This window comes from Pseudomonas psychrophila, from assembly GCF_001043005.1.
GTDB lineage: Bacteria > Pseudomonadota > Gammaproteobacteria > Pseudomonadales > Pseudomonadaceae > Aquipseudomonas > Aquipseudomonas psychrophila.
This window is the reverse complement of sequence record NZ_JYKZ01000004.1, coordinates 1-57,671: the sequence shown is the minus strand read 5'-3', so window position 1 is coordinate 57,671 and position 57,671 is coordinate 1. Positions and strand designations below refer to the sequence as shown.

Below are 57,671 nucleotides of genomic sequence, written 5' to 3'. Positions count from 1 at the left end.
GGCGGCATCCTTGCGTGTGGTTTCACCCCGTTCGCACGCAGCTGCGACGGCATACAGGTAGGCGCGGCTGGCATTGAGCTGGGTGTACATGTCCGCGACCTTGCCCTGGATCAGCTGAAACTCGCCGATGCTCTGGCCGAACTGTTTACGGTCGTGGATGTACGGCACGATCAGGTCCATGCACGCCTGCATGATCCCGGTAGGCCCACCCGAAAGCACAACGCGTTCGTAGTCAAGGCCGCTCATCAATACCTTGACCCCAGTGTTGAGGGTGCCCAGCAGGTTTTCTTCCGGCACTTCAACATCGTCGAAGAACAGTTCGCTGGTGTTGGACCCGCGCATGCCGAGCTTGTCGAAATGGCTGCTTCGGCTGAAGCCTTTCCAGTCACGCTCGACGATAAATGCACTGATCCCGTGTGGGCCCTTTTCCAGATCAGTCTTTGCATAGATTACGTAGGTGCTGGCATCCGGACCGTTGGTGATCCAGGTCTTGCTGCCATTAAGCACAAAGTGATCGCCGCGCTTGTCGGCGCGCAGCTTCATCGATACCACGTCGGAACCGGCGTTCGGCTCGCTCATGGCCAGTGCGCCGACGTGTTCGCCGCTGATCAGTTTGGGCAGGTACTTGAGTTTTTGTTCGTGGGTGCCGTTGCGGTTGATCTGGTTGACGCACAAATTGGAGTGGGCGCCGTAGGAGAGGGCGACTGACGCCGAACCGCGGCTGATTTCTTCCATCGCCACCACGTGCGCCAAGTAGCTCAGGCCGGTGCCGCCGTACTCTTCAGGGACTGTGATGCCGAGCAAACCCATGTCACCGAACTTGCGCCACATGTCTGCCGGGAACAGGTTGTCCTTGTCGATTTGCGCCGCTCGTGGCGCCAGTTCGGCGGCGACGAAGGCCTGCACCTGATCGCGCAGCATGTCGATGGTTTCGCCCAGGGCGAAGTTCAAAGTCGGGTAGCTCATGTGGCACCTTGATCGTTGTTCTTGTGGAGGCGTTTACAGCGTCGCCATGGATAGCCTTGACGTTAACGTAAACTTGGTGCTTAAAACTGTCAACGACCTTTACGTTAACGTCAACTTAGGCCAGAGTAATTGCAGTTCTTCAAATGAGAGGGCGCACCTGCACGCCTTGCTCATGCTCCCAAAACAATCACAAGAGGAGTTGTCATGAAGCAGCAATCCGTCCCCAGTTACACCCAGGGTTCGCTGGATAAGCCATTGCTGGCCATGACCATCGGCCAGGCCTTCGATCACACCGCCGCGCTCTATCCAGAGGGAGAAGCGCTGGTGGTGCGTCATCAACAGCAACGCTACAACTGGGCGCAATTGGCCCGGGCAGTTGATCTGCATGCCAGGGCTCTGCTGGCTTTGGGTTTGAAGGCAGGGGACCGGCTGGGAGTGTGGGCGCCCAATGGCGCCGAATGGTTTATCAGTCAGTTTGCCAGCGCCAAGATCGGCGTGATTCTGGTCAATATCAACCCGGCGTATCGGCTCTCGGAGCTGGAATACGTACTCAAGCAATCGGCGTGTCAGTGGCTGGTGTGTGCGGGCGCGTTCAAGACCTCCAACTATCACGCCATGCTCCTGGAGCTGATTCCGGAGCTGACCGAGCAATCGGTCGGAGCTCTGGATTGTGCGCGTTTCAACGAGCTGCGTGGCGTCATCAGTCTCGATTCTGAGCCCCCCGCAGGCTTTCTCCCCTGGTCGCAACTTGCCACATTGGGTACCGGGGTTACGGCGGATCAACTCCATGCCCGCCAGGCCAGCCTGCACTTCGACCAGCCGGTAAACATTCAGTACACCTCAGGTACGACGGGCTTCCCCAAAGGGGCGACCCTCAGCCACCACAATATTCTCAACAACGGCTACATGGTCGGCGAAAGCCTGGGTTTGACGGCCAGTGATCGTCTGGTCATCCCGGTGCCGCTCTATCACTGCTTCGGCATGGTCATGGGTAATCTGGGGTGTGTAACTCATGGGACCACGATGATCTATCCCAGTGAGGCCTTTGACCCGGGCCTGACTCTGCAAGCGGTGACGGATGAGCGTGCCACTGCGTTGTACGGCGTACCGACCATGTTTATCGCCATGCTTGATCACCCGCAGCGTGCGGGATTTGATCTGTCGAGCCTGCGCACGGGGATCATGGCAGGCGCCACTTGCCCGATAGAGGTGATGCGTCGGGTCATCAGCGAAATGCACATGGGTGAAGTGCAAATTGCATACGGCATGACTGAGACCAGTCCGGTCTCGATTCAGACAGGTCCGGCAGACGAGCTTGAATTACGTGTTACCACAGTGGGGCGTACTCAGCCGCAGCTTGAGAGCAAGCTGATCGACGCTGAGGGCAACACTGTTGCTCGCGGTGACATTGGCGAACTGTGTACTCGGGGCTACAGCGTGATGCTGGGTTACTGGAACAATCCGCAGGCGACCAGCGATGCCATCGACAGCGAAGGCTGGATGCATACCGGTGATCTGGCGCAGATGGATGAGCAGGGATACGTGCGCATTGTGGGGCGCAACAAGGACATGATCATTCGCGGTGGCGAAAACATTTACCCGCGAGAGCTGGAGGAGTTCTTTTTCACTCATCCGGCGGTAGCAGACGTTCAGATAGTGGGTATTCCGGACGCCAGGTATGGCGAGGAAATCGTCGCCTGGATCAAGTTTCATCCCGGCCACACGGCCAATGAACTCGAGCTGCAAACCTGGTGCAAGTCGCGTATTGCGCACTTTAAAACGCCGCGTTACTTCAAATTTGTTGAAGTGTTCCCAATGACCGTAACCGGCAAGATCCAGAAATTCAAAATGCGCGAGATCAGCATTCAGGAATGCGAACAAAAATGACCGGCTTTTGTGGGAGCGAGCCTGCTCGCTCCCACGCGGGCGTAATCTTGAATCGCAGACAACACAAAGGGGAGCCGAGGCTCCCCTTTAATATGTCGTGCATGCTCTTTTTTTATTATTGAAGGGCGGTTTATTGTTGTTTTTGGAACTCACCCTTTGCTGCGTTTTTTTGCGATCCCCATGCGGGATCAAGAGCAAACGTATTTTTTTGAGCGCTGATCCACTTTTATCACGGGCTATCAAACCTGTGATCCAACCTGTGCGGGTGCTACCTGAAGGTAGTTTTATTCTTCTCTGCCCGGTTGCGAGGTGGCTTTTAGGCGCCTCGGAAAAGTAAACCTTCTCCAAAAAAATCTGTTAGCTGCGTCTCTGCCGTGTTGTTTTTGTTATGTCAGAGTCGTTTCGTATTGTTTTTATTATGTTGCTGCGGTTTTTATTCTTGTTATGCCATAGAGATAGCAGGAGCCGTGCCAACTTTTTAAAATCCTTATAAATCAATGGCTTGAGTTTTTAGGCAATAAAAAACCAGCCCTTGGAAAGGCCGGTTTGTTTCCGTGTTACTCGTTTGTGGGGAGGCGAGGTAACACCATGGAACACTTTTTAGCCCTGCCGGGCCTTTGCTACCCGTGACCCGGTAACACGTCCCAGCACGTTGCAGATGTGTTCGCCTGCCAGAAGCAGCTTGTCCATGTCGACGCCGGTCTCGATGCCCATGCCGTTGAGCATGTACACCACATCTTCCGTGGCCACGTTACCGCTGGCGGCCTTGGCATATGGGCAGCCGCCGAGCCCGGCGATGGAACTGTCGAATACGGCGATACCTTCTTGCAGGCTGGCGTAGATATTGACCAGCGCCTGGCCGTAGGTGTCATGAAAATGCCCGGCGAGTTTTTCCCGTGGTACGTAAGCCGTTACGGCCTCAAACAGGGTACGCGTGGCTGTTGGGGTTCCGGTGCCGATGGTGTCGCCCAGAGAGACCTCGTAACAGCCCATGGCGAACAACTCTTTGGCCACTTGTGCGACCTGTTGTGGGCTGACCTGGCCTTCATAAGGGCACCCGAGCACGCAGGACACATAGCCTCGCACGCTGATGCCGTGTTGTTGGGCGGCCTCGATGATGGGTACAAAGCGCGCCAGGCTTTCGCTGATCGAGCAATTGATATTGCGCTGGGAGAACGCCTCGGAGGCAGCAGCAAACACTGCGACTTCTTTTACGCCTGCTGCTACCGCATCTTCAAACCCGCGCATGTTGGGCGCCAGCGCTCCGTAGACCACTCCTGGCTTGCGACGGATTTGCGCAAAGACTTCGGCCGAGCCCGCCATTTGCGGCACCCACTTGGGCGATACAAAACTGCCGACTTCGATATAGTCCAGTCCGGCGTCGGTCAGGGCATCAACCAGTTGCACCTTGTCTGCGACGCTGATGGGCAGCGCTTCATTTTGCAAACCGTCACGCGGGCCAACTTCGATCAGGCGCACATGGGTTGGAAGTGTCATGGGGGTCACCGTGTCTGTAGAAATGTGTGTCTTGCCAAGCCCTCACCCCAACCCTCTACCTTTGGGAGAGGGCTAGGGTGAGGGGCTTTTAGTTGTCTGGTTTTTTATGGTCTGTTCCAGCGCCTGGATACACCGTTCTTCAGCGGTATCGAGCTCCAGTTGCATCTGCTGGATATCCAATAACTGTTGTTCAAGCTGCTCGCGGCGCTCGGCGATTTTGGCCAGCATGCTGTTGAGTTGCTTTTGATTGCCGCTGGTGGGGTCGTAAAGCTCAATCAGCTCGCGACATTCGGCCAGGGAAAAACCAATGCGCTTGCCGCGCAGAATCAATTTCAGGCTGACTTTGTCCCGCGCTGAGTAGACTCGTTCCTGGCCGCGTCGCTCGGGGGCGAGCAACCCTTGTTCTTCATAAAAACGAATGGCACGGGTGGTGATGTCGAGCTCGCGGGCAAGGTCGGAAATACTGTACGTCTGGCTGCTCATGGGCGGGCTCTGGAGAGTTCGTGGGCTTAAACTAATGGCTGCTTGACGTATACGTCAAGCAAGCTGGCCGTGTCTGATTTATTTTCCTGTGCGACTTGTTGTTGGCACAGTTCGATCAGTTGCTCACGCATCCAGCGGTTTGCCGGGTCTTGTTCGGTGCTTTCGTGCCAGTACAAATGGGTTTCAACGTTGGGCAACTCGCTGAGTGGCAAGGGTACAAAATGCAAGGCATGGCGCCGGGCAAAGCGCTCGGGCACGGTCATCACCATGTCGGTCTGTTGCAGCACATTGGACGCCATCAGGTAATGCTGCGAGCGCAAGGTGATTTTACGTTGCAGGCCCATTTTCCCCAGCGCCAGGTCTACTTCTCCCAGGCCATTGCGACGGGTCGAGATATGAATATGAGTCATGGCCAGGTACTCATCCAGGGACAGTGAGGTCTTGCTGGCGAGTGGATGTCCTTGGCGCATGGCGCACACATATCGGTCTTCCATCAACTTGACGTGGCGCACCTGTGGATCGGTATTGAGCGGTGCATCCACGGCAAAATCCAGACGTCCGGCCGCAAGATCGCTGGTTGTCTCGCGTCGATGGGAGAGAAAACTCTCGATCACCACCGATGGTGCCTGACGCCTCAGACGCTGAAACAAAGACGGCAAAATTACTGCCTCGGTCAGATCCGTCATGCTGATGCGGTAGGTCTTGTTGGCTTGTAGCGGGTTAAAGGTGCGGCTTTCTTGCACGGACACGCGCAACAGCGCCAGGGCACTGCGTACCGGGCTGATGATGTTCTGCGCCATTGGGGTAGGCACCATGCCTTGGGCAGTACGGACGAACAGCGGGTCGTTGAAACTTTCGCGCAGTCGCGCCAGTGCGTTGGACACGGCAGGCTGAGTGATACCGATGATCTGCCCGGCGCGGGTCAGGTTGGCTTCGGTGTAGATGGCGTCGAAGACGATAAACAGATTGAGGTCGACCTTGTTCAGATTCATGGCGCAGGGCTCTTGTTTTAGGGGCAGTGATGCGGGCTAGCCATATATTGCTTATGAATGGTAATACACACCGCTAATAGGCAGCGCAAATTAAGGGTGGCTGCTCTAGCATCGGGCAACACTTTTCGTCATTCCCGGTAGAAGGTAGCCCTCCATGGATTTCGCTTACTCCCCAAAAGTTCAGGCACTGCGCGAGCGAGTGACAGCGTTTATGGACGCCCATGGCTATCCGGCGGAGGCGATTTTCGAGCAGCAGGTGGCTACAGGTGACCGCTGGCAGCCGACCGCAATCATGGAGGCGTTGAAGCACAAGGCCCGGGCCGAAGGACTGTGGAACCTGTTTCTGCCCGAGTCCGAGCGGGGCGCCGGTTTGACCAACCTGGAATACGCACCTTTGGCTGAAATCATGGGCCGCTCGATGCTGGGCTCAGAGCCGTTCAATTGCTCGGCGCCCGACACCGGCAATATGGAAGTGCTGGTGCGATATGCCAGTGATACGCAAAAAAAACAGTGGCTGGATCCGCTGTTGCGCGGCGAAATTCGTTCGGCGTTTGCCATGACCGAGCCAGATGTGGCGTCATCGGATGCAACCAACATGGTGGCCACTGCTGTGCGCGAGGGTAATGAGTGGGTGATCAGTGGCCGCAAATGGTGGACTTCCGGCGCCTGTGACCCGCGCTGCAAAATCATGATTTTCATGGGCTTGAGCAACCCTGAGAATCCGCGTCATCAGCAGCACTCCATGATCCTGGTACCCGTCGACACGCCGGGGGTGAAAATCCTGCGACCGCTGCCGGTGTTCGGTTACGACGATGCGCCCCACGGGCACGCTGAAGTGCTGTTCGAAAACGTGCGAGTGCCTTACGAAAACGTCTTGTTGGGTGAAGGCCGGGGTTTTGAAATTGCTCAGGGACGCCTGGGCCCCGGGCGTATTCATCACTGCATGCGCTCCATCGGCATGGCCGAGCGGGCACTGGAGTTGATGTGCAAGCGTTCGCTGGCACGCACCGCGTTTGGTAAGCCGCTGGCACGCTTGGGCGCCACTATCGACAAGATCGCCGACTCGCGCATGGAAATCGACATGGCACGGCTTTTGACCCTTAAAGCCGCGTACATGATGGACACAGTAGGTAACAAGGTGGCGAAAAGCGAAATCGCCCAGATCAAGGTCGTCGCCCCGAATGTTGCATTGAAAGTAATCGACAGGGCCATTCAGATTCACGGCGGGGCGGGGGTTTCGGGGGACTTTCCGCTGGCCTACATGTACGCCATGCAGCGCACGTTACGTCTGGCCGATGGCCCGGATGAAGTCCACCGGGCAGCGGTGGGCAAGTTTGAGCTGGATAAGTGGCAAGCAGATTGAGGTGAGAGTCATTGGTCAATGCACCCACACCTCAACCCGACGATTCTTGATACGGCCTTCATCTTCGGTGTTGGCCGCCACCGGCATTTGTGCGCCGTAGCCGCGAATTTCGCGAAGCACCACGTCGCTTTTAACCAGCTCGCGCCGTACGGCCATCGCCCGTAACTTTGACAGCAGTTGCGCCCGCTCGGGATCGTCCTTGGCATCGCCAAACCCCACCAGCGTCACTTGATTGATCAGCTTGTGGGTGGCCTTCAAGTAATCAATGACCCGCAGTAAGTCCTGACGCGCCTTGTTGTCCAGTGAAGCACTGCCTTCTTCAAAGCGAAAATTGACCGACAGGCGCTTAGCCTGTTGGGTCAGTGTCTGGTACTGCGCGGGCATATGCGCCCCGGGCAGGACATTGCCGGCCTGTACGGTTTGGGCGACAAAGCCGTTCTGCGCGACGATGGCCTGGCCTTGAGGGCTTTGGGTGAAGGTCACCAGCGCCTTGGCCCAAGGGTTGCGGGAAGAGGGCGGCAAGTAAAAGAACAACCGTCGCGATAACGGATAGTCCTCGCTGGCGATCAGGCCGGTGAGCGGCAACATGGGTTGTGATGCCCCGTCGACGATGGCCACGGCTTTGGCCTCACGGATGTAAGGCAGGCCGATAAACCCGATGGCCTGAGGGTCGTGGCTGACGGCATCCGAGAGTTGCTCGCTGGATTCGAAGCGTAGCGCGGTGCTGCTAAGAGCGAGTTTGCTGCGGTTCAAGACCAGCTCTTTAAACGTGTCCCAGGTGCCGGACTGTTCATCACGGGCATACAAATGGATCGTGCCACCAATGCCGCCCAGTTGTTCCCATCTGCTGACCTGGCCACTGAAAACCTGGGCCAGTTGCTCGGTATTGAGTTGATTAAGCGGGTTGTGCGGATGAAGAATAATCGCCAGCCCATCGATGGCGATGACTTGCTCGGCGTCAGGACTTTTAAGATCACCGAGGCGTTCGAGATCGACCAGTTCGCGGTCCTTGATCGGCCGCGATGAAGCCACCATGTCCGCTTGCCCGGCGGAAAGTGCAGAGAAACCGGTGCCTGAGCCGTGGGCCGCGACATCCACCCGCACCTGCTTACCCTGGGCGTTGGTGCCGACAATGCTGTGCTCGTTGGGAGGAATGACCGGGACGCTGTGAATGTCGTGCAAGCCCTGCTCTGCCAGCATGGCGGCCACCAGCGCGGGACCCAGATTGGCGCCGATGGTGTTGGAACCCTGGATCCGCAAGTCTGCAGCGATGGCCAGGCTGGCCATCGTGCATAACAGGGTCACCGACATAAAGCGCAGCATGTGTGGGCACCTTCCTGGAGCCATAGGAATGTCTGCAATTTAAGTCAGAAACGTTTCAAGCCGATGACAGGGAGATCAGCTCAGTTCCAGCCAGATGGGCGCATGGTCCGAAGGTTTTTCCATGCTGCGCAGGTCGTAGTCGACTCCGGCCGCCTTGATGCGCGGTACCAGCCCTTGGGAGGCCAGGATTACGTCAATGCGCAGGCCACGCTTGGGCTCGTCTTCAAAACCGCGGCTGCGGTAGTCGAACCAGCTGAAGCGATCGGCCACGTCCGGGTGCAGGTAACGGAAGCTGTCCACCAACCCCCAGCCCTTGAGGCGCTCCAGCCACTCGCGTTCTTCCGGCAAAAAACTGCACTTGCCGGTCTTCAACCAGCGTTTGGCATTGTCCGCACCTATGCCGATGTCGCAGTCTTGCGGGGAAATATTGATATCACCCATCACCACCAGCGGTTGTTCGTTGCTGAACCGGCTTTCGAGTAACTGCTGAAGGTCGCTGTAGAAGCGCTGTTTGGCGGGGAACTTGGTCGGGTGATCACGGCTTTCTCCCTGTGGGAAGTAGCCATTCATGATGGTGACGGGCTGGCCGTTTTCGTCAGCGTAAGTGCCCCAGATAAAGCGCCGTTGTGCGTCTTCTTCGTCGCTGGCAAAGCCTTTGTGCAGTTCCAGAGGTGCCTGGCGCGAGAGCAGTGCAACACCGTAGTGGCCTTTTTGCCCATGGTAGTGAACGTGGTAACCCAGTGCTTCGATGTCGGCGAGGGGGAACTGGTCGTCATGGACTTTGGTTTCTTGCAGGCCGATCACGTCTGGCTGATGTTTCTCGATCAGCGCTGCCAGCTGATGCGGCCGAGCGCGCAGGCCATTGATGTTGAATGAAACGATTTTCATGGGCGGGCAGTCCTGAGCAAAACTGCGATGCTAGCTGCCAGCGTGCAGTAGGGCAAATGCACTGCTAACGTAGGATGCACTTGGCCATGATTGAACTGTTGTGGCCCTCGGGGGTTCGTACGCATTAGAAGCGCCGCTATTGAGGCCGCGCCGGGGAGATTGATCGCATGACGCAAACGTCGAACGCCACCTGTCAGATACAGTTGCTCGACAGTGGCTATTCAAGAGAAGCGCGTTCCTTGTTGTATCAGGCCTATCGTCATGAGCCGACGTTTCGTTTTCTATTCAACGCGCAGCGCAGTGGTTACGAGCAACGGGTTCGGGCCACTGTGCGCGAACTGGTCAAACAGCATTTTCTGCAGGATTTGCCAGCATTGGGATTGCTGGTTGATGACCGGCTATTGGGCATTGCCCTGATCGCGCCACCACAGCGGCGCCTGGGTATCACCGAAAGCTGGGCGTGGCAGTTGCGCATGGTGCTCAGTACTGGCCTGAGCTGTACACGGCGCTATCTGGCCTATCACCAGGCGGTACAGGCCTGCGTTCCGGGTGATGCGGTGCATATGCTGCCGTTGCTGGGGATCCATCCCGAATTTCAGGGCAAGCATTACGGCGAGCAATTGCTTGAGGCCGTGCATAACTGGTGCGCGGAGGATGAGCATTCCGAAGGCGTGGTACTCGACACCGGCAACCCGCATTACCTGGAGTTTTACAAACGCCAGGGCTATGTGGAAATCGGTGAAGTGGCCGTTGGGCCAGTGGTGGAACATGTGTTCTTCCATGCCAATCCACAGGTGTCGCACACAGCAACGGCCTGAAGACGAAATTTTTGCCCGTTGGCGCGCTCTATGAGCCCCCCAGCCCGTGATAGCATCCGCGCCTATGAAGTTCTCAGGAAGATTTACCAGTGGTGTTGTCCTGCTGCTCAGCAGCTTTGCGGTGTCTGCCCAAAGCGAGTTGGTGGTTAAGGTCAAACCGGCAAACGATGCCCTCAAGGCCAACGTGGAAGGCTATATAGGCAGTCTCGGCGATCGTGACGAAAAAGCGTTATTGCGCTTTCAGCGTGGCGCGCAGGAGCAAGCCCTCAAAGCTTCCCAGGCCTTGGGTTACTACCATCCCTCTATAGAAGCCGAGGTCAAACCCGGTGATCCGCCGCGTCTGGTGTTGAGCATCGATCCCGGCGAACCGGTGCATCTGCGCAACGTCAACGTGCGCGTCGAAGGTCCAGCCGCCTCACTGAAGGCCTTTCAAGTGCCGGCCAGTGATGATCTTAAACCCGGCGCGGTGCTCAATCAGGGCAACTACGAAGACGCCAAGCGATTGATCCAGAACCGTGCCCTGCGTTACGGTTTTTTCAACGGTAAATTTACTCAGCACGAAATTCTGGTCGACCCCAAAGGCGGGTTTGCGGATATCAATCTGGTCTACGAAAGCGGGCCGCGTTTTTTGCTTGGCAAAGTCACTTTTGCAGGCGATGCACCCTTTGACCAAACCCTGCTGGACCGCATGGTGCCTTTTAAACCGGACACCCCTTACGACTCCGAACTGGTCGCTGAGCTCAACCAAAACCTGCAAAGCAGTGGTTATTTTGAAGTCGTGCGCGTCGATGCCGCACCCAGCACAGCAGTGGGGCAGGTGATTCCGGTTGATGTTGATCTGGAAACCCGCAAGCCGCGCACCATGACGTTGGGCCTTGGTTATTCGACCGACACCGGTGCCCGTGGCAAAGCCAGCTGGATGCGCCATTGGGGCAATCCGCGCGGCGACAGCTATGGGTTTGAATCCGAAATTTCCCAGCCCAAGCAAAACGTCGGCGCCTGGTATGACATCCCGCTGGACCCTCCGTTGACTGACAAACTGCGTCTTGCCGCGGGTTATCAAAACGAAGAAATCGCCAACACCGATACCTTGAGCAAACTGCTCACGGTCGGCCCCGAGTGGCACAGCAAACTGGACAACGGCTGGACGCGAATCGTGTCGCTCAGATGGCAGCACGAAGAATACCGACTGGGCGATGACTCGGGGCTCAGCACCCTGCTGATGCCCGGTGTCAGCTACTCGGTCTTGCGCAGCGACAACCGTATCGATCCCAGTCACGGCTACAGCGTGAACACTGAGATGCAAGTAGCCAAGGAAGGGCTGCTGTCCGATACCAACCTCTTTCACGGCGATGTGAAATTCAAGGCCTTGACCACCTTGTGGGACAAGCACCGCTTTTTGGGGCGGATTCAGTTTGGCGGCAGCGCCACCAACGGCTACAAATCGATTCCTCCGTCCTTGCGCTTTTTTGCCGGTGGTGACCAAAGCGTACGTGGCTATGACTACCAGAGCCTGTCGCCCAAGAACGCTGAAGGTGATCGGATCGGTGGGCGCTACATGCTGGCCGGCAGTCTCGAATATCAATATCAGTTCGCTGAAAAATGGCGTTGGGCGACCTTTGTGGATCAGGGCAATGCGTTCAATACGCTGGACTTCCCGAGTTTGAAAACCGGGGTCGGCGTGGGTATTCGCTGGATCTCGCCGGTAGGCCCGATTCGTCTGGATCTGGCCCATGCGCTGGATGACGATGGCGGTGTTCGTTTGCACTTTTCGATGGGGCCAGAACTGTGATTCGTGGTTTGAAAATAGCGGGTCTGGTGGTGTTGGCGTTGGTGCTGCTGGTGGTTGTGAGCGTGGGCGTCATGCTCGGCACGCAAACGGGCAGCCGTTGGGTGCTGGGGCAGGTGCCAGGCTTGCAGGTTGATAATTTTGCCGGGCGTCTGGGCGGTCAGTGGGGTGCCGATCACCTGTTGTGGGAGCAAGGCACCAGTCGCGTAGAAGTGGACAGGCCGATCTTTGCCTGGTCGCCGGGCTGCCTGACCCGCATGACCTTGTGTATCGATCAATTGCAAGCAGAGAAAGTCAGCCTGCAATTCCCGCCAAGCGAAGACAGCAGCAGCGGTCCGATCAGCCTGCCGGAACTGAAATTGCCACTGGCGATTGAGGTGGGGGTAATCAAGGTAGGCAATGTGCTGTTCAACGGCATCGAGCAGCTCAAGGGCATGCAAATGTCGGCGCAGTGGACAGCCAAAGGTTTGCAGATCGATTCGGTGAAGGTCGAGCGTGAAGACCTGAACGTTGAGTTGTCTGGCTTGCTGCAACCCAGTGGCGACTGGCCGTTGACCTTGCAGGGCAACGTCAGCCTGCCAGCGCCGGGTGACAAACCGCTGGCGGTAGCGCTCAAGGTTGAAGGCAATCTGCGCACCACCCTCAACCTTGCGGCCGACACCAGCGGGTATCTCACTGCACACCTGACGGGAGAGATCCAGCCGTTGGCGGACAATCTGCCGGCGCAGTTGAAAATTACCGCCGAGCCGTTCAAGGCCAGCCCTGATCTGCCGGATACCCTGGTGCTCAACCAGCTGTTGCTGACGGCCAAGGGCGATCTGAAAGACGGTTATGAATTGAATGGCAGTGCCACATTGCCCGCTGAACAAGAGCCGGTAAGTCTGCTGCTCAAAGGCCGGGTGGATGCCAAGGGCGCGCAAATCGCAGCCCTGGACCTGACCGCCAACCCCAAGCAGCACCTGAAACTGTCGGGGCAAGTGGACTGGCAGGAAGGCTTGAGTGCCGAAGCCAAAATCGACTGGCTGGAGTTCCCGTGGCACAACCTGTACCCGTTGATCGACAAGCCCGATGTGGATGTGCGCACCTTTGTCGGTGAAGTCTCCTACCGCGATGGCAACTACCTGGGTAACTTCCAGGCAAACCTCGATGGCCCAGCAGGCAAGTTCAGCCTCAGCAGCCCCTTCAGTGGCGATCTGGGCAAGATATTTTTGCCGCAATTGAAACTGGTCGCCGGTCAAGGCAAGGCCGAGGGGCACGTTAATGTGCAGTTTGCCGATGGCGTGGCCTGGGACACGGCACTGGACCTGAGTGCGATCAACCCCGCGTACTGGGTGGCCGAACTGCCGGGTACGCTGGCTGGCCCACTGCGCAGCAAAGGCTCATTCAAAAGTGAGCGCCTGGAACTGGATGCCAACCTTGACCTCAAGGGTCGTTTGCGCGGCCTGCCTGCGGTGTTGCAAGCCAAGGCCAACGGGGCGGGTGAAACCTGGACGGTCAGCGCGCTGGATATTCGCCTGGGTGACAACCGCATCAACGGCACCGCCACGTTACAGCAGCAGATCAAGGCCCAACTTGACCTCAACATGCCGCGTCTGGGCCAGCTCTGGCCAGAGCTGCGCGGCCAGCTAAAAGGCCGTGTCGACCTGGGTGGGACCCTCAAGGCGCCGCAAGGCACGGTTAAGCTCAATGGCCAACAGTTGGCTTTCGCCGATAATCGCCTGCAAAACCTGACCCTGGATGCCAGTCTCGATCGCAATCAACGTGGCCGCCTTGACCTCAAGGGCAGCGGAATTCAGGCCGGGGAGACTCAGCTCGGCGTTCTGACCGCCAACGCCAGTGGCGATATCAAGCGTCAGCAGCTCAAGCTGGGTTTGCAAGGGCCGATGCTGCAACTGGCCCTGGCCCTGGATGGCGGCCTGGATAAAGACAATTGGCGCGGTCGACTGGTCAGCGGTGACGTCAAGGCCGGTGGGCAGGCCTGGGTACTGCAAAATCCGGCAAGGCTGGAGCGTCTGGCCGATGGCCGAATCAATATGGGTTCGCAGTGCTGGATTTCAGGCCCGGCCAGCTTGTGCAGTGAAGAACAGCGTTTGATGCCTGATCCAAGACTGCGTCTGCACCTCAAACAGTTCCCCCTCGACAGCCTGGCCGAGTGGCTGCCCAAGGACTTTCAATGGCAAGGCGACCTCAATGCAGACCTGGTGCTGGACTTGCCAGCCAGCGGGCCCAAAGGTCAGATCGTGGTCGATGCCAGCGGTGGCACGCTGCTCTTCAAAGACAAGGGCCAGTGGGTAGACTTCCCCTATGAGGCCTTCAAGCTGACCAGCAACCTGACCCCAAACCGGGTCGAATCCCGTCTTGATTTCGACGGCGGCAAGCTGGGGCAACTGATGCTGTCGGCGCGAATCAATCCTCTGCCTAAAAGCAAACCTATCAGCGGAGAGTTCCAACTAACCGGGCTGGACGTGTCGATGATCCGTCCGTTCGCGCCAATGGTTGAGAAACTCACCGGTCAGTTGAATGGCTCGGGTACGATTTCGGGGGTTTTACTGTCGCCCCATATCATCGGCAATGTGGCCCTGAGCGATGGCGAAATTTCGGGACCGCAGTTGCCGACCAGCTTCGAAAATGTCCAGCTTTCGATGGCTATTAACGGCGAGACGGCGTTGATCAATGGCGGCTGGACCAGCGGCCAGCAAGGGCAGGGCAGTATCAGCGGTAATGTCGCCTGGGGTCGGGCCATGGTGGTCGACGTGTTAATCAAGGGTAACAACCTGCCGGTGACCGTTGAGCCTTACGCCAAGCTTGAAGTCGCCCCGGATCTGAAAATATCCCTCAACCCCGACAACACGTTGTTGATCGCGGGCCGGGTCAATGTACCCAAAGGTGAAATTGTTGTTCGCGAATTGCCGCCGTCGACGGTCAAGGTTTCGGATGACACGGTCGTCGTGGGCCAGCAGACGACCGATGAGGCGTCGCCGATGCAGATCGACATGGACATCAACGTGGTGGTGGGCCAGGAACTGCTGACGTTCTCGGGCTTTGGCCTGAGCGCCGATCTGGCGGGGCAGGTTCATATTGGCAACAACCTGGAGACCCGCGGCGAGTTGCGCCTTAACAATGGTCGCTACCGCGCCTATGGCCAGAAGCTGACCATTCGCCGGGCACGTCTGTTGTTTGCAGGACCAATCGATCAGCCGTATCTGGATATCGAAGCGGTTCGCCAGACCGACGACGTGATTGCCGGCATTCGCCTGACAGGCAGTGCTGAACAGCCCACCACGCAAATATTCTCGGAACCGGCCATGAGTCAGGAGCAGGCTTTGTCATACCTGATTCTGGGGCGTCCGCTGACGGGCACCGGCGAAGATGAAAACCTGCTGGCGCAAGCAGCCTTGGGCCTGGGGCTGCTGGGCAGCTCGGGGATCACCACCAGCCTGGCGAATCATTTGGGGCTCAAGGAGTTTGAACTCGACACCGAAGGCAGCGGCAATAACACATCAGTCGTGGCCAGCGGCAAGATCAACGAGCGCCTGAGCGTGCGTTACGGGGTTGGGGTGTTTGAACCTGCCAGCACCATTGCCCTGCGTTACAAGCTGAGCAAGCGGGTGTATGTGGAAGTGGCGAGCGGCTTTGCGAGCTCGCTGGATATCTTTTACAAACGGGACTTCTAACCTGCGATGAAATGCCTCCCACACTCTGTGTGGGAGGCCCGCGAGAATATCGGTGCGATGTACCCGATAGGCCGTCACGCCATTGGAGCCGTGGCAGCTAAAAAACTGTTCCGGCTGTAAGATATGGCCTTGAATATTTCAATTCATTTTCGAAAGCCGAACGTTTTTGTTAATTTCCGGTTTTCGCTTTCAGACTTACTTTCAGGAACAGGTTATGACCCCTTCGCAGCGCTTGAAATACTCGATTTTGATTTCATTGGTGGTTCTGGGAATCATGTTTGGTCTTTCGTACATGCAAAACGCCGGCATGATCACTGAAAAAATGTTCCAGTACGTCGCCATCGGCGTGGCAGTGATCGTGGTTGTGATCAATGGTGTGATGCGCCGCAAAACCAAGATTTAAGCCTCGATTTGCCCGACCAAAACGGCTTCAGCCTGTGGATGCAGGCTGTAGCTCTTGTCGCTGTTGAGTACCACCACCCCTTCGCTGCACAGACGCTTGAGCACCTCGCGCACACTCAGAAATGACAGTGGAATATCCAGTGCCTGCAAGTGGCTGTGCATGCCGCGTACCCCCAACCTGCGATCATTGCCGGCCGCCGTCAGCAATGCATCAATGACTTTGAGTCTCACCAGGCTGGTACGTAGCCCGAAGCACTTGAGTAAGTGGCGGATCCGTTCGTTGCCCTGCAAGGGAGTCAGCGCTTCCAGCAACCCTGAATCGGGCTGGAAAGCTGCGTCGCGATGCTGGTTGCTACCATCCGTTGGTATTTGCTGGTTGTGCATGCAAAAAACTCCTTTTCAGAGCCTGATCAGGAAAAAATAAAAAAGCGCTCTTGGTTAACTAGACGAATGAGCGGCTTAAATCATGAACACTGGAATGTAGAAATTTTGTCGTGAATTCGTCTCAGTCGCGTTCTCGCCCAATGGGGACGGGGGTTTGGACTGATTATTAAATTTTTTTAATCTGTGCGGTGTTTCACCTGTGCACTGAGGTTTCGGAACCGGACGGTCAGCCGTGCAAAAGTGTGAAATGACGTCGCAGCCTTCAACCGTGGGAGCGAGCCTGCTCGCGAAGGTCATTCGCGAGCAAGGGGGCCTTGACCTGAAGCAAGTATCTACACGGCTCTTTTAAAGGCTTGTGCGGGCGTTCAGCACGGGCCTGCCGTCCGTAGTGCGGCTCAGGTACACCGGCAAGACCTTGGGCAGGGATGTCACCAGATGGTCGATTTCGCGGGTGTTGAATACGCCACCAATGCGCAGCTTGCCAGTGGCGCTGTCGGCCACAGAAAGCGGGCTGTCGAGGTAGCGGTTGATCAGGGGCAGGGCGTCGGCCAGTGACAGGTTATCGAGCACCAGCTTGCCGTTGCGCCACGCCAGATCCGGCATGCCAGTTGAGGTCTGGCTGATTTGTGCGGCGTAGTCGCCAGCCTTGTAGCGCGCCTGCATCCCCGGTTCCAGACGCAAGCCGTCGCCACTCAGGTGCTTGTTGCTGGTGACCAGCACTGAGCCCTCCAGCAGCGTGACCCGCACCTGATCTTCGTACATCCACACATTGAACTGAGTGCCTGTGACCCGAACCTGTCCCTCTGCGGCCTGGACCAGAAACGGGTGCGAGACATCGTGACTGACCTTGAAAAATGCTTCGCCCTTGCCCAGGGTTACCCGGCGTTCGTCCTTGTAGTTGCTGAAAGTCAGTTGCGTACCCAGATTGAGCTCGACTTGACTGCCATCGGGCAGTGTCACCGTCTTCGCACGGGTATCGGCCGTAAAGCGTTCATGGGCATCAGGAATCCAGCCCAGTTGCCAGCCGCTGTAGGCCGCTACAGGGACGGCGAGGAGAGTCACGGCTGCGGCCACGGCAAAACGCTGCCAGGTCGTGCGACGTGGTGCAGGCAATGCAATCACCCGGGCTTCGGCGGGCGCGGGGCGCGACAGGTGTTCACTGACATCCCAAATGTCCAGCATTGCCTCATATTCAACAGCGTGCCGGGGATCAGTGTTTAACCACACCGCAAAAGCATCACGTTCCTGGAGTGTGCAATCGGGCTCGTGCAAGCGCATGCACCACTGGGCCGCAGCTTCAGTGATGACATCGTTTTCGGCTTCTGTGGGGCGTGTTTCACTCATTGGCTTTTCCCGGTTTTGCGCATTCTAACCCCGCACTGGAGGTAACGAGAACATGAGCCATGTCAAAAGCATGTCAATTAGCCGTATGGCCGCGTTTTTCTCTGCTACGGTTGTTCCAGTCACATTGAGTACCAGACGCAACATCAATTAATGGAGTTAAGACAATGTTGAAGAAAACCTTTGCTGCTGTAATCACTACTGCTGCTTTGTTGAGTGCCGGTGCAGCGATGGCTCAGCCTGTTGACCCGAACTGGGCATTCTCCAAAGAGTTGGTAGAAGTGCTCAAGAACAAGAACGGCTACACCGTGATCAAGAAAATTGAAGCTCAAGACCCGGCTGCTGGCATCTGGAAAGCAGAAGGGATCAAGAAGGTCGATGGCCTGGAATATGAAATTATCTTCGATTCGACCGGCAAGGTGATTTCCGAGAAGAAAGACTGATTCTCCTCACCTGAGACGAATCCCCCGCTGAGCGTTTTAACCCGGCCCTGATCGTAACTTTTGACAGGGCCGGGTGTTTTGAACTTGCCGCTTCAATCATTGCGCCTATGCCGCAACAGCCATTGTTCCCGAGTCATTTCCCACAGGTCGCAAGCAAACCTGCCGCTGACAAAATCTTTTTCTTCGCTGCTGACCCACTGCATTCCGGCCCGTTCGGAAATTCGTCGCGATGCCACGTTTGGGGAGGCTTTTGGCACCCGCATGCGTTCGCGGCCCAAGGTCTCGAACCAGAAGGCGTCAACTGTCCCGCACGCTTCGCTCATCAGCCCCTGGCCTTGCCATTGCGGTGCCAGCCAGAAGCCCCGGTTGTTATCGACGGTATCCATCAAGCTGATGCTGCCAATCAGTTCGTCCGGCTGCGAGAGCAAGCGAATTGTCCAGTGCCATTCTTCGCCGCGTGCAACGGCGGGCAACGCCACATCGCGTAAATAACCCAGAGCCCCATCGGCGGGATAGGGCCAGGGCACGAGCGCGTTCAAGTAGCGCACGACCTCCCAATGGGCGAAGCGTTGCTGGATCGCGGGCGCGTCACTTAACTGCAGTGGCTGCAGTAAGAGTCGTCGGGTCTGAAGTGTTGGTGGGGGCTGCATGGGAGGTGGCTCCTTGCCAGTAATTTGAGTCGAGAGTACCTCCCAATGGCGCTCATAAAAAAGCCCCCGTTAAACGGAGGCTTGGATTTGATCAGGTGCGGGAGCAAACCCGCTAGATCGTTGCGTCTGGAGCGGGTATTAGCCGTTGCTGCAACCATTGCCCATCACACGGTATTCAAGAATATGACGCTGACCCTGATGGTCTTCGTAGGTCATCTGTGCGGGTACGACTTCACAAACATCTGCAATCGGCGTCACGCTGATCACGTTGGCAATATCGAGATCGGTGGCGTAAGTGTACTGTTCAACCGCAGGTTGTTGTTGGGGTACTTGAACTTCGTCAGCAACAGCCAGTGTTGAAAAAGCAACCAGTGCAAGAGCAATCAAACGTTTCATTATTAAGACCTTAAAACAATCACGAATCACTGACTTCAATTGCCCTGTTGGCGGGAGAAGTTGTTACGCCCTGTAGGGAAGTGACGTAACACGAAGTACCGTGCCCTGTTTCAATGTTGCGTTGAGGGATGAACATAGAATACGCCCCGCGCGTATTGATTAAAGTCAAAAGATCGCCAAGCAGTCTTTCCGAATCAGTAACAATCCTTGGGCTTGATCAACACACAACAAAAAGCCCCCTCGCAAGAGGGGGCCGGGGTCGTAACAGTGGGTGCAACCACTCAAAATTAGTGCGAACTGCAACCGTCACCCATGGCCTTGTATTCAAGGATGTGACGCTGACCCTGGGAGTCTTCGTAGGTCATGGTGGCGGGTACAACTTCACATACATCGGGAATGGTCGACAGGTTGATGACCCGTGCAATATCCAGCTTAGTTCCATAACTGTACGATTCGACCGTTGGGGTCTGGACAGCGGAAGTTTCACCTGCAACGGCCAGCGTTGCAAAGCCGGCAAGAAAGAGTGCGATCAAGTTTTTCATGGTAGTGCCTCTAAAGTAATCAAGAGTTTAAATTGACTGACTTCATTTGCCGATGAGGCGGGAAGAAGTTACGGCACCTGCCAACGTTGTCAGGTGCGTACGAAGTACCGTGTATCCGTGTCAATCTATGTGTGAAGCATATGAACAATGTTACGCCGATCCACCCAAGTAAAAAGACGGGATGGCAAAAGGCTCTGTTACCGCTCGGGTAACAATGTGGTGGCGTTGTGGCTATTTTCAAGTGCTCGGAGTGTGTCCTTGCTGGCATACTGGCACTCCTGATTCAGGAGTCAGTCATCCGAATGAATATCGAGTCCCCCCTCAGTGCCTATCAACAAGCCATTGAGCAGCAGGGTTTTGTCCATGACCCTGCCCAATGGAGGGCTGTGCAAGCACTGCAAAGTTGCCATGAGGCAGTGCATTCAGGAGCACAGTCGGTTAAGGGCGTGTATTTGTGGGGCCCGGTAGGCCGGGGCAAAACCTGGTTGATGGATCGCTTCTACCAAAGCCTGCAGGTGCCGGCCCGGCGTCAGCATTTCCATCATTTCATGCAATGGGTGCATCAGCGCCTGTTCCAGCTGACCGGGACGGCGGACCCGCTCAAGGCCCTGGCCAAAGGCTTGAGTGAGGAAGTCAACGTGCTGTGTTTTGACGAACTGTTCGTCAATGACATTGCCGATGCGATCATTCTTGGCCGCTTGTTTCAGGTCATGTTCGATGAAGGCGTGGTGCTGGTGTGCACCTCTAACCAGCCACCCGAAGATCTCTACGGTCACGGTTTCAACCGGGATCGCTTTGCGCCCGGGATCACTGCGATTCTCAAGCATATGGAGGTGGTCTCGGTGAACGGGGTTGAGGACCATCGCCTGCACCCCGGCATTGCTCATCAACGGTATTGGGTAACGGGTCCGGGTCAGCCAAGTGCAATTGAGCCGGTGTTCAAGGATTTAACCCAAGGGCAGGTGGTGTCAGATCAGCCCATAGGCGTGGGGTACCGTTCGCTGAATGTAGTGCAGGCCAGTGATGCCGTGCTGTGGTGCGACTTTCACGAACTGTGCGAGCAACCGCTGGCCGCTACTGAATTCATGGAAATCTGTGATCGCTACACGGTGATATTACTCAGCGGCGTGCCTTGCCTGAGTGCCGAGCAGCGCGAGGGCAAAATTGCCCGCGGTACGGAAGACGCTGCGGTGAAAGTCGAGGCAGGTGATCGCGAACTGCCGCAGCTGTCCAAATACGATGACAGCGTGCGGCGTTTCATTGCGCTGATCGACGAGTGTTACGACCGCAAAGTGCCTGTTTGCATTGAAGCTCAAGTACCAATGGATCAGCTCTACACCCAGGGCTACCTGGAGTTCGCCTTCCGCCGGACCTTGAGCCGTCTACAGGAAATGCAGTTGCAGCGCTTTGGCCTTTAAACACCTTGCGTAGCAGCTGCCGTAGGAACGAGGCTGCGTCCGGCTGCGCAGCAATCGTAAAATCAGTAAATGCGTTGCACTGGATACGCCTACGGACTTAGATTTTACGACCGCTTCGCGCTCGGACGCAGCCTCGTTCCTACGGCAGCTGCTACGGGTGCAGTAGCATGGCTGTTGTCCAGTGCATAAGTGCCCCAGCCGCCCCCGAGTGCCTTGTACAACGCAATACTGGCTTGCAGTCGCGCAAGGCGCAGTTGTACGTACTGGTCTTGGGCCTGATACAGCGTGCGCTGGGTTTCCAGTACCGTAAGCAGCATCTCGGCACCGGCCTTGTAGCGGTCTTGCGCAATGTCGAAGGCCCGTTGTGCCTGCTTGAGTTCTTCATCCTGCCATTGGCGTTGCTGGTCCAGGCCGTTGGAGCTGTTGAGGGCTTTTTCGACGTCGGCAAACGCGCTGATGATGCTAGCCCTATAGGTTTGCAGCAGTTCTTGTTGGCGGGCGGTGGCTTTGTCGCGCTCGGCGCCGAGGCGACCATTGTTGAAAATCGGCGCTATCAGTCCGGCGGTGAGGGTGTAGAACGGGCTGCGCAGGACATCGCTAAAGTGATCTGCCCCGGAGCCCAGGCTGGCGCTCAGGGTCAGGTTTGGCAACATGGCCGCACGGGCAACGGTGATATCGGCCCGTGCTGCGACCAGCTTGGCTTCGGCGCTCGCGATGTCCGGGCGCCGGCTCAGTAATTCACTGGGCAATCCGCCGCCAATGGCAGGCCAATGCAACCGTGTGAAAGGCGTATCGCCCAGTGTCAGATTTTGTACAGGTTGGCCAAGCAGGACGGCGAGGGTGATTCGCGCTTCCCGGGTCTGTTGCTCAACCCGTGGGACTTGCCGCTGCTGACTGGCAACCAGGCTTTTTTGTTGGGCCAGTTCCAGGGCCGTTGCCGAACCCGCATCATGACGGGTCTGCACGACGTCCAATACGCTGTGCGCATTGGCCAGATTGAGTCGGGCAATGCGCAGTTGCTCATCAAGTGCCAGGGCTTGGACGTAGCTGTTGGCGACGCTGCTGAGCAGGGTCAGTTCGACGGTGTCCCGGTCAAACTCGCTGGCCTTGAGGGTCTGCAGTGTGCTGTCGTGGGCCGCCGCTTTGCCACCCCAGAAATCCACCTCATAACTGGCGCTCAGGCGGGTGTCGAAATAGTCCGCCGCCTGGTTGTCGTCGCGAGCCTCCAGTTGGCTGTAGCCTTTGCCGCGCAGGAGTTTTTCGCGATTGGCGTTGCTGGCCAAGGTGACTTCGGGCAGTAACGGTGCGCCGGCGATGACGGCAGAAGCCCGGGCTTGCTGCACCCGCGCCATTGCAGCGGCCAAATCGTAGCTACCGAGCCGCGCCTGGTTGACCAGATGCTCCAGGTCGGTGCTGCCAAACTGTTGCCACCATTGCTGGTTGATCTGATGGCGGGCTTGCCCCGGTGCCGACTGCCAGGTCGCTGGGGCAATCACGTCGTTGTGGTCATCAGGAGTGGAGTGGCTGCACGCGCCCAACAGCAGGCACAGGGTCAACAGGCTCAAGGACGGCTTCATCAATAGATCATTCACTGGTAAGGGCCGTGACCGGGTCTAGCCGGGCAGCTTTGCGGGCCGGCATAAAGCCGAAAATAACGCCGGTTACCAGTGCGCAACCAAAAGCACCGAGTACGGCGGTCAGGGAGAACGCCACGGCTACATCGCACAGCAACAGCATCCCGCCGACGATAAAGGCCAGGGTGATACCGGCCAGGCCGCCCACCACCGACAGCATCAGGGCCTCGGTCAAAAACTGGCGCAGGATGTCGCGCTGGCGGGCGCCGGTGGCCATGCGAATCCCGATTTCGCGGGTACGCTCGCGCACCGTCATGAGCATGATGTTCATCACGCCGATGCCGCCGACCAGTAGCGAGATGGCGGCAATTGAACCCAGCATCAACGACAGGGTGTTACGGGTTTTGGCTTCTGCCTGGATCATCGCTGCATTGTTGGTGATTTCGAAGTCACGGATACCGTGGTGCAGCGTGAGCATCAGTTGCTCAATGGCCTTTTCGGCTTGCTGAACCCTGCTGGCATCCGCCGCCGCGATAACGACGTATTCCGGATTGTGGCTGCCGAACAGGCGCACGCTGGCAGCTGAGTACGGCACCACGATGCGCGCGTCACTGTCCGAGTCACCGGAGCTGGCACCTTTTTCGGCCAGGACGCCGACCACGCGAAACGGTACGTTTTCGAGCAGGATGTACTGGCCGATCGGGTTGGGCACATCCTTGAGGACTTTATCGCGCACCTTTTTTCCGATGACGGCCACGGCGGCCGCAGCGTTTTCATCGGCCTGGGTGAAGAAGCTGCCTTGCACGACCGGCCAGTTGAAAATGGCCGAAAAGTCGATGCCATTGCCACCGGTGTACAGGGTGTGATCGACGTTGCCGTAACGCACGCCAATTTCGGCGCCATTGATAGGCATGATCATCTTGACCTGCGGCAAGGTCGACAGGGCGGCCACGTCATTGAGGGTGATGATGCCCAGCGGCGCCCTCGGTCCGGGTGGCATGCCGCTGAGGTAAATAATGTTTGAACCGAAGGCGCCCATTTCAGCCATCACCTGGCGTTTACTGCCTTCACCGACCGCCAGCATGACCACCACAGAAGCCACGCCGATGACGATGCCGAGCAGGGTCAGGGCAGTGCGAAAACGGTTGATCCACATCACCCGCCATGCGGCGTGAACCGCATCCACCAGTTCACCCTTCCAGGCCCCGCGTGCTTCGCTGCCTTCGCTCAGGCGCTTGCGCAAGTCGATGGCCTGCAAGGCGTCGGGGTTCTCGGTAGCGGGTGATTGCTTGCCGTTGGCGCTGTCGCTGATCACTTCGCCATCGCGTACCTCGATGATCCGGTTGGCCCGTGCAGCCACCTCACGATCATGGGTAATCAGGATGACGACATGACCCTGGTTCGCCAGTTCGTCGAGCAAGGTCATGACCTCGGCGCCACTGTGGCTGTCGAGCGCGCCGGTGGGTTCGTCAGCGAGAATGATGTGCCCGCCGTTCATCAAGGCGCGCGCTATCGACACCCGCTGTTGCTGGCCCCCGGACAATTGATGCGGGCGGTTGGCGGTGCGCTCGGCCAGGCCCAGGCGGTCGAGCAGGGCGGCGGCTCGGGCGTGGCGTTCGGCGGCCGGGGTACCGGCATAGATGGCCGGCATTTCGACGTTTTCCTGGGCCGAAGCCGAGGGGATCAAGTGGTAGCCCTGGAACACAAAACCAAAGGCTTCGCGGCGCAGCCAGGCCAGTTCGTCACTGTCGAGGTGGGCGACGTCTTCGCCCGCAAACAGGTAGCGACCCGAGGTCGGGCGGTCGAGGCAGCCCAGGATGTTCATCAGGGTTGACTTGCCTGAGCCCGAAGCGCCGACGATGGCGACAAACTCACCGGCATGGATCGACAGGTTGATGCCCTTGAGCACGTGAACTTCGGGAGTATCGATACCGCCGTAGACCTTGCGGATATCCTGCAGGTCAATCAGGGGAGTGGGCATTTAACCTCCGTTCCCGGTGGCGGGGCCGATCAGCAGGTGATCGCCTTCATTCAAACCGTCGATGATCTCCACGCGCAAACGGTCGCTGAGGCCGGTACGGATTTCGCGCGGCTCGACTTTGCCGTTTTGGGTCACGATGTGGGCGGTCTGGCGGTTGTCTTCAGGGGTGCCCTGCAACGCGACGATAGGGGCCAGCAGCACATCCCTGACCTGATCGGCGACGAAAAATACCTGGGTGGTCATCTCGGGCATCAGTGCCTGATCAGTGTTGTCGACATCCAGCAGCACGGTGTACAGCACCACGCGGGCGCTGCCGCTTTTACTGGCGGGGCTGCCGCCGCCCTGGCTGGTCTCGTTGAGGGGTTTTGGCGGTACGGGCAAGACTTGTCGCACAGTGCTGCTCCAGCGCCTGTTACCACCACTCAAGGTGGTGAACCAGGCGGGCATGCCGGGTTTGACGTGGCCGATATCAGCTTCCGATACTTCGGCCCAGACCGTCATGGGGGAGAGTTTGGCGATGCGCAGTATCAGCGGGGTTTGTTGTTGGGCATTCAGGGTCTGACCTTCTCGGGCATCCAGTGCCACCACCGTGCCGGACATGGGCGCATAGATGCGCGTGTATCCCAGCTCGGCTTCGTCACTGCGCAAGCTGGCCCGGGCTTGACTGATTTGAGCCTCGAACATGTTGATCCGGGCCTGGGTGGTACGAACTTCAGCACGGGCGGCTTGAACATCCTCTTCGCGGGTGGCGCCGCCTTTGGCCAGATGTAGCTGGCGCTGGAGTTTTTGCTTTGCCAGGTCATGCAGGGCCCGTTGTTCCTGCAACTGAGCCTTGAGATTTTCGATGGCAAAGCGGCTGGCATCGAGCTTGGCGGTTTGGGTGGAAGGGTCGATCTCCACCAGCAGCTGTCCCTCTTTGACTTCAGTGCCAACGTCCACGTGGATTTTATGAATTTGCCCCGAAGCCTGCGCGCCCACGTCGACGTATTGCCGGGGTTGCAAGGTACCAAGTGCGGTCACGCTGCTTTCAATATCGCCCCGGGTGACAGGAACGGTGTCATACGCGTGCCGTCCCGGGGTCAGCAAAGCCCAGGCTGTGACGGTCGCGACAAGCAATAAGCACAAGGTGATAAGCAGCGCACGGCGGGTCTGTCGAGGGCGTTTCATACGGGGTTCCGAGCAATGAATATCGACCCGTCGTCATGCCGTCAGGGTCCAATACCCAGAGACAAACGCTGTCGCCAGCGCTACAGAGACGGGGAGCTGTTGAGTAAACGAATGATTTGGCGAGGGATTTAGGTATTGGTTGGAGCGTCTGTAACTGAATATTTCGGAAATGTTTAAGCGTGCGGGCTTTAAATCTATATGAGAATTACTATAAATTACATCCGCACAAATGCCATCATCATGCCGCTATCCCATTAGATCTGTTTCTGCGCTCATGGAGTGTTGCCGCTGCCGTCGCGGCCTGGAGTCCTGTTGGAAAACTACTATCGAGAACTGGTGGGCTTTTTGAGTGCCAGGCTGGGTAATGCCCAGGCGGCCGAAGATGTGGTGCATGACGCTTATGTGCGAGTGCTGGAGCGCTCCAGTGGCGAGCCGATTGAACAGCCGCGTGCATTTTTGTACCGCACGGCACTCAACCTGGTTATCGATGGACATCGGCGCAGCACCCTGCGCCAGTCCGAGCCGCTGGAAGTGCTCGACGGAGAAGAGCGTTTTTTCAGTCCCTCGCCGCAGGTCCTGATGGACCAGAGCCAGCGACTGGATATGATCCAGAAAGCGTTGGCCGAACTGCCTGCGCCGTGCCGTGAATGTTTTTTGCTGCGCAAGCTGGAGGGCTTGTCTCACCTTGAAATTGCCGAGCGCCTGGGGGTGTCGCGCAGCGTGGTCGAGAAGCACATCGTCAACGCCATGAAGCACTGCCGGATTCGGATTCGGCAGTGGGACAACGCCTGAGTCGTGTACTAAGACCTAACTAAGTAACACGTTTGGCCAATGCCCCGCTGTTGTACTAGGCGCTCTTTTCTTTAGAAAGTGAGCGTTATGACTTTTCCCAACACGTCTTTTACGACTTATCTGCCTTCTGCTTTGCCCGCCAAACTGACCCGTCGCGAGCGGTTATCGATCGAATTGGGGAGGGCGATTGAGGAGGCGGCGTATCCTGGCGAGCTGCTCAATCAACTGCAAGCGGCAGTTACCTTGAACCAGCACGCGCTGGCCGAGTCCCAGGCCCTATTTAGCGCAGCGCCAACGCTGTATCAGGTCGTGCATGCACAGGTGTCGCAGGCCTTAAATTGTGATCCCGATAAACTGACCTGGACCAGTGCGTTGCAACCGGATGCACCGGTTACGTTGACCTTGACTCAGATTGCCGTCGAGAGCCTGCGCGACGACTTCATTACTGGCGATATCAATCAGGCAGTCAGTCTGAACGACGACTCGGGCGCGTCGAGCAAGCCTGTTGCTCTGAGTCCTGCTCAGATCTTGAACCAACTCGACTCACTCAACCTTAAAGACCGCTTCAACCTGACGGTTCGCGACTATTGGCAGGGTCTTGCTCAAGGCCAAAGCGTGAGTTGTTGCGAGCATGTGGCCGAGTTACGCCGCGTCTCGATCAAAACCCGCGCACTGTTGGCCCAGGCGTCTGGGCAGTTGAGCGAAGAGGGGCTTGAAACGTGGTTACAGGTAGTCGATGCGCCAACCGATCAGAAGCGTATGGATGCGGGGGGTGAAGTCAGTAATTTGCAGGTCAGTGAAATTGCTTGGGCCAATGGCCAGACCCATGGCAATGGCGGTGGTGTGGTGTTTAAGGGGGCATTTGTGATCCATGGACGTGACGCTGAGCAGAACCCCCGCGAGCTGCTGTTTGTGCCGGGTATGGGCATGGAGCTATTCGAATTCACTTCGCGCTCTCGGTTATGGGCGCAGATGGTGCGCTGGATCGACAGCGGTGCGCAGCCAGGCTGGTTGTTATGGCAGCTGCTGCCCTATCACAGTCGCTCAACGCTGTATGGCTCAGGCGCCCGGCTACCGCTTGAGCATCTCGACTATAAAGCGGTTGCAGGTGATATTTTCGAACACAGCGCCCGCGCGAGCGTGTTCACCCAGCACACCAACGAGCTCATCTGTGCGGTAACCCTTAGTCCTGCATTGCAAACCGGGGAGGCGATTCTGTTGGCGACAGACCTTAGTGGTGTTGCCTTGAGTTACGCCCAGACCACTGAGCAGTGGCGCCGCGAAGTGGCAGGTAAAAGCCTGCCGGCTGATTTAACTGAGGTGCTGGCCGAGCTTGCGCGCGGTCACGCACGTTGGCATGAGGACGATATTTCGTTTGGCAGCTTGGCGCCTGAGCTGGCATTGCGTATTCGCCAAGAAAAAATCGAGCTCTACGAGCACAGTATTTTGCAGCTGTTGAGGCCTGGTCAATTGGCTGAAGATACTGCGGCATTCATTGCTTTTGTGAAGTATCAAACCGCATTGCAGGCCGAGCGCGCCCTGTCGTTAACGTGCTTGAAGGATTTATTAACAGTGACGCAACGTGATAATGCCGATCTGTTGACCAGCGATGCAGGTCAGGGTTCGCCGCAGAGTCGCTTGATTGCCAGTCGCAGTCAGGCCTTGCTGATTGAAGGTCAGCTGCAAGTCCTGCACAAACAGCTGGGCGCTGCGGACTTCACCCTACTGACTCAAGCGTTGAAACTTAATATCGTGGGACATGACAGCGCTACAGATCTGCGCGTGGTGGCGATTGCCATAGGTACCGCACAGCAGCCATTTGCCTTGGTCGGGAGTTTCGCCATTACCTCTCGCCAGGGATTGCTCACGCCATCGCTCGCAGGGCCAGCACTGTTGTTTGTTCCAGGTCAGGACGGCGGTTTGGTCAAGTTCAGATCATTGGCGCAATTACAGGAGCATGTGGGCCAGACCCTGTTCCGATGTTCCGATTGTTCGCTGTGGTCGACGGTTGCGCTGGAGCAGCAGGCTGCAGCACGCGCATGGATTGAAACGGTGCCTGTGTCAGTCCGAGTTGCGCTGCAATTGAGCGAAATCACCCTCGGTATTATTGAGTTCAGCGTTAAAGCGCAAATCAAGGCCCACAAGAAAAGCATGCAGGCGATAAAAAACAATGTGCTGGTGATTACTGGCGCCGACCGGCAGGCAGCGCTGGGCATATTGGGCCAGACCAGTGCGTTGGTATTGCAAGTACCCGAGCACGCGGCACGCAAACAGGCATTTGATCACATTCTATTAATGCGCCAGGCTCAATTGCTTAAGCAGCAACTTGCGCCGTGGCTACTTTTAGAGACTAACGAGGTTCAGGTCGACTACGCGCGTCGGACCAGGCAGATCAATGAAAACCTGCTGGCTATTGAACGTTATCTGTTCAAGCATTTGCCGTCGCTCGATGAGTTTGCTGCGCAGAAACTACGCGAGCAGTTCAAACACGATGGTTTTGACGATGAATTGGACCCGTTGGCAGACATGCTCAGCCTCCCGGATCATGTGGACATCATCAGCACGTTGCCGACTGCGAATTTACCTACCTTCGCTAACATCGTGCCGCAGATTGAACTGGCACAAGTTCCTCAAGGAGTGCGCACCTATAACCTGGTGCAATTTGCCCTGGAAAATATGGACCCGGATGACCCATCAATAGCGCTGCGCCTCAAACATCTGCAGGTTTTGAAACCTGAGTGGAAGACTCGCCTGAGTGTTGGGTACTTGACGAGGGTAATGTCGGCCCTGGATATCAGCGGGGCGTACGAACAGCAGATCAACCAGGTGTTTTACGGCAAGCCCTGCCTGGAGGAAAACCAGGTCAGCGAGGCCCCCGGCAGCGATTTGCGGATTCAACTTATGGTTCGGCCATTTCGCCAAACGCTGGAGCTGGAGCTCTGGATGGCCCGCCAGCAAGCAATGGACCCATCGGCCCTAACCTTGTTCAGCCGCGCTATAGGGGCGCGCAAGGCGGCTGACCTGAAGGTGGGCGGCATGGATATCGCCGTTGGAAATGTCTCCTACAGCAGTGTCGTCGAACGTTATGGCTTGACCTCGGTCGCGGGTGTACGGGTCATTCGTGACACGCTTTCGGATATGACCCTGATCTATCTGCCCGGTATCCCGGGCGGCAATAGCCTGGTCATGTACCCCAGTCTGGAGTTGGCCAACGCGGCATTGGCAGAGATGGGAAGCAAGCCGCAGTGGTTGGTCTATCTTGCGCAACGCACGGAGCCTGAAGAGCAAGCAGCGCATATACAAGAACATCTGGCGGACGGCGCGGGCTATGCACCGCAGGATTGGATCGGCGCAACGTTTGCAGGCGAAATCGATATGGGCAGAGGCCTGAGCACCGCTCGCTCTGATCGCATTATCCAGGTGCTGCGCTTGATGTCTCAGTCAAACGCCAAGCGCGAACGCCTGCGCAACGAACGCAACCATCAGCAAAGGATTGCCAAGCTCTTCACCTGGTTGGCATTTGTCCCGGGTTTGAACATGGCGGCTGATATTTATTACATCGTTCAGGCATTTAAGGCACTGCACACTGCCCACTCTGCTTATGAAGTGGCGCAGCAGGTATTGCAAATCGGAATGTGCATGACCGACATGCTTGTTACCGTCGCTTCGTTTGGTGAGGACGGCGTTAAAGCAAGTCCCTGGGAAAGAGTGGCGCCTCAGGATCACGAGCAAACCAAGTGGTTGATGCAGCCCTTGAAGGCTCGACAAGCCCTGAGTCATGAAGGCAGGGGGGCCCGGGTTATCAATCCTGAACCTAAACCAATGCTGGCACCGGACTTCAGCGGTTATGAGGTCCCGTTCACTGCGCATGAGGGTTGCGCGCTAACTGGAAAGTACGACCTGGGCAGTTATCGCAAGGATGGCGTGCAATTTATTGTGCAAAAAGGCCAAAGCTATCGTGTCGCACGTCCCAAAAATGCCCAGGCATTGCATCTGCAAGACCCTTTCACGCAACGTCTGGGGCTGCCTGTTCGCAGAAGCGAGGCCGGTGAGTGGTTCTATGCTGCGGGTTACGGACTACCAGGCGGCGGGAAAACGGCCGAGACCATACTGATCAATTGCGGTATGTCGCTGGAGATAGCGCAAGGATTACTGGCGGACTACGACTTTCCGGTCAACTCAGGTCTCGATAAGCTGTTTGCCAAGAACGTGCAAAGAGATGGCATCAAGCCCGAGTGGGCTAACAAGTTTCGCGCCGTTACCGCCGAACCCATGGCAGGTTCTTCACGTTGCCTGTCCGCTTGCGTGCCAGTCACTTTGGGGCTGGAAGACTATGTGGTACAGCCTGCCGTTACCCCAGCCATGATCAGCGGTAGTGAGTTGATGCATCGAGTGGTGATTGGAGAGAACGATCTGTTGGTAGCGGCAGGCACGGATGGTGACGGTTTTAACTCGCTGTATCGACCCAATGCTCTTGAACAAGGGGCGCTCGAGGTCTGCGGAAGACTGTCGCCTGAAGGTATTTATCACATCCAACACCCCGTAGAGAGGGACTATATTTCGATTGGCGGGCACTTTTACGAGACCCGGTTCAACCAGACGCTAAATCGCTTCACTATCATCAAAACCGATGGCAGCACGCAGGATGGATTGATGGTGGAACCGGCTGGCCCCTTTCAATTTATGGGTGAATGGCGTTTGTTATCGGCCCAGGTGCTGCAAAAGGATCTCTCGGCAAGGCTCGACGCCTTGGTACGCCAGTTAATGCCGCTACCGGCTACTGATCAGCAGGTCTCGAGTTATATTTCGAATTATGGGCATCAGATCCTCAAATATACGGTGCCTGAACTTCTCTTGGCTCGCGGTTTGGTAGAGCTGGATACATTGACCAGGCAGTATGTCTACCGCCACGGGTTGCCGGTTGAAACGCTGATACGGATCTTCGAAGCGAAAATCAACGGGCTGCCGATCCCGGATGGGTTGCCGATTTACGATGAGCTACAGGGGTTGATTCCGCTGTCGGTGTTGGGCGGCAATAGTTTCAACATCAATGCTGCGCTTGTGTCGGGTAATTACCTGCACTTTATGCCTCTGACTGCCGAGGAGAGCGAGATGCATACGAAGGTAAAAACCATACTGAGCAATCCCAAAAGCATAGTGCTATCCGCAGCGGGGGCCATGACCCCGTTTCTGAGCACTGTCTTGAACCGCAAAGGGTATACATTTTTAGGCCGTGAGACCGTGTTGAGCCGAGGATTACTCGGTCTGGTATTCACAGGCCCCAACGGTGAAGTGTATGTGGCGGCGACCAGGCTCAGCGCTTATCGGGGGCCGGGCGGTGCCCTGAAGAGTATTGCAGTGCATAACACCCAAAAAGGTTTGCACTTTGGTGATAGCTGGGTTGAGTCGGAGCTTGCTAAAGAGTTGTTCGCCCATCCGGACAGCAAGGTTGCCAAAATAGTGCGCGCCGCGCATGAACGGCATCGGTTGTACAAACTGTTGGTCTCGGTCACGCGCGGCGGTGACGTGTTGATTTGCAGGTTGCAGCTGCCCGGGGATTTGTAGTCGCGTCAGTGCGTTGACTGAACCATTCCTGAAGAACTTTCCGATACACAAGATAGAAGTTTCCCGACGGTTTACTCTTTAAAACGTCGAGCGTAAGTTGCCGGCGTTTTGATTCGGTCAGTTCTGACCTCAATCGTGAAGCCTTTTGCGGGACTCTCAAATGTGTGTTTGCTCTGGCGCCAGCATCGGCCCGCATTGCCGTGCGGTTCGAGATCAAGGTCGCCTGCGTAATCAACGATCAGGTGTGAGCACGGGCGATACAGGAGTAGCACCATGAAACTCTCCCTGAAGGAATTCTTCGCAGGCTTTCTGCGCACCCGCCACTTTGGTCGGCACTTTCGGCGCCTTGCCTTGCTCGACAGCATGACCAACACCACGGTCAGTCGCGAAGTTCCCCCCACGCTGGCGCAGACGCTGGTAGCTGCCGCGAACAGTGACAGTGCGGTACTGATCGACAACCTGGGTACCCACACTGACGGCCTGAGTGATGCCGAGGTTGATGCGCTGCGTCAGCAACACGGCCTCAATGAAGTTGAACACGAGCAGCCGCTCAGTCGCTGGGTGCACTTATGGCATTGCTACAAAAACCCGTTCAACCTGCTGCTGACCCTGCTCGCAGGGGTGTCTCTGGCCACCGATGATGTTCAGGCCGCTGTGGTGATCAGCACCATGGTGGTGCTGTCGACAGTGCTGCGTTTTTGGCAGGAGGCAAAATCCAACAAGGCGGCTGATGGGCTCAAGGAAATGGTGAGTAATACCGCCACCGTGATGCGCCGTGACTTCGGTGCCGACACCTCGCCTATGTTTGGCAAATTCTCTGGCGCGGCTCGGCAAATCCGGGGGGCGCAGCGTATCGAGTTACCGATCAGGCAACTGGTGCCGGGTGATCTGATTGTGTTGTCGGCAGGGGACATGATTCCGGCTGATTGCCGGGTGCTCAGCGCCAAGGACTTGTTTGTCAGCCAGGCCGCCATGACGGGCGAGTCCATGCCGGTGGAGAAATTCTCCCGCCAGTTTGACAACCAGACCAGCAACCCGCTGGAGCTGGAAAATATCGTGTTCATGGGCACTAACGTGGTTTCCGGTGCGGCGACGGCGGTGGTGCTGGCCACCGGTAACAGCACCTACTTTGGCGCGCTGGCGCAGCGTGTCGGAGCCACGGACCGTGGTCCGACTTCGTTTCAGACCGGGGTCAACAACATCAGTTGGTTGCTGATCCGCTTCATGTTTGTGATGGCGCCACTGGTGCTGTTCATCAATGGTTTTACCAAGGGGGACTGGACCGAAGCCTTGCTGTTCGCGTTGTCGGTGGCCGTGGGGTTGACCCCGGAAATGCTGCCGATGATTGTGACCTCGACCCTGGCCAAGGGCGCAGTATTTCTGTCGCGTAAAAAAGTCATCGTCAAACGCCTGGATGCGATTCAGAACTTTGGTGCGATGGATGTGCTGTGTACCGACAAAACCGGCACCCTGACCCAAGACAGGATTTTCCTGGCCCGGCACGTTGATGTATGGGGGCAAGAGTCTGACGATGTGCTGGAAATGGCCTATCTCAATAGCTACTACCAGACCGGCTTGAAGAACCTGCTGGACGTTGCGGTGCTTGAGCATGTTGAGGTTCATCGAGAGCTGAACGTGGGGACGGCTTTGCGCAAGGTTGATGAAATCCCGTTCGACTTTACCCGTCGTCGCATGTCGGTGGTGGTGGCCCAGCAGGATCAGCCTCATCTGTTGATCTGCAAGGGGGCCGTCGAAGAAGTGCTGGCAGTGTGTAACACCGTGCGCCATGGCGATCAGGAGGAAGCCCTGAGTGACGAACTGCTGGCGCGTATTCGTCAGGTCACCGCCGAATTCAATGAGGAAGGGCTGCGGGTCGTGGCAGTGGCGGCGCGGCCAATGAGCGCAGGGCGCGACACGTATAGCCTGGCAGACGAACAGGCACTGACGCTCATTGGCTATGTGGCATTCCTGGATCCTCCCAAGGAAAGCACCGCGCCGGCGCTTAAAGCGTTGGCCGAGCATGGCGTTGCGGTAAAGGTTCTGACCGGTGATAACGAACTGGTCACGGCCAAAATCTGCCGTGAGGTGGGTCTTGAGCAGCAAGGCCTGCTGATGGGCAACGACATTGAGCGCATGAGCGATGCCGAATTGGCGGTGGCAGTAGAAACCACCAACGTATTTGCCAGACTCACGCCTACGCACAAGGAACGTATCGTGCGTTTGCTCAAGGCCAATGGTCACGTGGTCGGCTTCATGGGCGACGGGATCAACGATGCCCCAGCGTTGCGCACGGCAGATATCGGTATCTCGGTGGACAGTGCGGTAGACATCGCCAAGGAGGCTGCTGACATCATCCTGTTGGAAAAAAGCCTGATGGTGCTGGAGGAGGGCGTGCTGGAGGGGCGCCGCACCTTTGCCAACATGCTCAAGTACATAAAAATGACTGCCAGCTCGAACTTCGGCAATGTGTTTTCGGTGTTGGTCGCCAGTGCGTTTATTCCGTTCTTGCCGATGTTGCCGATGCACTTGCTGGTACAGAACCTGCTTTACGATGTGTCACAAATTGCCATCCCTTTCGATAACGTCGATGAGGAAATGCTGAAAAAACCTCAGCGCTGGCAACCTGCCGATGTAGGGCGTTTCATGTTGTTTTTCGGGCCGATAAGCTCTGTCTTCGACATCCTGACGTTTGCCCTGATGTGGTACGTGTTCAAAGCCAACACACCTGAGCACCAGACCCTTTTCCAGTCGGGCTGGTTCGTGGTCGGGCTGCTGACCCAAACCCTGATCGTGCACATGATTCGCACGCCTAAAATCCCGTTCCTTCAAAGCCGCGCAGCGATGCCGTTGATGGTGATGACGGGGGTCATCATGGCCGTTGGTATCTTCTTGCCTATGGGACCGTTGGCTGGCTACTTCAAGTTGGAGGCATTGCCGGGGTTGTACTTTGTGTTCCTGCCCATGATTTTGCTGGCATACATGGCGCTGACCCAGGCAGTAAAAGGGTTTTACATCCGCAAGTTTGGATGGCAATAAGTATTAACTTCGTCATGTAACAGGATCCAAAAGCTTATTCAGCTTTTGGATCCGTATCTTGGGAAAAAACCTACAACTCAGATGGTGTTTTCCCTTCTTGTAGATCGAATTCGATTGACGATCATCCCCGGCTCGATTTTGAACGGGGTTCGGTATGTTGCGCATAGATATTGTGGACTTTGGGGATGTTGCCTGTAAGAACTGTCCTATACTTTCACTATCATTCATTAGGTCGTTTTTTTCAGGCTTTCGCCTGTTGTACCTATTCAAAACGATATGTTTGTGCCTGATATACGCGGATGCTCGGCTTACTGGCGGAGGATTACATGTATGAAAGTGTTGATTGCGGATGATCACTCACTTATTCGGTCAGCGATGAAAGTACTGATGGAAAGCCAGGGTTATGACGTCGTGGCTGAGGCGGCCAATGGAACCGACACGGTTCAACTGGCGCGTATGCATCAGGTGGACCTGATTGTCCTGGATATCACCATGCCAGGACTTGATGGCCTGGAGGTGATCAATCGAATCAGGGCTTCAGGGCTGGACACTCGTATTCTGGTGCTCACGTCCCAGTCGCCGCTGTTTTATTCCCAGCGGTGCATGAAAGCCGGTGCGGCAGGGTTCATCACTAAAAGCCAGGACCTCACGGAGTTGTTGAGGGCCGTCAAAATAATCATGGATGGTTACACCTTTTTTCCGTATCTGGCGGCCAGTTCGGTACGCAGCAGCGATGCAAACATGAGCGATGTAGAGTTGATTCAGCATTTGTCGGCTCGAGAACTTTACATATTGCAACAGCTCGCCCGTGGCTTGAGTAACAAGAAGATTGCTGAAGACATGATCCTGAGCAGTAAGACCATCAGTACTTACAAGGCGAGGTTGATAGAAAAATTGAATATAAAGTCAGTCGTTTATTTGGCAGATTTTGCCAAGCGCAATGATTTGATTTAATTGAAAAGCCTTGTATGTCTGGGACTTGTCGGGCTGCTGCTTGTCCTCGGTCAACACAATGCATCCGCTGAAACATCGGTGCAGACCTTGCGCCTGCTGGGACGTTCGAGTGTTGAAGCGTACAGCGCGGTACTTGAGCCATCCGACGTGCAATGGCTCAGGCAAAACGGTCCCTTGCGTCTTGGTATCTCGGCTCCCGACTACGGTCCTTTTGATCTGGCCGTCAATGGCCAGGATTTTGAAGGTTTGACTGCCGATTATGCGGGGTTGTTGTCGCAGTTGCTTCACGTCGAGATTGAAGTCAAACGCTATCCCTCAAGACCGCTGGCAATAGACGCACTCAAGCGTGGCGAGCTGGACTTGTTGAGCAGTTCCAATGGTTTTGAGGCGCAAGATCCCGCGCTGGTGCTAAGCCGTGCCTACGCAGACGATTCGCCTGCGCTGGTGACGCGCATCAGTAATCGCGAGCGCCCGCCGGTGGATCTGGCTGGGTTGCGGGTGGCCATGCTGGATCACTATTTACCGCCTCAAAAGGTCAAGGATTTTTACCCCAAGGCAACCTTGCAGTTGTATCCCTCAACCCTGACTGCGATCGGCGCCGTGGCGTTTGGTCAGGCCGACGTCTACCTCGGGGATTTTATTAGTGCTAATTACCTGATTCACAAGAACTACCTGAACAACGTGCAACTGGCCGATTTCTCCCGGCTGGAAGACAACCCGTTCTCTTTTGCAGTACGCCGCGATAACCCTGGATTACTGCGCGTTGTGAATGCGGCGCTGGCGGTGATCCCGCCCAGTGAGCGCATGACAATCCTGCGGCGCTGGAGCTCCGACGGGCCGCAAATCTCTAATCCCTGGCGCTTTAATCCCAGTCCCGGCGAGCAACGCTGGATGGCGATGCACCCCAGAATAAAAGTGGCGATCAATGATCAGTTTGTGCCGTTGTCATTCTTTGATGAGCAAGGCACGTTCAAAGGTTTGATAGCTGATCTGTTAACCAATGTCAGTGCGCGCACAGGGCTTGAGTTCGAAGCGGTTCGCGAGAGCACGGTGGCCGAGGGGATTGAGCTGGTCAGTTCGGGCAAGGCGCAGATCCTGGGAGGGATCACGAGCGGTACCGCCCGAGAAAATCAACTGCGCTTTACCAGACCTTACCTCACAACCCCCTTTGTGCTGATCACCCGAATTGGTTCTGACGTGCCGCAAACCCTGGATGAAATGTCGGGCCGGCGGGTGGCATTGGTGCGAGGTAACGTACTGCGCGAGTTTATTGAACGCAACTATCCGGGTATCCAGGTGGTGGAGGCTGACAACCCTCCTGCGGCCCTGAACATGGTGGCGCAGGGGCGGGCTGAAGCCGCGGTCTGTGCGTTGGTCAGTGCCCGTTATCTGGTCTCGAGGCGCTTCAATCAACAGCTGCAAATCACCAGCACAGTGGGCACGCAACCCGAGCAGATCGGTTTTGCCACCGCCAGCAATGATCCGCAGTTGAGCTCCATTCTGGGTAAGGCGTTGTTGAGTATTACCCCTGGAGAAATGAGTGAACTGACCAGCCGATGGCGCACTGATACACCGGTAGTTGAGAGTTACTGGCTGCGAAATCGTGCTGCAATTATTCAAGGATTCGTCATTGCGGCGGCCTTGCTGCTGGTGGCGATTGCCTGGATTACCTATTTGCAGCGAGTTATCACCAAGCGCCAACAGCTAATGAACGAGTTGAATGTCGCCAAACAAAGTGCCGATGAGGCTAATCGGGCGAAGACCACATTCCTGGCCACCATGAGTCACGAAATCCGTACCCCCATGAATGCTGTCATCGGCATGCTTGAATTGGCCATGAAAAAAGCCGATCAGGGGATCACGGATCGTTTTGCAATTGAAGTGGCTTCGGTCTCAGCCCGCGAACTGCTCGATTTGATTGGCGATATTCTGGATATCGCGCGTATTGAATCCGGTCATTTGTCTTTGAGTCCCAAGCGTTGCAATCTCAAGTCGCTGGTTGAGGCTGTGGCGCGGATGTTCGATGGTCTTGCGCGGCAGAAACACTTGAGCCTGGAGTGTGAGTTGAGCGTGGCGTCGGACACTGATGTGTTGATCGATCCGATGCGTTTCAAGCAAATCGTCTCCAATGTGTTGAGCAATGCCATCAAGTTCACGAACAAGGGCTCAGTCCGCCTGAAGCTAAACCTGCATCCCGATCACGATGGGCAATATGCATCGGTCTGTTTGCGCGTGGAGGACACGGGGGTGGGCATTTCTGACGAAGACCAGCGTCGACTGTTCAGCCCTTTTGTTCAGGCCAGCAACAACACCCAGTCTGCGCGTTCGGGTTCAGGTTTGGGCCTGGTTATCAGCCGTGAACTCTGCGAGATGATGGGGGGGCAGTTGCGCCTCAGTAGTGTTGACGGGACCGGTACTCAGGTTGAGATCACGATGGCGGTGCCATTACTCGAACCTGCAGAAATCGCTGTCGACGACGAACAGCAAGAAGTCGGGAATACACGCTCGTTGAATGTGCTGGTGGTGGATGATTATCCGGCGAACCGGATGCTGCTGGCCCAGCAACTCAGTTATCTGGGCCACCGCGTGACCGACGCCGAGAATGGGTCGCTGGGACTGAAGGCGTGGCGAATGGGGTACTTTGACGTGGTCATCACAGATTGCTCCATGCCGGTCATGGATGGCTATGAGCTGGCCCGGACGGTTCGGTATGAGGAGGCCGTGTCGGGGCGCACGCCCTGTCAGATTTTTGGTTTTACGGCTAACGCCCAACCGGAAGAGGCTGAGCGTTGCCGGGAAGCAGGGATGGATCAATGTTTGTTCAAACCCATCAGCCTGAAGGATTTGAGTGCCTGCCTGGCAGCAGGTGTACCGCAGGGAGAGTCAGACAATTATGTCGATGGGGCTGATGGTGAGATTGATCTGACTTATCTTAAACAGCTGAGCCAGGGTGACGATGGGGTGATTCACAAGTTGCTCTCTGAACTGGCCATCAGTAATCGCCAGGACCTCGGTGCCCTGATCGAGCTGTTTGTAACGGATGACTATGAGGGCCTGGCTGCTCTGGCACATGGCATCAAAGGAGGTGGCCGGCTCATTCAAGCCACGAAACTGATTGAGTGTTGCGAGCAATTGGAAGAGGTTTGCAAGACGGGAGAGCCACACGATCTTGCCGCTGCTGTCGATGCGCTGCACCACAGCATGGAGCAATTGGCCGACGAACTGGATCGTTATGCTCAAGCCGATGAGTCTCATTAATGACGAGGCCAAAATGCCAACAAAAACATTACGCATATTGATTGCCGATACTGACCCTGATCAGGCTCTGAAAATGGAAAGGGCCCTCAACCTTCTGGGTTATTACCGGATCGCACCTTTGTACAGCCCTGAGGCCTTGGTGAGCTTGAGAGCAGCCCGGACCAACGAGTATGACGTGCTGCTGATCAGCCAGGAAATGGCCGGAGGGGGCATCGTGGGTGAAGCTGAGTTTCGAATGGACAACTCGCAGTTTCGCCACGTACTGATCTATGCGGATGCCGACAGTTTTGCAAATCAGCTCGCCACGCAGATGTCGATGCTGGATTCATCGCTCCAACCCTGAAGTGGGTACTTGTGTGCTGAACATGGGCCGCGCTAAGGTCAGGCGTTCTCATAAACAGCCACCAGGATGGGTCGAGGGATGCGCGTAATGTCGGATGTCGTGGTAGTTCAAGCTGATTATACAAACCCGGTTCATGCACAGGCGCTGAGAGACGTGTTGAACCACTACGCCCAGGACCCCATGGGGGGCGGTGAAGCATTGTCACAGGACGTATTGGCGCAGTTGCCAGCAGAGCTTGCGAGGCGTCCTCATGCGTTTAGCGTGCTAGCGTTCGTCAATGGCGAGGCGGCAGGTCTGGTGAACTGTTTTGAAGGTTTTTCGACCTTTGCCGGCAAACCGCTGGTCAACGTACATGATGTGTCGGTGGTGGACTCGTTTCGTGGTTTGGGCCTGAGCCAGAAAATGCTGCTCAAGGTTGAAGACATCGCCCGCGAGCGCGGCTGCTGCAAGATCACCCTTGAAGTGCTTGAGGGCAACCCGGTGGCACAAGGGTCCTATCGCAAGTTTGGTTTCAGCGATGGGCAACTCGACCCTGCTCACGGACGCATGATGTTCTGGAACAAGTATTTGTAAGGGCGGCGAGCCCCACAGGGTTTCTGTCGTGCACACGCCTCAAGTGCGACATCCAGCGCTGTGGGAGTCGGGCTTGCCCGCGATGGCATCAGCGCGGGCTTTCAAATAATCGGGGTTATCAGCGTCACTGGCACGCCATACTGCTGGATAAAACCCCGTTTCAGAGCGTCCACTCCAGACCGACGCTCACTGTTCGCGGATCGCCCCAGAACACGCCGTTATAGAAGCCGACGTTTTCGTAATACTTCTGATCGAACAGGTTCTTGACGTTCAAGGACGCCGACACGTGTTCGTCGAATTTATATCGGGCCATCAGGTCGACGAGGGTGTAGGACTTTTGGGTGATGTCTTCCTTGAAGGTGATCGGGTTGCCTTTATCATTTTTCTCGCCGGTAGGGCGGTTGCCAGCGCGGTAGATATCGCTTTGCCAGTTGACAGCGGCACCCACGGTCATGGCACTCCATTCACCCGGCAGGCGGTAAGTGCTCGAGATCTTGACCAGGTTCAAAGGCGACGCAGTATTCATGCGTTGCCCTGCGGCGTTGCGTGAATGGGTGTAGGTGTAACCGGCGACCATGTTCCAATCATCCATGACCTCACCGGCTAATTCGACCTCAAAGCCATTGATCTTGTTACCCTTGCCGCCTGATTTGTAATATTCCTCGCCCTTGGGACCGCGAGGGACTGAATCGTCGATTTCCGGCACGTTGTCCTGTTTGCTCCAGAACACGGCTGACGACAGATTAAGGCGCTCTTGCAGGAAGCTTCCCTTCAAACCCAACTCATAATTACTGCCCACCACCGGCTCAAGATACACATCGCCTGCGCCCTTGTTGGTCGTCGGTTTGAAAATATCCGTGTAGCTCGCGTAGAGCGTCAATTCTTCAGTGAAGTCATACAGCAAGCCCGCGTATGGCGTGATGATGTCATTTTGTGTTTGGGTGACTTTCGTGTGGTTGAGAGGGCCTGAATTGCCTTCAACAAACTCGGAGTTGGCATTGGAGCTTTTCCAGCTGCCATAGCGGGTACCGAGCACTGCATGCCATTCATCCGTCAGGTTAAAGCGTGTGGCCAGATAGCCTGACTTTTGTTTGACGATGCTTTGGCTGCCTTCAATGCCGGTATTAAAGTCCTGATACTTGGGAATCGAACTCATGTCCTGCCAGTTCGCGATTGTGTCGTAGGTTTTTGAGTTGAGGTTAATCATCAAGGGCGACGTATTGTCGTTCTTGGCCTGGCCGTAACCCACCATCAACTCATGATCACGCCCGAACAAAGGGTAAGTGCCCGAGATGTTGACGTCGACGGCGGTCATTTTTTCTTCGCCGATAAAATGGCTGCTATAGGCTGACATGCCCGTGCCATCGGCATTGGGGAAGCCGCCCCCTGCGTAATAGACCTTGCCTTCGGCATCACTGGTGCGATGGGTGTAGGCCGCTTTGAGGTGCCAGTCATTGGACAGCTGCTGGTCGAGGGTGGCGAAGGCGGTTTTGTCCTTCATCGGCCACGAACTCCAGGAGGTGGCCAGGTTGGTCGAACGGCCAAAATTGGCTTTTTCGCCCGAGCCGGTCCAATAGGGGGTAGTCCCCCAGGACGAACCTTGCACCTGCTTGTCCTGGTAGTCGTAACCTACGGCCAGGATGGTAGTGTCGGTCAGGTCGGCTTCCAGGATGCCGTAGGCCACTTCTCGCTTCAGTGCGTAGTTATCGCGAAACGATTTGCTGTCGCGATAAGACAGTACGGTGCGTCCGCGCAAGCGACCGTCGAAAGCCAGCGGGCCGCCCACATCGACATAGCTGTAGTAGTCATCGTAACTGCCGCCCGTGGCGCTGGCCTTGGCTTGCAATTCGTGGGTCGGGCGTTTGCGGATCATGTTAATGGTGCCTGACGGATCGCCTGCGCCGGTGGTCAGACCGGTGGCACCACGCACTACTTCAATGCGGTCGTAAATGATGGTGTCGGCATCAGTTTTCATAAAACTGAACGTATTGAGCATCCCGTCAATCTGGAAATTGGAGATGGTGTAGCCGCGAGACGAGTAACTGACTCGGTCCGAGTCATTGTGCTGAACCACAATCCCCGTGGTATGGCGCATGGCCTCGGTCAGGGTATTGAGGTTGAAATCGTCCATCTCCTGGCGAGTGACGACGGAGATCGACTGCGGGGTTTCGCGAATACTCAGGTTGAGTTTGGTCGCGGTACTGGTCGAGCCCGTGGTATAGGCACCGGTATTTTCGGTGGTGGCTCCCAGGCCCTGGGCGGTGACACTGGTACTGCCCAGTTCCAGTGAACGGGAGGTTTTCTCTACGTCATCCTGCTCGGTGTCAGCCCACAATGATGGGCTGACTGCAGTGCCGATAAGACCTAGGGTCAAGGTCATGGAACGGGTAAATGGCGCGAACATCGCTGCCGACTCCTTGTCGTTGTTATGAAGTTGTCTAGTGCTTCAAACGAATGACAAGGCGGCGCTTTAAGGATAATGAGAATTATTTATTTCTGTGTGCCTGGAAACGAGCAGGGCGCCATTGGCGCCCTGCGGGTTGTTTATTGCTTGGCAACATTGCCTACGGCCGGGGGTTTCGGCTTGATCAGGCTGAAGTCGATCAAGGCCTTTTGTGGGCGCGAGTACGGATCGCCAATCAGCAGCGGGCGGGCGACAAACTGATCGCTGACCAGGCTCTTTTTGTCGTCCAGTTCGTCGGCACTCAAGCCCGCGAGATCGGCCCAGGTATGGATAAACTGCGAGCTGCTGTAAGGGCGGCCAAGGTCGCTGGCGAAATTCCAGGTGTGGCTTTCACGCCATTTTGGCGAGGCCCATGCCATGAACGGAATGGTGTACATCGGTGCTGTCGGCTTGGCTTCGTTCCGGCCCAGGGTGTTGTGCCCGACCGAGTCGAAAACATCCTCGCCGTGGTCGGACAGGTACAGCAGAAAGCCGTTGGGATCGGTCTTTGCGAAGTCCTTGATCAAGCTCGACACCACAAAGTCGTTGTACAGGACGGCGTTGTCATAGCTGTTGTAGGTCGGTACCTGGTCATCGGTCAGCCCGACGGGCACGCCGGTACGGTCGACAAATTTGTCGAAGGTCGGCGGGTAGCGGTACTGGTAGCTCATATGAGTGCCGAGCAGGTGAATCACGATCAGTTTGCGCGGTGCGCTGTCGGCCAGGATCTTGTTGAACGGTTCAATGACATCCCCGTCGTACTGGCGGGCGTTCTGGTTGCGGTTGTTGTTGAGATAGACCTGCTCATCAGCCTGTTCGGAGAAGGTGGTAAGCATGGTGTTGCGCTTGGTCATGGTCTGCTGGTTGGTGACCCAGAAGGTCTTGTAACCGGCTTGCTTCATGACGCTGACCAGTGACGGCGTGCTGAGGTACAGGTCCGGGTTTTCTTCGTCAGCAAACGTCAGCACTTGTTGCAGGGCCTCAATGGTGTAAGGCCGCGGAGTGATAACGTTGTCGAAAATCGCCAGTTGATCGCGCAGCTTATCGAGGTTGGGTGTGGTTTCGCGCGGGTAGCCATAGAGGCTCATGCGCTGGCGGTTGGTCGACTCGCCAATGACCAGAACCAATGTGGTCGGCCTTCCGGCTTCGTTGTCCTTGAGGTTGGTCAGTGGCGGAATCTTGCTGGCGCTGGCCAGCATGCCTTGCATGTTATCCAGTTGCTCGAGGTAACGGCGATACGCGACGACCATCTGCCACGGCACCGCGGGTTCTACCCGGCTTTCGAAGCTTTCCATGGCCGAGGCGAGGGTATCGTGCTTGATCGTTTGCTTGATCAGCGGGTAACCAATAACCGCTACCAGAATGGCGACTGCTGCGGCCCAGGCCTGCGCAGGGGGCAGGTATACCGGACGCAGGCGCGACCACAGGAACACGGCGAAAGCGGTATGGGCCAGGAATGCCAGCACCATCCACCAAGCGAAGTACTGGGTCATGTATTCGCCAGCTTCGGAGATGTTCGATTCGAACATGATGAAGATGACGCTTTGCGAGAATTCTTGCTGATAGATAAAGAAGTAGCCCAGGCTTGCCATCGAGCAAGCCCACAGCACGACACCAATAACGGCTGCCATTACCCGGGTGTGTCTTGGAAACATCAGCATCGGGGCCAACCAAATGGCACTCATCACAAAGGCCTGGCGAAACCCCGAAAACCCGGAGGTGCCGGTCAGTTGGATCAGTAGCTGGGTGATGCCGGAAAAATACCAAAAGAACAGGAACAGCCAGCCAAGGCCCGCCCAGTCAAATCCTTTCGCAGACGTGTTGCTGCGTTTAAACATCCCCATACAGCGCTCCAGCTGATAACTAACTTGAAGGGTTAATGCCGGGTATCGAGGCACAACACATGGGGGCTGTCTCACGAATGAGCAGCCACAAAGTGTTCAAGTATCTCCAAGTGCATGTGAAAACTTTGTCGCCAATGGCCGCGCTTGCAGGGGGTTGTCGGCGTATTCGGCGACCTTAATGTTTATAAGTTTTGCAGTCTTTGCTGCTTCGTCCGTCTGTTGAGTGTATTGAATCGGGAATCTGGCCTTCACCTTGTGCGAAACTATGCACCATGTGTCAGGACTGATCCTGACCGGGCACCTTGGGCAATGCTGCACTAAGGTGCTGTACACCTATTTATTTGTCGTTGGGAGCAACAGTACATGCAGTTGGGAATTATTGGATTGGGCCGTATGGGCGGGAATATCGCACGGCGTCTGATGCTCAATGGGCATACAACCGTGGTTTTTGACCGCAATACCGACTTTGTCAGTGCTCTGGAACAGGAAGGCGCCACAGGCGTTGCCGATTTGCCAGCGCTGGTCGCAGGCCTGGCCAAACCCCGTGCTGTCTGGGTCATGCTGCCTTCCGGTGCTCCGACCGAAGACACCATCGAGACCCTGAGCCAGCTGCTGGACGCCGATGACATCATCATCGATGGCGGTAACACATTCTATAAAGATGACATTCGTCGTTCGCAGTCTCTGGCTGAAAAGGGCATCCAGTACGTTGACGTCGGTACATCGGGCGGCGTTTGGGGTCTGGAGCGCGGTTACTGCATGATGATTGGCGGTGATACCGCCGTGGTAAAACACCTGGACCCGCTGTTCGCTGCTCTGGCACCGGGCATGGGCGACATTCCGCGTACCAAGGACCGTAAATCTGACGACGATCGTGCCGAGCGTGGTTACATTCATGCGGGCCCGGCCGGTGCAGGTCATTTCGTGAAAATGGTGCACAACGGTATCGAATACGGCCTCATGCAGGCCTACGCCGAAGGCTTCAACCTGATGAAAATGAAAGGCGGTGAGAACCTGCCTGAAGATCAGCGTTTTGACCTGAACCTGGGCGACATCGCTGAAGTGTGGCGTCGTGGTAGCGTTGTTTCGTCCTGGTTGCTGGATTTGACCGCAGATGCACTGGCCACTGACGAGCCTCTGGATGGCTACTCCGGCGCCGTTGCGGACAGTGGTGAAGGCCGCTGGACCATCGAAGCTGCAATGGAGCAGTCGACACCTGTACCGGTGTTGTCGCAAGCCCTGTTTGCCCGCTACAGTTCGCGCCAGCAAAGCCTGTATGGCGACAAAATGCTATCGGCCATGCGCTTTGGTTTCGGTGGCCATGTGGAGACGTCTAAAAAATGATTGATCTGTCCAGTAAACCAGATGCCAAGCCTGCGCCGCCCACCACACTGTTTTTGTTTGGTGCCCACGGTGATCTGGTAAAGCGCTTGCTGATGCCGGCGCTGTACAACTTGAGTCGTGACGGTTTACTGGACGATGGCCTGCGCATTGTGGGCGTCGACCACAATGCGATCAGCGATGAGGGTTTTGCCAAAAAGCTGGAGGACTTCATTCGCAATGAAGCCTCCAGCAAAGTGGATCATCCTGACGGGCATGGCTTGAATGCCGATTTGTGGGCCTCGCTGGCGAAGAATATCAGTTACGTGCAGGGCGACTTTCTGGATGACAGCACCTACGGGGCGCTCGAGCAGAAAATCATCGCCAGCGGCACGGGCAATGCGGTGTTCTACCTGGCCACTGCACCCCGCTTTTTCAGCGAAGTCGTGCAGCGGCTGGGCGCCAGCGGGTTGCTCCAGGAAACCCCCGATGCATTTCGCCGGGTCGTCATTGAAAAACCTTTTGGTTCTGACGTGCAGACAGCTCAAGCATTGAATGAGTGCCTGCTGAGTGTCATGAGCGAGAAGCAGATCTACCGGATTGACCATTACCTGGGCAAGGAAACTGTCCAGAACATTTTGGTCAGCCGTTTCTCCAACGGGCTCTTCGAAGCCTTCTGGAACAATCATTACATTGACCATGTGCAGATCACTGCGGCCGAAACCGTCGGGGTCGAGACACGTGGCAGTTTTTACGAACACACCGGCGCCTTGCGCGACATGTTGCCCAACCATTTGTTTCAACTGCTGGCGATGGTGGCGATGGAGCCGCCCGCAGCCTTTGGGGCAGATGCGGTGCGCGGTGAAAAGGCCAAGGTGATAGGAGCGATCCGCCCCTGGTCGAAAGAAGATGCGCTGAAAAACTCGGTACGCGGGCAGTACACCCAGGGTGAGTCCGGCGGTAAGCCGGTCGTGGGATATCGCGAAGAGAACAATGTGGCTGCCGACAGCAGCACTGAGACGTTTGTGGCGCTCAAGGTGATGATCGACAACTGGCGCTGGGTCGGAGTGCCGTTTTACCTGCGCACCGGCAAACGCATGAGTGCGCGTGACACTGAGATCGCCATCTGCTTCAAGCCTGCACCTTATGCGCAGTTCCGCGACACCGAAGTTGACCGGCTGCAGCCCAACTATTTGCGTATTCAGATCCAGCCCAATGAGGGAATGTGGTTTGACCTTCAAGCCAAACGGCCAGGGCCGGGTCTGAGAATGGCCAATATAGAGTTGGGCTTTGCGTACAAGGATTTCTTCGAAATGCAGCCTTCAACAGGCTACGAGACGTTGATTTACGACTGCCTCACCGGCGACCAGACCTTGTTCCAGCGTGCGGACAATATTGAAAACGGCTGGCGCGGTGTGCAGCCTTTTCTGGACGCATGGCGTGAACACAGCGAGGTTCAGCCTTACAAGGCCGGGGAAGACGGCCCTGAGGCGGCCAAAGAGTTGCTGGCTCGCGATGGTCGCGTCTGGCTCAACATAGGATGAGTGACGTGAAGCAAGACTCCATTCAATTGGTACTGTGTGACATGGATGGCACCTTGCTACTGCCCGATCACACGATCAGCCCGCGCAATCTGGCGGCGGTCAAGGCGTTACAGGCCGCAGGCATTCATTTCACCCTGGCTACAGGCCGCCCGCCCAGGGCCATGCGCGAATATATCCGGCAGTTGGGCATTGAATTGCCCACCGCAGGATTCAACGGCGGCGTTCTGGTTAATGCCGATGGCAGCTACTTGCAGTCGCATCATGTGCCGTACGAGGCCGTGTTGAAGACCCTGGCCCTGTTGGCCGAGCATGATGTCGAGATCTGGGTATTTGCCGACGATGAGTGGCTGTTGCGCGATCCGCTTGGTCCGATGGTCGCCCACGAACAACAGGGCCTCGGTTACGCGCCGCAGGTAGTTGAGAGTTTTGAGCCTTATTTGCATCGTGTGGACAAGATTGTGGCCACTACCAGTAATGCGCCACTGCTGGTGGCGCTTGAGCAGCGCTTGCAACAGGTGTTGAGTGGTGAGGCATCGGCCAGCCGCTCCCAGGCCCGATATCTGGATATCACCGCACGCCAGGCCAATAAAGGTGATGCCCTTGCAGCTCTGGCCGAACATTTGGGGGTCCCTCTTGAACGTACGGCAGCGATCGGTGATGGCGGCAATGATCCGGCGATGTTCCATCGTGCCGGCCTGTCGATAGCCATGGGGCAGGCCGAAGCGCAGGTTCGCGAGCAGGCGATGCAGGTCACCGGCAGCAACGTTGATGACGGTGTTGCCCAGGTCATTGAGCGTTTTATCCTGCAGCGTTGACGTTATTCAGGCAGGTCATTCTGTCCGTATTTTGGCGTCATCGCGGCCTGCTTGGGGCCTGCCAGGCTTGTTATAGTCCGCCGCTCATTGAGCGGCGACAGTGCCCCCATAAAGGATTCAGGTTATGTCCGACTACCAGGCTTTTCAGGTTGAGTTAACAGGCAACATTGCCCACGTTCAGATCAATCGGCCTGAAAAGGTCAATGCGATGAATGCGGCGTTCTGGACAGAAATCATCGAGATCTTCCAGTGGATTGATGAAACCGACGCCGTGCGGGTGGTGGTGCTTAGTGGTGCAGGCAAGCACTTTTCTGCCGGTATCGACTTGATGCTGCTGGCTTCGGTGGCCAACGAGATGGGCAAGGATGTGGGCCGCAATGCCCGCATGCTACGGCGTAAAATCCTGCAAATGCAGGCCTCATTCAATGCCGTTGACCAGTGCCGCAAACCCGTATTGGCGGCTGTTCATGGTTACTGCCTGGGCGGGGCGATTGACCTGATTGCGGCCTGCGATATGCGCTACGCCGCCGAAGACGCGCAGTTCTCGATCAAGGAAATCGACATGGGGATGGCCGCTGACGTAGGCACACTGCAACGTCTGCCGCGCATCATCGGTGATGGCATGCTCCGTGAACTGGCTTACACCGGGCGGATGGTCGCGGCGGATGAAGCCCGAGCGATTGGCCTAGTCAACCGCGTCTACAGCGATCATCAGGCGTTGCTGGAAGGGGTGATGGAAATTGCCCTGGACATCGCCAGCAAATCGCCCGTCGCCATCGCCGGTACCAAGCAGATGATCAGCTATATGCGCGATCACCGCGTGGACGACGGTCTGGAGTATGTGGCCACCTGGAACGCGGCGATGCTTCAGTCCAGTGACTTGCGGGTCGCGATGACGGCGCATATGACCAAGCAAAAACCCGAGTTTCTGGATTGACGTTTTTGTAACCTGAACAAGGATCATTTAATGACACCGCGTTGGATCACGGCAGTACTGGATACAGACCTACCTGGCGGCTGGGCCGTGGCGCGCGGCCCCGACGGGTTCTTGATCGATGGTAATGGCCCGCTGTTTCCCCGGGAGTGGCTCAAGCGCCAGGACCTGCCGGTGCTGGCGGAGCATGGCATCGGACACCTGGACGGCGAGCCGGTGTATCTCCTTGAGCTGTCAGGTGCAGCCCAGGTTGAAGGCTGTGAGTGGCAGGGCTTGCGCGCCTTTATGCTGGGCGATGACCACACGTTGTACAAGGTACTGGGTTATGCCGCGCAAATCGGCACCTGGGCTCGTGAACATCGCTTTTGCGGTAGCTGCGGGCAGGCCATGACGCAGGTGCCAAGGGAGCGTGCAATGCATTGCCCCACCTGCGATTTACGCAGCTATCCGCGTATTTCGCCCAGCATGATTGTATTGATTACCCGGGGCGACGAAGTGCTTCTGGCCCGTTCGCCGCGCTTTGTGCCAGGGGTATACAGCACCTTGGCGGGTTTCGCCGAGCCCGGGGAGTCGGCCGAGGATTGCCTGATCCGCGAAGTGCGCGAAGAAGTGCAGCTAGAGGTCAAGAACATCCAGTATGTGGGCAGCCAGTGCTGGCCGTTCCCGCACTCGATGATGCTGGGGTTTCACGCTGAATACGCAGGAGGCGATATCGTGCCTCAGGCCGACGAGATAGAAGATGCGCAGTGGTTCAATGTGCATCAGCTACCGCCGTTGCCGGCATCGCGCTCGATTGCGCGCTATCTCATCGACCTGTATGTGGCCCGGCGCTTAGGCCATGCCGAACCAGTGCTGCCAGGCTAGGCGCACGGTCAAACCCAGCACCACAGTGATAAATACGGGGCGAATGAATTTGGCCCCGCCGCTGATTGCGCTGCGGGCGCCGAAGAACGCGCCGATCATGACTGCAAAACCCATGGTCAGGCCGATCACCCAGTCCACATGGCCGGAGAATATGAACACCGACAGCGCCGCAATGTTGCTGACGAAATTCATGCTGCGCGCCACACCGCTGGCTTTAACCAGATCGACCGGGTACATCAGCATGGTGCTGACGGTCCAGAAGGCACCTGTTCCCGGTCCTGCCACGCCATCATAGAAGCCCAGGCCAAAGCCTTGCGGCAACTGCCATTTCTTTTTGATCGGGGCATCGTTATCGATGGGGGTTTTGGGCGTGCCGCCAAACAGCAGGTAGATCCCGCAGCCAAAGACAATCACCGGCAGCATTTTGTTGAGCCATTCGGCGGGCATGTAATGGGCGACGACTGCTCCGATCAGGGCGCCGGCGAGGGTGCCGAAAATGGCCAGCTTCCATTCACGAGGGTGGAACAGTTTGCGCCGGTAAAAAGTAAAACTTGCCGTGGCTGCGCCGAACGTGGAGCTGAGCTTGTTAGTGCCCAGCACCAGATGGGGGGGCAAACCTGCTGTTAGCAGGGCAGGGGTGGTGAGCAGGCCACCGCCACCGGCAATGGCGTCAATGAATCCGGCAACAAAGGCAACGGCGGCCAGAATGGCGAGGGTGGTCAAATCTACGCTGAGTTCAAAAGGCATGGGATCGACTTAATTCGGCGGGACGTACAGCGCTCAAGCGCGCAGGAAGGACGTCATCTTACCGATAAGCGTGAACAGCGGCGATAGGCCTTTTGTGGTGCGATAGGAACATAGAAACAGCGCTGGTCGCCCGACACTGCTTCGAACGATGCTGCGAACCGTTTGGAGCGTCGTCAGGCAACTGCGAGGTGCTGGCTTTTTCAGTAGGCGAGGGCGTCGGCCTGCGCTCTTCGAACATTGACGGACAGGGCTCCGAGTTTGATAAGGCGCGTGCGGGTGACATTTCGACTCAAACCCAGCAATTTTGCAGTGTGTACCTGGTTGTGATGGCAAAACTCATAGGCCGTGCGCAACAGGGTGTCTTCAACGGCTTCATGCAAGGCGCCCGGCTCCTCTTCGAACAGTTTTCGAAAGGCGCGTTGCAACAAGTCCCGGGTGGTGTATGTGGCGGGTTGCTGCAGCGAGAAATCCTGACGTCTGCTACGTGATTGTGACAAGCGCAGGTCTTGCACCGTGATGGTCTGATTGCGGCACAGCAGCAAGCTGTGATGCACGACATTTTCCAGCTCGCGAATATTGCCCTGCCACGGGTGGTGGATGAGCACTTGTTCGGCGCACTCACTCAGTGACGTTGGTCCGTGGGGCAGCCGTTGGCGATAGGTTTTGAGGAAGTGTCTGGCCAGCGGCAGGATATCTCCCGGGCGCTCGCGCAGCGGCAGCAGCCCAAGGCTGACGACATTCAGGCGGTAGTACAGGTCTTCTCGAAAATGACCGGCGTCTATGGCCTGCTCCAGGTTGACGTTGGTGGCAGCCAGTACGCGCACGTTGATCGGTGTGCTTTTACGCGAGCCCAGCCGCACGACCTCTTGTTCCTGCAGGACGCGCAGCAGCTTTACCTGGATAGTCAGTGGCAAGTCGCCGATTTCATCCAGAAATAATGTGCCGCCATCGGCCTCTTCGAACCAGCCGGCTTTTGAAGTCAGCGCGCCTGTGAACGCCCCTTTTTCATGGCCAAACAGTTCTGCCTCCACCAATGACTCGGCAAAGGCTCCGCAGTTGACCGCCACAAACGGCTGATTCTGGCGGTGGCTGAGTTGATGAATATGCCGGGCGACCAGTTCTTTGCCGGTGCCGGTTTCCCCAATGATCAGTACGCTGGCATCGCTGGGTGCTATTTGTTGCAAATGTGCCAACAGGGCTTTGGACGCGGGGTCCTCGAACACTTGGGCCGTGGCTCGTATGGACGTGGCCAGTGCGGGGGTGGCAGGTAATGTTAAAAGCTGCATTGACAGCTCCTTTTAACAGGGGCTCTGCCCACAAAAGGAAAGCCGAAGGCTGCTTTATAAAGTCATTTTGTTATTCCGTAAACTAACCTAATTCCATATTTATATATCGATATCGCATATCTGACTTGCGTGATGGCCTGCTTTTAGCGCTTTATAAGACCCTGCTTTCCAGATAGCCCAAGTTTGAGACTTATCCTACGGCCTCTCTGCCAAATGCACCTTTTTTCGCTTGGCTCTATCGGTTATCTCTAACGGCCGCTTTTTTCGTGGCTTCACTCACCGGCATCAAGTACTGCCTGTTGCCGGAATGCGCTCAGTGGGTTTGAACAATGAACAAACGACCTATTTATTTCGATTACGCGGCCACCACTCCTGTGGACGCTCGTGTCATTCAGGTGATGGTCGATTGCCTGGGCTTTGAAGGCAATTTTGGCAATCCGGCCTCGGGTTCCCATGTCTTTGGTCAGCAAGCCCGGCAGACGGTAGAACTGGCTCGAGCACAGGTCGCGCAGCTGATTAAAGCCCGGCCTGAGCAGATCATCTGGACCTCGGGTGCCACCGAGTCCAATAACCTGGCGTTGAAAGGCGTGGCCCTGGGCGGTGGTCAGTCCCGCGGACATATCATCACCAGCCAGATCGAGCACAAGGCGGTGTTGGACACTGCACGCTTTTTGGAGGGTTCGGGCTTTGAGGTGACGTATCTGGCCCCTGATGCCAATGGCCTTATAAGTGTCGGGCAGGTAGATGCCGCCTTGCGCGATGACACGCTGCTGGTGTCGTTGATGCTGGTCAACAATGAGCTGGGCACGGTCAATGACATTCCAGGTATCGGGCGTCGGGTGCGCGAGCATGGTGCGCTGTTCCACGTGGACGCAGCGCAAGGAGCGGGTAAGGTAGTCATCGACCTTGATGAGTGGGCGGTAGACTTGATGTCGTTCTCGGGCCACAAGATTTATGGTCCCAAGGGTATCGGCGCCTTGTATGTGGGGCCGCGCGCGCAGGATCGGCTACAGGCACAGATTCATGGTGGCGGGCATGAGTCCGGTCTGCGCTCGGGAACTCTGGCAACTCATCAAATTGCGGGCATGGGCGCTGCTTTTGCGGTGGCAAGTGAATCATTTGCTCAGGAGCTGGCTCACATAGGTGAACTACGTCAGCGTTTGCTTGAGCAACTGGCCGACGTGCCTGAGCTGCAGTGTAATGGCTGTCCGACGCAGCGTATTCCCCATACCCTGAGCCTGACTTTCAGCGAAGGGCGCTTCGATAGCGCGGTTCTGAGTGCCTCTCTGGCGTATTCGGCAACCTCAGCATGCAATTCGGCAAGCAATGCACCTTCCCATGTACTGCTGGCTCTGGGACACGATGCTGACAAGGCCAGTCGAACAATTCGCCTGAGTCTTGGGCGCTTCACCCGCGAGCAGGATATAGATGCCGCAGTCGGAGCGATTAAAGCTGCTGTAGCCGCACCGGCACCTTTTTGGGCGGTTGCCCAACCTTGGTAGCTGATCCATCATCTATAGCTAAAGCGTTTGTTAACGAATAATAAATCCCAGTGATTAGCAGGAGACAGAATGAGTACTCAGTCGTTGAATCCAGGAACGGTTACGCAGCGTTTGGCGCGTACCCGGGCCTTGATGAGCCAGAACGGTATCTATGCGCTGCTGGTGCCTTCGGCTGACCCCCATCTTTCGGAGTATCTGCCTGCGTATTGGCAAGGCCGTCAGTGGCTGTCGGGTTTTTACGGTTCTGTTGGGACATTGATTGTGACCCCAACCTTTGCCGGTGTGTGGGCCGACAGTCGTTACTGGGAGCAAGCGACCAAAGAACTGAGTGGCAGTACCATTGAACTCGTCAAGTTGTTGCCCGGACAACCCGGCCCTCTGGAGTGGCTGGCAGAGCTGACACCTGAAGGTGCAACGGTTTCGGTTGATGGGGCAGTACTTGCGCTGGCTTCTGCACGAACACTCGAGAGCAAACTTAAAGAGCGTGGTGCCGTTTTACGTACGGATATCGATCTGCTGGATCAGGTTTGGGATGATCGCCCACTCCTTCCAGTACAGCCTGTTTATGAGCATCTGCCACCGCAAGCGACTGTCAGCCGGGTCGAAAAACTGGCGCAGTTACGCGAAACACTTCAGCAGCGTCAGGCAGATGCTCATTTTATTGCGACGCTGGATGACATCGCCTGGTTGTTTAACCTGCGTGGTTCAGATGTCTCTTTTAACCCCGTATTCGTTTCGTTTGCGTTGGTCGATGCCTCGCGGGCTACCTTGTTTCTGGACTTGGATAAAATCAACCCCGGCCTGCGCGAGATCCTTGAGAAGGATGGTGTTGAACTGCGTGATTACGTTGAGATCAATGCGGCGCTGGCGTCATTGCCGGTTTCAACTCGTTTGTTGGTGGACCCTGCGCGGGTGACCTGTGGGCTGCTCGGTCATTTGCAGGCAGAAGTGAAGCTGGTTGAAGGCTTGAATCCAACTACCTTGGCCAAGTCGCAGAAGAGCCTTGATGACGCGGTCCATATCCGTAAGGCCATGGAGCAGGATGGTGCTGCTCTCTGCGAGTTCTTTGCGTGGCTGGAAACAGCCCTTGGACGTGAGCGCATCACCGAGTTGACTATTGATGAACAGTTGACCGCTGCTCGAGCCCGCCGCCCTGACTTCGTATCGTTGAGCTTTAACACCATTGCCGCTTTTAATGCCAATGGTGCCATGCCTCATTACCATGCAACGGAGCAAGAGCATGCTGTGATTGAAGGTGATGGTTTGTTGCTGATCGACTCGGGAGGGCAGTACCTGGGTGGCACAACCGATATCACCCGCATGGTCCCTGTTGGCACACCAACCCGCGAGCAGAAGCAAGACTGTACCCGTGTGCTAAAAGGTGTGATCGCTTTGTCCAGGGCTCAATTTCCAAAAGGGATCCTGTCACCCTTGCTGGACTCAATCGCAAGGGCGCCGATCTGGGCTGAGTGCGTCGATTACGGGCACGGGACAGGTCATGGAGTCGGGTATTTCCTGAATGTGCATGAGGGGCCGCAGGTCATTGCCTATCAGGCAGCTCCTGCACCCCATACAGCGATGCAGCCAGGGATGATTACCTCGATTGAGCCGGGCACATATCGTCCGGGTCGCTGGGGGGTGCGAATCGAGAACCTGGTGTTGAATCGTGAGGCGGGGACTTCGGAGTTTGGAACATTCCTGAAGTTTGAAACCCTGACGTTGTGCCCGATTGACACTCGCTGTCTGGAGCCTTCATTGCTGACCCTGGAAGAGCTGCAGTGGTTTGATGCTTATCACGCGATGGTTCGCGAGCGCTTGAGCCCGCTGCTTGTTGGGGCTGCTCTTGAGTGGCTGCTGGAGCGTACGGTACCACTTTCGATATCTGCCTGATCTCCCTGCCATGCTGTCGACTCGCTCGACGGCATGGCAGAGCGGGTCGTTACTTGCAGATAACAATCATGCTGCGGCTGGTATAGCCCGCCGGGTTCAAACCGAACGGGTAATCTCCAGGCTCTTCTGCGGTATCGCCAGATTTGGCAACCACTCGGTATCCCTTGCTTCCACAGGACTTGACGGCTTCGGCGTAGCACTTGTTCCACGATGAGGACAATCCAGAGCAATTGATATGCAAGCCTCTTTTTCCATGCTTTACGGCGGTTTCTGAGGTTGCAGCGCAGCCGGTTACAGCGAGTACGGCTAAAGCTACCAAAATTCGTTTCATTCCTGTCCTTAAGCGTTTGCGTCGGATTTACGGGATGCGAGAATCGGTGACCATCTCCCAATGGCTCTTATGGATATCCTTATCCGGAATCGGCTCATGTGATTCTCAAGAGACAAACATCCCTTAAATGAGAGTCAATTACCAGAACTGTGTTAGTTGGCGGACTTATTATCGGCAACGATGGGTTTAGAGTGATTGCGCATCGTCAAGGTTGCACCGATGGAGGCCATTATGATGCAAGAGATGGCCATCCATTGTGTAAACGACAAGACCTCATTCAGGAACAGCAGCCCCGACAGCGCACCGAATGCAGGTTCTATGCTCATCAAAGTACCGAATGTGCGAGTGGGCATACGTGTAAGTGCGATCATCTCTAGTGTGTAGGGCAAAGCTGTCGATAAGAGTGCTACGCCTATGGCTATAGGGATCAGGCCAGGGGTCAGCAATGCCCCCCCTGCGTGGTAAATCCCGATAGGCGCAAAAAACAGGGCAGCAATAATTACGCCTAAAGCGGCTGTCTGAACGCCGTTATCTGCACCAGCCCGCTGCCCATAGAGGATGTATAGCGCCCAGCACACCCCGGCACTGAGCGCGTAACCAGCACCTAGCGGGTCGATTCCTTGAGCGCTCTCTCCAAAAGGTATGAGTAACAGGAGTCCCGTTATGGCCAGGCCAATCCATATAAAGTCGATGGGTCTGCGGGAGGTATAAATAGCCACCGCCAAAGGTCCGGTGAACTCCAGGGCGACTGCAATGCCCAGCGGAACACTACGTAGAGACATATAGAAGAGGAAATTCATCCCGCCCAACGCGATCCCGTAAACAATGACGGTCTTCAAGGACTGAGTGGTGAACTTGGCTCTCCATGGTCGCAGTATCAGGAACATGATCAGGCTGGCGAATATCAGGCGTAGGCTGGTTGTTCCTTGTGCACCAATAACCGGGAACATGCTTTTAGCCAGAGAAGCGCCGGATTGTATCGAAGCCATGGCAATGAGTAGCAACCCGACAGGGAATAGCGTTGCTATGAGGCGCTGGGGGTGTTTGATCATTGCAGAGTGAACCTGAGGAGGGTGTTTAAAGGCAGGTATCATGCTTGGGTAATTTGAAATGTGCAATATAGTGCGCAATTTGTGCGGTTTTCTGTCTATTAAACATTGGTTTTCGATAGTTTCGATTAATGCTTGACTCAAATACACAGCGGCCTATAATTCACCCACTTCCGGCGCAGTCGAAACGGAAAACTCCTTGAGTTTCAATGAGTTGGATTGGTTTTCGGCAGTGTCAGCTTCAGGTCATCGAGGCAGGAAATGAGGTGTTGACAGCAGCGTGTAACGCTGTAGAATTCGCCTCCCGCTAACGAGAGATCGAAAGCGCAAGTGGTTGATGTTACAGAGGAAACTTTGGAAACATCTTAAAATAACCGCTTGACAGCAACAGAGGCTGCTGTAGAATGCGCGCCTCGGTTCAGCGAAAGCTAAACCAACCGCTCTTTAACAACTGAATCAAGCAATTCGTGTGGGTGCTTGTGGAGTCAGACTGATAGTCAACAAGATTATCAGCATCACAAGTTACTCCGCGAGAAATCAAAGATGTAACCAACGATTGCTGAGCCAAGTTTAGGGTTTCTTAAAAACCCAAAGATGTTTGAA

At 56.3% G+C, this 57,671-nt stretch carries 42 protein-coding genes (1 of these 42 running past the window's edge); 22 read left to right on the top strand and 20 right to left on the bottom strand.

Annotated elements, in window-relative coordinates; genetic code table 11:
- On the bottom strand, positions 1 to 966 hold the 5' portion of the coding sequence (locus TU76_RS11590; protein ID WP_019828366.1) for an isovaleryl-CoA dehydrogenase. It extends 198 nt beyond the left edge of the window; 966 of the gene's 1,164 nt are visible here — the first part of the coding sequence; the start codon lies at positions 964 to 966; its stop codon lies off the left edge, out of view.
- A gap of 204 nt (positions 967 to 1,170) precedes the next feature.
- Here TU76_RS11590 and TU76_RS11585 point away from each other — a divergent pair, with 204 nt between their 5' ends.
- Positions 1,171 to 2,853, top strand: a complete 1,683-nt coding sequence (locus tag TU76_RS11585; RefSeq protein ID WP_048351692.1) for an AMP-binding protein — start codon at positions 1,171 to 1,173, stop codon at positions 2,851 to 2,853.
- 600 nt (positions 2,854 to 3,453) lie between these two features.
- Here TU76_RS11585 and TU76_RS11580 read toward each other — a convergent pair.
- The 3 genes from TU76_RS11580 to TU76_RS11570 all read right to left on the bottom strand — a co-directional run bounded on the left by TU76_RS11580 (position 3,454) and on the right by TU76_RS11570 (position 5,825).
- A complete protein-coding gene (locus TU76_RS11580; RefSeq protein ID WP_048351691.1) occupies positions 3,454 to 4,350 on the bottom strand; it encodes a hydroxymethylglutaryl-CoA lyase in 897 nt (298 codons plus the stop codon).
- Positions 4,351 to 4,422: 72 nt separating this feature from the next.
- Positions 4,423 to 4,833: a MerR family transcriptional regulator gene (locus tag TU76_RS11575; protein ID WP_019828363.1), complete on the bottom strand. Its 411-nt coding sequence runs from the start codon at positions 4,831 to 4,833 to the stop codon at positions 4,423 to 4,425.
- A gap of 26 nt (positions 4,834 to 4,859) precedes the next feature.
- On the bottom strand, positions 4,860 to 5,825 hold the full coding sequence (locus TU76_RS11570; protein ID WP_019828362.1) for a LysR family transcriptional regulator: 966 nt from the start codon (positions 5,823 to 5,825) through the stop codon (positions 4,860 to 4,862).
- 154 nt (positions 5,826 to 5,979) lie between these two features.
- Between TU76_RS11570 and TU76_RS11565 the strand changes: the two genes are divergently transcribed.
- Complete coding sequence (locus tag TU76_RS11565) at positions 5,980 to 7,188, top strand: acyl-CoA dehydrogenase (RefSeq protein ID WP_048351690.1); 1,209 nt, start codon at positions 5,980 to 5,982, stop codon at positions 7,186 to 7,188.
- A gap of 15 nt (positions 7,189 to 7,203) precedes the next feature.
- On the opposite strand, the gene TU76_RS11560 is transcribed toward TU76_RS11565, so the two are convergent.
- Both TU76_RS11560 and xthA read right to left on the bottom strand, forming a co-directional pair.
- Positions 7,204 to 8,499, bottom strand: coding sequence for a substrate-binding domain-containing protein (locus TU76_RS11560; protein ID WP_231984436.1), 1,296 nt, complete (start codon positions 8,497 to 8,499; stop codon positions 7,204 to 7,206).
- 87 nt (positions 8,500 to 8,586) lie between these two features.
- Positions 8,587 to 9,399, bottom strand: coding sequence for an exodeoxyribonuclease III (gene xthA, locus TU76_RS11555; protein WP_019828359.1), 813 nt, complete (start codon positions 9,397 to 9,399; stop codon positions 8,587 to 8,589).
- Between the two features lie 167 nt (positions 9,400 to 9,566).
- On the opposite strand from xthA, the gene TU76_RS11550 reads away from it, so the two are divergent.
- The 4 genes from TU76_RS11550 (at position 9,567) to TU76_RS11535 (ending at position 16,083) form a co-directional block, all read left to right on the top strand.
- On the top strand, positions 9,567 to 10,217 hold the full coding sequence (locus TU76_RS11550) for a GNAT family N-acetyltransferase (protein ID WP_019828358.1): 651 nt from the start codon (positions 9,567 to 9,569) through the stop codon (positions 10,215 to 10,217).
- Between the two features lie 64 nt (positions 10,218 to 10,281).
- Positions 10,282 to 12,009 (top strand): autotransporter assembly complex protein TamA, encoded by a 1,728-nt coding sequence (locus TU76_RS11545; RefSeq protein ID WP_019828357.1) that lies wholly within the window; start codon positions 10,282 to 10,284, stop codon positions 12,007 to 12,009.
- The gene (locus TU76_RS11540) at positions 12,006 to 15,680 is read left to right on the top strand and encodes a translocation/assembly module TamB domain-containing protein (protein WP_048351688.1); all 3,675 of its coding nucleotides are present in this window, start codon (positions 12,006 to 12,008) and stop codon (positions 15,678 to 15,680) included. Before TU76_RS11545 ends, TU76_RS11540 begins: the two co-directional genes overlap by 4 nt.
- Before the next feature lie 214 nt (positions 15,681 to 15,894).
- Entirely contained in the window at positions 15,895 to 16,083 is a 189-nt protein-coding gene (locus TU76_RS11535; protein WP_019828355.1) for a hypothetical protein, read from the top strand.
- On the opposite strand, the gene TU76_RS11530 is transcribed toward TU76_RS11535, so the two are convergent.
- Both TU76_RS11530 and TU76_RS11525 read right to left on the bottom strand, forming a co-directional pair.
- Entirely contained in the window at positions 16,080 to 16,466 is a 387-nt protein-coding gene (locus tag TU76_RS11530) for a hypothetical protein (protein WP_019828354.1), read from the bottom strand. The two genes, TU76_RS11535 and TU76_RS11530, sit on opposite strands and share 4 nt — an antisense overlap.
- A gap of 345 nt (positions 16,467 to 16,811) precedes the next feature.
- Positions 16,812 to 17,810, bottom strand: coding sequence for a FecR family protein (locus TU76_RS11525; protein ID WP_019828353.1), 999 nt, complete (start codon positions 17,808 to 17,810; stop codon positions 16,812 to 16,814).
- Positions 17,811 to 17,974: 164 nt separating this feature from the next.
- On the opposite strand from TU76_RS11525, the gene TU76_RS11520 reads away from it, so the two are divergent.
- Positions 17,975 to 18,250: a PepSY domain-containing protein gene (locus tag TU76_RS11520; RefSeq protein ID WP_016782369.1), complete on the top strand. Its 276-nt coding sequence runs from the start codon at positions 17,975 to 17,977 to the stop codon at positions 18,248 to 18,250.
- Positions 18,251 to 18,342: 92 nt separating this feature from the next.
- On the opposite strand, the gene TU76_RS11515 is transcribed toward TU76_RS11520, so the two are convergent.
- The 3 genes from TU76_RS11515 to TU76_RS11505 all read right to left on the bottom strand — a co-directional run bounded on the left by TU76_RS11515 (position 18,343) and on the right by TU76_RS11505 (position 19,838).
- Positions 18,343 to 18,900, bottom strand: a complete 558-nt coding sequence (locus TU76_RS11515; protein WP_048351687.1) for a GNAT family N-acetyltransferase — start codon at positions 18,898 to 18,900, stop codon at positions 18,343 to 18,345.
- A 138-nt stretch (positions 18,901 to 19,038) separates the two neighbouring features.
- The gene (locus TU76_RS11510) at positions 19,039 to 19,296 is read right to left on the bottom strand and encodes a DUF2790 domain-containing protein (RefSeq protein ID WP_019828351.1); all 258 of its coding nucleotides are present in this window, start codon (positions 19,294 to 19,296) and stop codon (positions 19,039 to 19,041) included.
- A 287-nt stretch (positions 19,297 to 19,583) separates the two neighbouring features.
- A complete protein-coding gene (locus tag TU76_RS11505; RefSeq protein ID WP_048351686.1) occupies positions 19,584 to 19,838 on the bottom strand; it encodes a DUF2790 domain-containing protein in 255 nt (84 codons plus the stop codon).
- 302 nt (positions 19,839 to 20,140) lie between these two features.
- Between TU76_RS11505 and zapE the strand changes: the two genes are divergently transcribed.
- Positions 20,141 to 21,256 carry a cell division protein ZapE gene (gene zapE / locus TU76_RS11500; RefSeq protein ID WP_019828349.1) on the top strand — a complete coding sequence of 372 codons (1,116 nt, stop codon included), beginning with the start codon at positions 20,141 to 20,143 and terminating at the stop codon, positions 21,254 to 21,256.
- Between the two features lie 104 nt (positions 21,257 to 21,360).
- Here the strand turns inward: zapE and TU76_RS11495 are convergent, their stop codons facing one another.
- The 3 genes from TU76_RS11495 to TU76_RS11485 are packed head-to-tail and all read right to left on the bottom strand — an operon-like array spanning position 21,361 to position 25,978.
- Complete coding sequence (locus tag TU76_RS11495; RefSeq protein WP_048351685.1) at positions 21,361 to 22,833, bottom strand: efflux transporter outer membrane subunit; 1,473 nt, start codon at positions 22,831 to 22,833, stop codon at positions 21,361 to 21,363.
- A gap of 7 nt (positions 22,834 to 22,840) precedes the next feature.
- A complete protein-coding gene (locus tag TU76_RS11490) occupies positions 22,841 to 24,811 on the bottom strand; it encodes a MacB family efflux pump subunit (protein ID WP_046810854.1) in 1,971 nt (656 codons plus the stop codon).
- Positions 24,812 to 25,978 carry an efflux RND transporter periplasmic adaptor subunit gene (locus tag TU76_RS11485; protein ID WP_048351684.1) on the bottom strand — a complete coding sequence of 389 codons (1,167 nt, stop codon included), beginning with the start codon at positions 25,976 to 25,978 and terminating at the stop codon, positions 24,812 to 24,814. It lies immediately after the preceding gene.
- A gap of 312 nt (positions 25,979 to 26,290) precedes the next feature.
- On the opposite strand from TU76_RS11485, the gene TU76_RS11480 reads away from it, so the two are divergent.
- From TU76_RS11480 to TU76_RS11445, 7 genes are all read left to right on the top strand, one after another.
- Positions 26,291 to 26,770: a sigma-70 family RNA polymerase sigma factor gene (locus tag TU76_RS11480; RefSeq protein ID WP_019828345.1), complete on the top strand. Its 480-nt coding sequence runs from the start codon at positions 26,291 to 26,293 to the stop codon at positions 26,768 to 26,770.
- An 87-nt stretch (positions 26,771 to 26,857) separates the two neighbouring features.
- Positions 26,858 to 32,335 (top strand): dermonecrotic toxin domain-containing protein, encoded by a 5,478-nt coding sequence (locus tag TU76_RS11475; RefSeq protein ID WP_048351683.1) that lies wholly within the window; start codon positions 26,858 to 26,860, stop codon positions 32,333 to 32,335.
- A 273-nt stretch (positions 32,336 to 32,608) separates the two neighbouring features.
- Positions 32,609 to 35,371, top strand: coding sequence for a magnesium-translocating P-type ATPase (mgtA, locus tag TU76_RS11465; RefSeq protein ID WP_046810856.1), 2,763 nt, complete (start codon positions 32,609 to 32,611; stop codon positions 35,369 to 35,371).
- 330 nt (positions 35,372 to 35,701) lie between these two features.
- Positions 35,702 to 36,325 (top strand): response regulator transcription factor, encoded by a 624-nt coding sequence (locus TU76_RS11460; RefSeq protein ID WP_019828341.1) that lies wholly within the window; start codon positions 35,702 to 35,704, stop codon positions 36,323 to 36,325.
- Positions 36,326 to 39,583, top strand: a complete 3,258-nt coding sequence (locus TU76_RS11455) for a transporter substrate-binding domain-containing protein (RefSeq protein WP_082136523.1) — start codon at positions 36,326 to 36,328, stop codon at positions 39,581 to 39,583.
- Positions 39,558 to 39,926 (top strand): ANTAR domain-containing protein, encoded by a 369-nt coding sequence (locus TU76_RS11450; RefSeq protein ID WP_019828339.1) that lies wholly within the window; start codon positions 39,558 to 39,560, stop codon positions 39,924 to 39,926. Before TU76_RS11455 ends, TU76_RS11450 begins: the two co-directional genes overlap by 26 nt.
- Positions 39,927 to 40,013: 87 nt before the next feature.
- On the top strand, positions 40,014 to 40,499 hold the full coding sequence (locus tag TU76_RS11445; protein ID WP_019828338.1) for a GNAT family N-acetyltransferase: 486 nt from the start codon (positions 40,014 to 40,016) through the stop codon (positions 40,497 to 40,499).
- A gap of 160 nt (positions 40,500 to 40,659) precedes the next feature.
- Here the strand turns inward: TU76_RS11445 and TU76_RS11440 are convergent, their stop codons facing one another.
- Both TU76_RS11440 and TU76_RS11435 read right to left on the bottom strand, forming a co-directional pair.
- Entirely contained in the window at positions 40,660 to 42,903 is a 2,244-nt protein-coding gene (locus TU76_RS11440) for a TonB-dependent siderophore receptor (RefSeq protein WP_019828337.1), read from the bottom strand.
- A gap of 140 nt (positions 42,904 to 43,043) precedes the next feature.
- Positions 43,044 to 44,786: a phosphoethanolamine transferase CptA gene (locus tag TU76_RS11435; protein WP_046810363.1), complete on the bottom strand. Its 1,743-nt coding sequence runs from the start codon at positions 44,784 to 44,786 to the stop codon at positions 43,044 to 43,046.
- Positions 44,787 to 45,149: 363 nt separating this feature from the next.
- Here TU76_RS11435 and gnd point away from each other — a divergent pair, with 363 nt between their 5' ends.
- The 5 genes from gnd to nudC all read left to right on the top strand — a co-directional run bounded on the left by gnd (position 45,150) and on the right by nudC (position 50,263).
- On the top strand, positions 45,150 to 46,130 hold the full coding sequence (gene gnd, locus TU76_RS11430; RefSeq protein WP_019828335.1) for a phosphogluconate dehydrogenase (NAD(+)-dependent, decarboxylating): 981 nt from the start codon (positions 45,150 to 45,152) through the stop codon (positions 46,128 to 46,130).
- On the top strand, positions 46,127 to 47,650 hold the full coding sequence (gene zwf / locus TU76_RS11425; RefSeq protein WP_019828334.1) for a glucose-6-phosphate dehydrogenase: 1,524 nt from the start codon (positions 46,127 to 46,129) through the stop codon (positions 47,648 to 47,650). The genes gnd and zwf overlap by 4 nt, the downstream gene beginning before the upstream one ends.
- Entirely contained in the window at positions 47,647 to 48,465 is an 819-nt protein-coding gene (locus tag TU76_RS11420) for a Cof-type HAD-IIB family hydrolase (protein WP_048351682.1), read from the top strand. Before zwf ends, TU76_RS11420 begins: the two co-directional genes overlap by 4 nt.
- A gap of 124 nt (positions 48,466 to 48,589) precedes the next feature.
- A complete protein-coding gene (locus TU76_RS11415) occupies positions 48,590 to 49,402 on the top strand; it encodes a crotonase/enoyl-CoA hydratase family protein (protein WP_019828332.1) in 813 nt (270 codons plus the stop codon).
- Positions 49,403 to 49,432: 30 nt separating this feature from the next.
- Positions 49,433 to 50,263 (top strand): NAD(+) diphosphatase, encoded by an 831-nt coding sequence (gene nudC, locus TU76_RS11410; protein WP_019828331.1) that lies wholly within the window; start codon positions 49,433 to 49,435, stop codon positions 50,261 to 50,263.
- Here the strand turns inward: nudC and TU76_RS11405 are convergent.
- Positions 50,231 to 51,010, bottom strand: a complete 780-nt coding sequence (locus TU76_RS11405) for a TSUP family transporter (RefSeq protein WP_019828330.1) — start codon at positions 51,008 to 51,010, stop codon at positions 50,231 to 50,233. The genes nudC and TU76_RS11405 overlap by 33 nt on opposite strands.
- Before the next feature lie 200 nt (positions 51,011 to 51,210).
- Complete coding sequence (locus TU76_RS11400) at positions 51,211 to 52,296, bottom strand: sigma-54 interaction domain-containing protein (RefSeq protein ID WP_048351681.1); 1,086 nt, start codon at positions 52,294 to 52,296, stop codon at positions 51,211 to 51,213.
- A 329-nt stretch (positions 52,297 to 52,625) separates the two neighbouring features.
- Between TU76_RS11400 and TU76_RS11395 the strand changes: the two genes are divergently transcribed.
- On the top strand, positions 52,626 to 53,798 hold the full coding sequence (locus TU76_RS11395) for a cysteine desulfurase family protein (protein ID WP_048351680.1): 1,173 nt from the start codon (positions 52,626 to 52,628) through the stop codon (positions 53,796 to 53,798).
- A 69-nt stretch (positions 53,799 to 53,867) separates the two neighbouring features.
- Complete coding sequence (locus tag TU76_RS11390) at positions 53,868 to 55,688, top strand: aminopeptidase P family protein (RefSeq protein ID WP_048351679.1); 1,821 nt, start codon at positions 53,868 to 53,870, stop codon at positions 55,686 to 55,688.
- Between the two features lie 49 nt (positions 55,689 to 55,737).
- On the opposite strand, the gene TU76_RS11385 is transcribed toward TU76_RS11390, so the two are convergent.
- Together TU76_RS11385 and rhtA are read right to left on the bottom strand one after the other, a co-directional pair.
- Positions 55,738 to 56,019, bottom strand: coding sequence for a hypothetical protein (locus TU76_RS11385; protein WP_019828326.1), 282 nt, complete (start codon positions 56,017 to 56,019; stop codon positions 55,738 to 55,740).
- A 152-nt stretch (positions 56,020 to 56,171) separates the two neighbouring features.
- Positions 56,172 to 57,071, bottom strand: a complete 900-nt coding sequence (rhtA, locus tag TU76_RS11380; protein ID WP_046810367.1) for a threonine/homoserine exporter RhtA — start codon at positions 57,069 to 57,071, stop codon at positions 56,172 to 56,174.
- Positions 57,072 to 57,671: the final 600 nt, after the last annotated feature.

Excerpts from the sequence above, each read along its gene's own strand:
- zapE (WP_019828349.1), top strand. The coding sequence starts at position 20,141 with ATGAATATCGAGTCCCCCCTCAGTGCCTATCAACAAGCCATTGAGCAG.
- nudC (WP_019828331.1), top strand. The coding sequence starts at position 49,433 with ATGACACCGCGTTGGATCACGGCAGTACTGGATACAGACCTACCTGGC.
- TU76_RS11575 (WP_019828363.1), bottom strand. The coding sequence starts at position 4,833 with ATGAGCAGCCAGACGTACAGTATTTCCGACCTTGCCCGCGAGCTCGAC.
- TU76_RS11440 (WP_019828337.1), bottom strand. The coding sequence starts at position 42,903 with ATGTTCGCGCCATTTACCCGTTCCATGACCTTGACCCTAGGTCTTATC.
- TU76_RS11570 (WP_019828362.1), bottom strand. The coding sequence starts at position 5,825 with ATGAATCTGAACAAGGTCGACCTCAATCTGTTTATCGTCTTCGACGCC.
- TU76_RS11415 (WP_019828332.1), top strand. The coding sequence starts at position 48,590 with ATGTCCGACTACCAGGCTTTTCAGGTTGAGTTAACAGGCAACATTGCC.
- zwf (WP_019828334.1), top strand. The coding sequence starts at position 46,127 with ATGATTGATCTGTCCAGTAAACCAGATGCCAAGCCTGCGCCGCCCACC.
- TU76_RS11400 (WP_048351681.1), bottom strand. The coding sequence starts at position 52,296 with ATGCAGCTTTTAACATTACCTGCCACCCCCGCACTGGCCACGTCCATA.
- gnd (WP_019828335.1), top strand. The coding sequence starts at position 45,150 with ATGCAGTTGGGAATTATTGGATTGGGCCGTATGGGCGGGAATATCGCA.
- TU76_RS11460 (WP_019828341.1), top strand. The coding sequence starts at position 35,702 with ATGAAAGTGTTGATTGCGGATGATCACTCACTTATTCGGTCAGCGATG.
- TU76_RS11515 (WP_048351687.1), bottom strand. The coding sequence starts at position 18,900 with ATGCAGCCCCCACCAACACTTCAGACCCGACGACTCTTACTGCAGCCA.
- TU76_RS11485 (WP_048351684.1), bottom strand. The coding sequence starts at position 25,978 with ATGAAACGCCCTCGACAGACCCGCCGTGCGCTGCTTATCACCTTGTGC.
- TU76_RS11565 (WP_048351690.1), top strand. The coding sequence starts at position 5,980 with ATGGATTTCGCTTACTCCCCAAAAGTTCAGGCACTGCGCGAGCGAGTG.
- TU76_RS11560 (WP_231984436.1), bottom strand. The coding sequence starts at position 8,499 with ATGTCGGTGACCCTGTTATGCACGATGGCCAGCCTGGCCATCGCTGCA.
- mgtA (WP_046810856.1), top strand. The coding sequence starts at position 32,609 with ATGAAACTCTCCCTGAAGGAATTCTTCGCAGGCTTTCTGCGCACCCGC.
- TU76_RS11395 (WP_048351680.1), top strand. The coding sequence starts at position 52,626 with ATGAACAAACGACCTATTTATTTCGATTACGCGGCCACCACTCCTGTG.
- TU76_RS11530 (WP_019828354.1), bottom strand. The coding sequence starts at position 16,466 with ATGCACAACCAGCAAATACCAACGGATGGTAGCAACCAGCATCGCGAC.
- TU76_RS11545 (WP_019828357.1), top strand. The coding sequence starts at position 10,282 with ATGAAGTTCTCAGGAAGATTTACCAGTGGTGTTGTCCTGCTGCTCAGC.
- TU76_RS11385 (WP_019828326.1), bottom strand. The coding sequence starts at position 56,019 with ATGAAACGAATTTTGGTAGCTTTAGCCGTACTCGCTGTAACCGGCTGC.
- TU76_RS11520 (WP_016782369.1), top strand. The coding sequence starts at position 17,975 with ATGTTGAAGAAAACCTTTGCTGCTGTAATCACTACTGCTGCTTTGTTG.
- TU76_RS11505 (WP_048351686.1), bottom strand. The coding sequence starts at position 19,838 with ATGAAAAACTTGATCGCACTCTTTCTTGCCGGCTTTGCAACGCTGGCC.
- rhtA (WP_046810367.1), bottom strand. The coding sequence starts at position 57,071 with ATGATCAAACACCCCCAGCGCCTCATAGCAACGCTATTCCCTGTCGGG.
- TU76_RS11445 (WP_019828338.1), top strand. The coding sequence starts at position 40,014 with ATGTCGGATGTCGTGGTAGTTCAAGCTGATTATACAAACCCGGTTCAT.
- TU76_RS11490 (WP_046810854.1), bottom strand. The coding sequence starts at position 24,811 with ATGCCCACTCCCCTGATTGACCTGCAGGATATCCGCAAGGTCTACGGC.
- TU76_RS11535 (WP_019828355.1), top strand. The coding sequence starts at position 15,895 with ATGACCCCTTCGCAGCGCTTGAAATACTCGATTTTGATTTCATTGGTG.
- TU76_RS11420 (WP_048351682.1), top strand. The coding sequence starts at position 47,647 with ATGAGTGACGTGAAGCAAGACTCCATTCAATTGGTACTGTGTGACATG.
- TU76_RS11580 (WP_048351691.1), bottom strand. The coding sequence starts at position 4,350 with ATGACACTTCCAACCCATGTGCGCCTGATCGAAGTTGGCCCGCGTGAC.
- TU76_RS11390 (WP_048351679.1), top strand. The coding sequence starts at position 53,868 with ATGAGTACTCAGTCGTTGAATCCAGGAACGGTTACGCAGCGTTTGGCG.
- TU76_RS11475 (WP_048351683.1), top strand. The coding sequence starts at position 26,858 with ATGACTTTTCCCAACACGTCTTTTACGACTTATCTGCCTTCTGCTTTG.
- TU76_RS11510 (WP_019828351.1), bottom strand. The coding sequence starts at position 19,296 with ATGAAACGTTTGATTGCTCTTGCACTGGTTGCTTTTTCAACACTGGCT.
- TU76_RS11585 (WP_048351692.1), top strand. The coding sequence starts at position 1,171 with ATGAAGCAGCAATCCGTCCCCAGTTACACCCAGGGTTCGCTGGATAAG.
- TU76_RS11550 (WP_019828358.1), top strand. The coding sequence starts at position 9,567 with ATGACGCAAACGTCGAACGCCACCTGTCAGATACAGTTGCTCGACAGT.
- TU76_RS11495 (WP_048351685.1), bottom strand. The coding sequence starts at position 22,833 with ATGAAGCCGTCCTTGAGCCTGTTGACCCTGTGCCTGCTGTTGGGCGCG.
- TU76_RS11435 (WP_046810363.1), bottom strand. The coding sequence starts at position 44,786 with ATGGGGATGTTTAAACGCAGCAACACGTCTGCGAAAGGATTTGACTGG.
- xthA (WP_019828359.1), bottom strand. The coding sequence starts at position 9,399 with ATGAAAATCGTTTCATTCAACATCAATGGCCTGCGCGCTCGGCCGCAT.
- TU76_RS11405 (WP_019828330.1), bottom strand. The coding sequence starts at position 51,010 with ATGCCTTTTGAACTCAGCGTAGATTTGACCACCCTCGCCATTCTGGCC.
- TU76_RS11525 (WP_019828353.1), bottom strand. The coding sequence starts at position 17,810 with ATGAGTGAAACACGCCCCACAGAAGCCGAAAACGATGTCATCACTGAA.
- TU76_RS11450 (WP_019828339.1), top strand. The coding sequence starts at position 39,558 with ATGCTCAAGCCGATGAGTCTCATTAATGACGAGGCCAAAATGCCAACA.